The organism is Helicobacter valdiviensis (assembly GCF_003245365.1).
GTDB classification, from domain to species: domain Bacteria; phylum Campylobacterota; class Campylobacteria; order Campylobacterales; family Helicobacteraceae; genus Helicobacter_D; species Helicobacter_D valdiviensis.
Window position 1 is genome coordinate 57,672 of the sequence record NZ_NBIU01000004.1, and the last position, 52,250, is coordinate 109,921.

A 52,250-nucleotide genomic window follows, 5' to 3' on the forward strand; every position below is an offset into this window, starting at 1 on the left:
AGCACAATGCCACCACCAATTTGCTCTTTTAAACCACTATGCTCTAGCGATCTTGAAAGTATCATTAAAGTTTCTTCTACTCTTGCATACACAACATCATAAACTAGTTCCAAAGAAACTTGATGCTTAGAGCCTTCCTCACCACCAATCATAGGTATTTCAATAAGATTTTCCATATCTTCTTGCTGTTTATAAAGCTTGCTATATTCTACCTTTACTTTTTCAGCAATAAGATAAGGCGTGTGCAATGCCATAGAAAGATCATTTGTGATATTATTAGAACCTACACCTAAAAAATCATTATAGCGCATAGAATTTCCAAGATGCATCATAAGCTCACAAGTGCTACCGCCCATATCGATACAAGCTACACCTAACTCCTTTTCATCATCACTTAAAACCGCAATAGAAGAAGCATAGGAAGAAAGAACAATATTCTCAACATCTACCCCTGCAGCTTTTACAGCTTTTCGTAAATTTCCAAGACTTGATTTTTGTGCTGTAACGATACGCACAAACACTTCTAGTCTATTCCCATTCATTCCCATAGGATCATCAATAAAATCTCTCTCGTCCAATTTGAAATTATAAGGAAGAATATGCACTACTTCATATTCGCTAGGAATTGTTGCATTATACAATGCTGTTTGTATCACTCTATTGATTTCTTTAAGTCCTATTTCATTATTGGGAATATTAACTATTCCAGAACTATTAACACTTTTTGTATAAGAACCAGAAATAGAGATAACTGCCTTATCAATACTGGTTCCAGCCACCCTTTTTGCATCATTGATAGCATTTCTAATAGCTCTACTTGCTTGTTCAATATTTGTAATTGTGCCTTTTTTTAGCCCTTGAGATTTATGAATCCCAGTTCCAATGATATGGAGCTCTTCATCCTTACAACTTGCAATAATCGCACATATTTTAGTAGAACCAATATCAATTCCTAAAATATTTTGGTTACTTTCCAATCCTTTGTAATTCACTTCCATCTATGAAAAACCCTATTGATACTTTGTAATTTTATAAATTTTTGATAACTCATTCAAAAGTTCTCCTTCAACTAATCTTTGTTTGATTTGGGTTCCACTCTGAATAAGAAAATCCAAATTTTTGCTAATTATATCAGAATTTTTACTTCTTTGCTCCTTTATTGCATATAAAATTGCTTTATTTTCTAAAAGAATATAGTCTTGTTTGTTAGATCCCATAAATAATTTAGAAATAAATTCTTGCGTTTCATCGAGCGTCAAACCCGCTATTTCCTTAGAATAATCTCTCCCTATAAAGCCAATATCTTTACTTCCTATATTTGCAAAATTTGCCATCTGCTCTTTAGCCAGTTTTTCTAACATTTGAGTTTTTTGCCCTCTTATGTAATCTGCACTTGCATCTATTTTAGCATCTTCATAAGCTTTAGGAACACTAGGGATGACCTTTTTAATCTTTGCACTCACATATCCTTGCGGAGTCAAAATAGGTTTTAGCGTATCACCCTCTTTTGCTTGACTTAAAAGATTAATAAAATCATTTCCGTATTTTTGATAATCTTCTTCTTTTTCATAAACACTTACAAGCTTACCCATTTGTTCTTTGGCTTTACGCAATGCTATATATTGTTTTAAAGCTTCCTTTTGTGCTTGAGAATCTTGATAAGCTTTCTGCACTTCATTTTTAGCTTGTTCATAAGGCATAATTTGTCCTTGTGCATCTAAAAACTGATTTTTAAAATCATTGTAATATTTTTCTAAAACTTCTTGTGTGTATTTTACATCTTGCGGTAAAAGTGTAATTACCTCTAACTCATATCCCCTTTGTGTTTGATAAATATCTTGATTTTCTTCCCAATATTTTTTTATTTCCTCTTCTTTAGGATTAAACACAATATCTTTTTTATCTAAAATTTTTATGCTTAGTCTATCTTCTGTAAAATAAGCACTCTTTAGCATATCAATTTCTAAAGGAGTCAAAGGAATATCCAAAAGTACACCTAACTTTTGCAATAGCAAACTTTCATAAATACCCTCTTCAAAATCCTTTGCCTTAAGATTATTTTCTTCTAATGTCTTTAGATAGATTTCTTTACTAAATTTTCCATCTACATAAAATTCTTGCATTTTAGAAAGCTCTTGTATAATCTCTTCTTTCTGCACTAAAAGCCCCAAATCTCTAGCATAATTTAACATAAGAGTTTTATAGATTAGTGTATTAATAGCTTGCTCTTGTATGCCTAACTTTTGAGCTTGCTCCTCATCTAAACCACCACCTGTTATTTGATTATATAGATTATAAAGCCTAGAATATTCTCGTTGCATTTTTTGGATACTAATTTTTGTATCTCCTACTTTTGCTACTGAATTTGATGCACTAGAAAAACTATATACGCCCCATCCCACTACAGACGCTCCAACAAGTGCAATAGTGCTAACCCAAATTGTAATTACCAAATACTTTCTATGCTTCTGCATCCAACCAATCATACATTTTCCTAAAAGTTAAAGTTTTTTGAAATTATAAAAATAATTTAATAAAAGAAGGTTAAAATTTTAACCTATCCTTTAAAAAGAGAAGAAAGAATGTCAAGATTTGTTTTTTGCATTCCCTCATTTTGCATACTCTGTCCTTCTTTCTCTTCTTTTTTATCTCCATCTATTTCTTTAAGCTCAATTTCATATCCTGTAAGCATAGATGCTAGACGAATATTAATTCCGCTTCTACCGATAGCCTTTGGCTTTTGATCTTTTGAAATACTCACTAATGCTTTTTTTTCTTTTTCATTTAAAGCAACACTCACAACAAGTGCAGGAGAAAGAGCCCTTGCCACATAAAGTTCCATTTGTGGAGAATATTCTACGCAATCAATATTCTCATTTTTTAGCTCTTTAGAAACTGCATTAATTCGCACTCCTTTAACTCCAACGGTAGCTCCCACTGGATCAATCTTAGCCAAATCACTCTTTAATGCTACTTTAGCCCTTTCCCCTGGAATTCTTGCACAACTCACTATTTCTACATCTCCATCTTTAATTTCTGGAACTTCAAGCCTCAAAAGCTCTTCTAACATTTTAGGTGTAGTGCGACTTAGCTCAATTTCTATGCCATTTTGCCTATCAATACCTACATGTTTTAAAATAGCTCCCACAACACTTCCCACAGCAAATTCTTCGCCTTTAATACGATTTTTCTTAGGCAAAATCGCTCTAATCTCATCAATTTCTACATAAGTATTACCCAAATCATCCACTCTTACAACACTCCCGCTCACAATCTTTCCAACCTGTGCTTTGTATTTATCAAAAAGTTGCGTTTCCACAAGGCGTTGTATTTTGTATTCTAACTCCCTAAAAAGTAAATTTACAGCACTTCTACTCATATTTTCCAAACTGATTTCATAACGCAATTCATCACCAATCTTAATTTCACTATCATGTTTTTTAGCATCTTGTAAGGCAATATAATTGCTGTCATTTTTCTTTGCATCATTATTATCACACACACTAATCACTTGATAAAGATGTAAAGTCTTATTTTTCTTATCTATTTCTGCATCATAATTAAAACTAGGATCAAATGCTTCTTTAGCTACTTTAATTACAGCTTCTTTAACAGCCTGTGCTACATTATCTATAGGTATCCCTTTTTCATAAGAAATCCCTTCAATAATATCTAATATCTTCTCCAAAATTCTATCCTTTTTATTTCGTAACAAAAGATTTTTAAATCTTTAAAATTATATTTGAATTCTAACTTAAATATTCTTTATAAGGGCTTTATTTATTTTATGTTTCTCTTTAATAACATTATAATATTAATTTTTAAGAAAGTTTCGTGTATAATCAGCCATTTTTCTATAAAACTTAAGGGCAAGATTATGGATATTAAATTAGCACGCGAACATATCAATGAAAAACCAACTAAGGTTAGCGTTAAAAAACTAGAAGAAATGCTAGAAGAAAAGAAGGCAAATATCTTTTATTGTGATAAAGAAAATTCACACAAAGATATGATGGCTTTATTAGAGTATTTTGATAAAAAAGGCAAACATGCTTATTTTAGAGAAGTGAAATACGGTCTTGATGAGGGAGATTATATGTATGAGATACATATCCTTTAAGAAAGGGTTTTGATTTTGAGTAAAAAACTCTATATCCAAACTCTAGGTTGCGCGATGAATGAACGCGATAGTGAGCATATCATCGCTGAACTAGAAGAAAAAGAAAATTATTCTCTTACAGATAATCCAAAAGAAGCTGACCTTATTTTAATCAACACTTGTAGCGTCCGTGAAAAACCAGAAAAAAAACTTTTCTCTGAAATAGGACAATATTCTAAAATCAAAAAGCAAGATGCAAAAATTGGAATATGTGGATGTACAGCAAGCCATTTGGGAGACAAAATTCTAAAGCGTTCTAAAAATGTAAATTTCGTATTAGGCGCTAGAAATGTCTCTAAAATTTCACAAATCATCCATAAAGATAGAGTAGCTTGGGTAGATATTGACTATGATGATAGCTCCTATGTCTTTAGTCAAAAACAAAATTCTAACCTAAAAGGGATGATTAATATCTCCATAGGATGCGATAAGAAATGCACCTATTGCATTGTTCCACACACAAGAGGAAATGAAATCTCCATTCCAAGTGATCTCATCTTAAATGAAGCAAAAAGATTGGTAGATAATGGCACAAAAGAGATTTTGCTTCTAGGACAAAATGTCAATAACTATGGCAGACGCTTTAGCACAGAGCATAAAAAAATCAATTTCACGCAGCTTTTGCATGAAATTTCACAAATTGAAGGACTAGAAAGAATCCGCTTCACTTCTCCACATCCTCTTCATATGGATGATGAATTTATTACAGAATTTGCAACCAATAGAAAAATTTGCAAAGCTATTCATATGCCATTACAAAGTGGCTCCACAGCTATCTTACAAAAAATGAAGCGAGGATACAGCAAGGAATGGTTTTTAAATCGTGTGGAAAAAATGCGCTCTTTAATGCCTAATTTAAGTATAGGGACAGATATTATTGTAGGTTTCCCTACAGAAAGCGAAGCAGACTTTTTAGACACTTTAGATGTGTTAGAAAAAGTGCGTTTTGATACTCTTTATAGCTTCATTTACTCTTCACGCCCTCATACAGAAGCTGCAAGCTGGTGTGAAGATGAAAACTTTAAAGGTTTAGTAGATGAGGAAATCGCTAAAGAAAGACTTGCTATTTTAAAAGATAGACACAAAGCTATTTTGCAAGAAGATAATGCAAAATTACTCCACCAAATCCATTCTGTTTTGCTTGAAAGCTATGATGAAGAGAATAAACTTCTTGAAGGTAGAAGCGATAATAATAAGCTAATAAGAATCCATTCTTTAGATAATCTAGTAGGCAAAATACTTCCTGTGCGTATTTGCAAAATCAATGGTGCACAGCTTATGGGCGAATTTATTTAAAATGGATTTCAAACAACTTAATAGAAAAATCTTTGCTACCCTTGCTCCACCTTTTTTGTATTGCCTAATAAGATTATTACATTTTACTTACCGCCATTCTTATGAAATCCCCCAAAGTCTAAAAGAACACAATCAAAAAGATACTTTTATAATTGCATTTTGGCATGGGGAACTTTTATTGCAACCCTTTTTATTTAAGCATTTTTGTAAAAACCGAACGGCTTATGTTTTAATCTCTCATCATTTTGATGGTGATATTATTAGCAATATTATGAAATTTTTTGGAATAGAATCTCTCCGTGGCTCCTCTTCTAAAGGAGGTATTAAAGTGCTTTTAAGTGGTATCAAAAAACTTCAAGAAGGGGAAGTTGTTGTGGTTACTCCTGATGGCCCTAGAGGTCCTTATCATAGCATTGCAAATGGAATCTTAATGCTTTCACAAAAATCCAATAAACCCATAGTGGTTTTTCGCACTCTTGCAAAAAATTGCTGGAATTTAAAAAGTTGGGATAAATTCCAAATCCCAAAACCTTTTAGTAAAATCCAACATATAGCCATGGAACCCTTTTATATTAAGGATTTAAACGAAGAAGAAGCCAAAAAGCTCATACTCTCCAAAATGGAAGAGCTCCAATAAAATGTATTTTAAAGCCTTTATTTTTATTCTACTTCTTTTTTGCGGACTTACCTATTATTTTTTCTTCTCCCCCTCTTATAAACTTGCCAATGAAGCCAATAAAGCTTATAAGGAAAAAAATTATGAATTATCCTACAAACTTGCTAATGACGCATTAAAAGAAGATCCATACAACAAAAAAGCTTTTGGTATCTCTAGCCAATCTAGGCAAAGAATACAAATCCAAAATTTCTTAAAATATGCAAATGCCCTCTATCAAGATACCTCTAAAATTTTAAACCAAACAAGTCTAACCCAACAAGAATTTCTACAACTCAAATGGATTTGTGAGGAATTTAATTCTAAAAAAGAAGGATTGACTTTTTTAAACAATCCCACTAATGAAGAAGCAAAAAGTATCCAAGCCTATACAAAATGGTTTGGAGATTTAGAAATAAAACTCCAAAACATAAACGCACAATAGCCTTTTTCTCTATCAATCAAACTCTTATATTAAACATTCAGCCACCACAAAAGGATTTTTACCAAGAAAAAAGAATCCTCTTATAGATGATTGTTATTTGCGTTTAATTTGCTATTGTAAAGTTTTTATCATTGCTAAATATTCTTCTCTATTATTGCTAGCCATTATGCAATATTTGCGTGGCAATCTATATTTTCTTACAAAACTTTATACCATCACTTGGTATTAGCTAAAATCTCTAAAAGATTTTCCAAGCAAAGAAGTTATTTTGCTTTAGGGTTTCTTTGGTTAAATCAGAGGAAATGGATTACTAGAATACTTCAATCTATAGGCTACAATACAAAGGAGAACCTCTAAACCACAATCAATAAGACTCTTTTATGATGTTTTCCTTATATCATTGCAAGAACTATGCTAGTAAGTCATAACAGCCTAAAATAAATCTTTCCGATATAGACTTATATTATATTGTATACAGTAATGTAAAAAATCAAAGTGAGAAAAAATATTTTAAAAGAGCGACATTAAGGGAGTTTGTTTGGGTTTTGTTAAAAATCAAAGCAAGTATTTTTGCTTTACATTTCTTGATGGTTTGCTTTATATTTGCTTGACATTTACTAGACACTTACTTTACAAATAGCTAATAAATACCTATTAAACGCTATTTAAAAAGATTTCAAAGGGCAGTTTTTTTAAAATAACCTACAACGCGTCCTAGTATTTCAAAATTCTCCCCTTCTAGCTCTATGGGTTCGTATGCTTTATTATCGCTAAGCAGTTTGAGTTTAGGGCGTTTTTGGAGGCGTTTTACATATAGCTCCTCTTCAATGCGTGTTACACATATTTCCCCCTCTTTAGCTTCTCCTTGTTGCACTAAAAGATAGCAATTCTCTGGGAGAGTAAGACATAGAATTACCATATCCTAATAATATATTGGTTCTAATTTTCTTTAATAATTTTTTGCTTTTGATTGTTTTCTCTTTGGATTGTATTTTGAATTCTATTGCAAGTTTTATCATATCTTCATAGAGAGTTCCATTTATTTTAATAGAGATAATATAGATATAATATTACAGATTTATTTTGCAACCCTTTTAAAGTCTTATAATATTTTAGTTTTTAGATTCCTAATTCTTTTTGATAATCTCTTATTAGATTGCTATGATTTGCTTATGCAAATCATACAATAATGCTCTTAGCTATGACACTCCACTCCATCATCACAAGCAAAACTCACAATGATCAGAGATTGCTTCAACCATAAAGGGTTTTACAATAAAACCCTGCTTACCATTAAGCAATAGTAAAATATCTCTTTTGTTTTAGAAATTCTTCGGTCCAATCAGAGCTAACAATATGTCACTACAAATAAAATAAAACGAAGTATGGCAGTTTCTCTTTTGCTACTATGAGTGTAGCTTGTGAATCTATGAAAATACTTTGGGATTTTTGGTAATTTTTTATGGATTACCACACAAATATTTATTTACTCATAATGGTATGAACTTTACAACAACAAAAAAGAGAGATTATTTCACTCTCTTAACTCCATAACCGCAAAAATCTTGTAATACCTAAATACACTACAAAAAACCAAAATATTTCAAAATCTCTAATAACCACACCCATAAAAAGATTTAGCTAAAGATTTTTCATAAAAAAATCTTTAGCTATTTTTAAGGCCTCTTGGATTCTATCCAAATCCTTTCCTCCAGCAGTAGCAAAATCATCGCGTCCTCCACCATTTCCACCCATAGCTTGTGCCACTTCTTTTACCCAAAGTCCCGCTTTAATAGGAGCATTTTTCACACCTGCTGCGATTTTACCTTCATTATTAATAAGCAAAATTGCGACTTTTTCGTGCTGATTTTTAAATGTATCAATACATTCTTTGATATTTTCCATATCTGTTTGGCTAATTATTAAATTAATCCCTTGAAAATTCTCAATATTTAATGAATTTGTATTAATATTTTCCTTACTACCCTTATCCTTTGCACTCTTTAGCTGTTCTTTTAGCTTTGAAATTCCTTGAATCAAATCTTGTGCTTTTAGCTGTTCTTTAGCTTGTGATACTTGCAAAATTGCATTTTTACCATAAAGATACCCAGCCTTTCCACAAACCGCCTCAATTCTCCTAACACCACTACTTACACCACTTTCTTTTACAATATAAAAACTACCTATATGGGCTGTATTTTCCACATGGATTCCTCCACAAAGTTCAATAGAATCCCCAAAGCTAACCACACGCACAACTTCTCCATATTTCTCGCCAAAAAGTGCCATTGCCCCCTTTGCCCTAGCTGCTTCAATTCCCATTTGCTCAGTGATTTGAGTGTGTGCATTTAAAATCTCCTCATTCACACACATTTCTATTTTTTCCAATTCTTCTTTAGAAAGTGGCTTAGGGTGTGAGAAATCAAAACGCAATCTATTTGCCTCCACTAAGCTTCCTGCTTGTGCAATATGCTCTCCTAAAACCTCTCTTAAAGCCTTATGCAAAAGATGTGTAGCACTATGATGTTTTGCAATTTCAAAGCGTTCTTTATCCACTTCGCTTTGCACTTGCATATCACTTTTTAATTCCTCTAAAACATTAATTTTAGAGATATTAAGTCCAAAATATTTTTTAGTATCTACCACTTTTGCTATTTCTTTTCCTTCAAACCTTAAAACACCTTTATCGCCGATAGGCCCTCCACTCTCTGGATAAAAAGGAGTAGAATCTAAAAACACATACCCTGCTACTCCTTTGCTAAGATTTTCCACTCTTTTAAAATTGCTATCTAAAAGCGCTAAAATTTTGGAATTTTCTTGCATTGTGGTATAGCCTACAAAGCAATTTTCCCCAAATACATTCAACAATTCTTTAAAATCGCCCTCTTTTTGTGCTTCTTGAGAACCTTTCCAGTTTGCCCTTGCAAGTTCTTTTTGTTTTTTCATACATTCTTCAAAGCCATCTAAATCAAGTGGCAAACCACTCTCTCTTAACATATCCTGGGTTAAATCTAGTGGAAAACCATAGGTATCATAGAGCTTAAAAGCAACTTCTCCACTAAAGCTCCCCTTACCATTCTCACTCTTTAATTTAAAAACTTCTTTATTAAATAGATTCATACCATTTTCTAAAGTTTCAAAAAATCTTTCTTCTTCATTTTTACACTGCATTAAAATAGCATTTTTCTTTTCCAATAAATACTCATAATGCATACCCATATTTTCGCATACACATTCAAGAACTTTATACAAAAAGGGTTCTCTAAGTCCAAGCAAATATCCATGTCTAATCGCACGCCTCAAGATTCTTCTTAGCACATAGCCCCTACCCTCTTTATCAAAATTCACACCTTGTGCTAGTAAGAATGCTACCGCCCTTGCATGATCTGCAATCACCCTAAAACTTGCACCGCTTTCATAAATATATTTTACTCCTGTAATCTCTTCAACTTTATGGATAAGTGGCATAAAAAGAGAGGAATCAAAATTGCTTCTTTTCCCCTCTAGTAGTGCCATCACACGCTCTAGTCCCATTCCTGTATCAATGCTAGGCTTAGGAAGTGGTGTTAGCTTTCCGCTTTCATCTCTTTCATACTGCATAAAAACAAGATTCCAAATCTCTAAAAATCTATCACCATCTCCTCCAAAATAATCTTCATCGGATTTAAAAAACTCCTCGCCTTGATCTACAAAAATCTCGCTACATGGCCCACAAGGTCCTGTATCTCCCATTTGCCAAAAGTTATCTTTATCCCCCATTCTTTTAATTCTACTAGGTTCAATATGCTCACACCACAACTTAAATGCTTCATCATCACTTTCATGCACCGTTACATACAAAACTTCCTTACTAAAGCCTAAAACTTCTGTTACAAACTCCCAAGCATAAGCAATAGCTTCTTTTTTAAAATATGCTCCAAAGCTAAAATTTCCAAGCATTTCAAAAAGCGTATGGTGCCTTGAAGTATAGCCCACATTTTCTAAATCATTATGTTTTCCACCTGCACGGATACATAGCTGTGAGCTTGTCGCAATATTTGGGCTAGGCACTGGAATTTTACCTGTAAAAATATCCTTAAACTGCACCATTCCCGCATTAGTAAAAAGCAAACTCGCATCATCTGGCACTAAAGGCATAGAGGGATAAATCTTATGCCCCTTATTTTTAAAAAATTCTAAATATAAGGCTCTTACATCTTTTTTCATTTACTACCTTCATTAAAAAATTTTACAATTCTACTTTTTTTATCTAAAATCAAGCCTTAAGAAAAGCCTAAAATATTATAAGCTTTTAAAAAAACTTTCTAAAATTTTTCCAAAAGTGTTTTAAAGCAATCTTTTAAAGCATTTACTTCGCTTATCTTAACACATTCATTCACAGAATGGATTTTGTCATTTACCACTCCACATTCTACCACCTCTACCCCAAATTCTGCAAAATATCTTGCATCACTTGTTCCCCCGCTCGTGCTTAAAATAGGAGTAAAACCATTAACTTGCTTTAAAACTTCTTGTAATTTTAGTGCAATTTTGCTCTCTTTATTAGTCAAAAAAGGTTTGGAGCTTTGCTTTAATTCTAACTTATGCGGAATATCTTTTAAAAGAGTATCAAAATAAGTTTTTACATCTTCTAGGGTTGTGCTTGGAGAATTTCTTATATTAAACATAATTTTTACTTCACTAGGTGTAACATTTACAACCTCCATTCCTCCGCGAATATCGGTAATTACAATCTTGCTAGGCTCAAATCCATCTTTACCCTCATCTAAATTAAAACCTGAAATCTTATGTAAAACTTTAGCCAAAAAATCAAGCGGATTAATACATTTGCTAGGATATGCTACATGTCCTTGTTTGCCTAAAATTCTTAAAACCCCATTAATAGAACCCCTACGCCCTATTTTAATCATATCACCAAATTCTTTTAAACTTGTAGGTTCTGCCACAACCGCAAAATGAGGCAAAAGCTTTTCTTTTTGTAATTCTTCTAAAACATATTTTGTGCCATAAATTGCCTCCCCCTCTTCATCACTCGTTAGCAAAATAGAAAGAATTTTAACATTTTTATTTTCTTTAAATTCACACACAGCACTCAAAAATGCAGCAACCCCACCTTTCATATCTTGTGTGCCTCTTCCATAAAGATATTCGCCTTTGATTTGCGGAATAAAAGGATCACTCTCCCAGCCCTCACCTGCTGGAACTACATCAATATGTCCTGCAAAACAAAGATGGTGGTTGCTTTGGCTATTTTCAAATTCTTTATATAAAAAAAGATTTTTTACACCATTTTTATGGAATTCCTTTATCTTAAAATCTGGCAAAATCTCTTTAATAAACTCATAAATACCACATTCTTGTGGAGTAATTGTGGGATAGCTCACTAATTTTTCTAAAATTTGTATTTCATTCATTATTTTTCCTTATTCTTTAAAAGCTATAAATGTAGCAAAATTCACCCATCTAAAAAGAGTTTCAATATGATAAAATCCACAGTTTTCAAGCATTTTTCTATTTTCTTGCTCTGTGTAAGGGATTAATACATTTTCTAATGCCTCCCTTTTTTTAGTAATTTCAAACTCACTATAACCTTGCTTTTTTTTACTCTCCAAATAATAAGAAATCATTTTGTAATCTAGCGTTTTATTCTCACTAATTACCTTTTCTGAAAAAATGAAAACTCCCTTATTATTTAGACTATTATAAATCTTTTGCACTAATTTTTCCCTTTGCATTGGGCGGATAAATTGCAAGGTGTAATTAGAAATAATCACATCACTTTTTGGAAATTCCTCACTCACAATATCCCCACAAATTAGCTTTGCTTCCATTCCATAGGCTTCTAGCTTTTTTTTTGCATATTCTAGCATACTTTTAGAATTATCTATCCCATACATTTTAAGCTTCTTTTGTCCTTTAGAAGCAAGCTCTAAAAGCATAGCACCTGTAGAAGTCCCTAAATCCAAAACTACACCATTTTCTTTAGCAAAGCTAAGCGCAAAATCTGCACTAAGTTCTAAAACTTCTTTATAAAAAGGCACAGAGCGACTTATCATATCATCAAAAACACCTGCAACTTTTTCATCAAATTCAAATTGTTTTTCTAAAGGGACTTTAAAAACTTTATCCATGATTTACCTTTAAAATTTTATAAGCCTTTGCAATATCTTCTGCAATCTTTGCTTTTAACTCTTTTAAATCTTCAAATTTTTGATTTTCTCTAATCTTTTTAACAAAATAAAATCCTGCTTCTTTCTTGCTAACTTCTATTTCTTCTCCTAGTAAATGCCCTTCTATTGCAAAACTCTTATCTGTGCTCACACGATTTCCTAAAAAAATTACAGAAGGATATTTTTTTGCTTCAATGCTTTGCTCTCCTAATTGGACATATCCTGCATAAACACCCTCTTGAGGAAGAATAAAACCATCATTTTCTAAATTAATCGTTGCATAAAGCTCTTTTTTTCCTAAGCCTTGTCCTTTAATAATCTTGCCTCTAATCTCATAATCTCTACCTAATAATTTATTGGCTTGTTTTAAATTTCCATTAATCAATAATTCTTTTATTAATCCACTATGGATAGAAAGCTTTTTGCAAAATACCTCATCTACGACTATAACCTCCCCATCAAAACTACTTTTTAAATCAAAAGTATAATAATGCCTATCTTTGCCAAATCTAAAATCATACCCCACAATGATTGTTTTTAAATTTGGCACAACCTCTTTTAAAAAGCAAACAAATTCCTTATCATTTTTCTCTCTTACCACATCTAAACCCAAATGATAAATAGGAAAACTAGAATAAAAATCCCTATATTTTTTAGGCAAAAGTTCTCCATTGTCTTTTTCAATACATAAAATTGCCCCACCCTCTTTTAACTCCTTAAAAAGTGCTTGGTGTGCTCTATGCATACCATCAAACTTTCCTAACGCTAAATTTGTAATTTTACTTGCTTCTTTATAATCTTTTAGCAGCGATAAAAAACTCCTCATTGCCTTCCTTGCCTTTTATTTTTGATTTTTCTACAAATTGAATTTTAAAACAAATTTGCTCTAATTGCTTCAAAATTTGCTCTAGTTTTTCTTGTATTTTTTGTTCCTCTTGCACTACTCCTCTTTTATTCCGTTTAGCCTCCTTACCTACCTCAAATTGAGGCTTAAAAAGCAAAATAAGCCAAAAATTAGCAAAACTTTGCAAACTTGTTAAAATCTGCTCTAGCGAGATAAAAGACACATCACATACAACAATAAAAAAGCCCTCATTATATTTAAAATCTCTAATATCTGTTTTTTCATAAAGTTCAATTCTGCTATCTTCTTTTAAGCTTTTATCTAGTTGATTTTGCCCTACATCCACACATACCACTTTTTCTACACCAAACTCCAGTAGAACTTGAGTAAAACCCCCTGTGCTAGAACCAACATCTAATGCCTTTTTACCTTTTAACTCTATGCACTCTTGCTTATCTTGTAAAAAGTGATAAAGTTTTTCTCCTGCTCTGCTTACAAAAATTTTTTGTGCTTTTAGTTCTATATTATCTTGTTCTTTTACTTCTAAAGAATTTTTATAGCACACAACACCATTTACAAAGATAAATCCCTTTAAAATAGCTTCTTGGACTTTATTTCTTGAATCAAGCAAGCCTCTTTTTAAACACTCTTTATCTAATCGCATCCAACTTTGCCTTAAATCCAAAGCTCATTAAGTTTTCTCCATATTGCGGATGGGAAAGAATAAGAATTAATCTATCCCTATCGCGTTTATTTTGCATAGGAAATCTTACCAAATAATACTCTCCCCATCTTGTCGCATTCTCTTGCATAATAGGCTCTAATTCTTCTTTTTTAACTGGTTTAAACTCCAAAGGTGTATCCCCATTTGCCAATCTTAAGGCATATTCATTTTCTAAAAACCCTTTTTTAACACTTGCTTTTTTAGCATTTATCCCTTCATATACATCTACCAAAAAAATTTCACCTTCTTCTTTGGGATATTTTTGCTCATCATAAGCATTTAAATGTGTTGCTACAAGCACCATTTGTGTTTTATTATCATACACTAATTCTGTTTTTCTTGTAGCTTGCACATAAGATTCTTGAGGCTTTGTGGGTGCAAGAGTGAATTTTGCTCCCTCGCAACCCAAAAAAAACAAAACTAAAATCCATAAAAAATTCTTTTTCATTTTACTCCAATTCCATAATAAATTATTCCATTTTCTCTTAATTTTTCCCCATTGTATTGATTTCTACCATCAAAAATTATAGGACTTTTCAACCTCATTTTAATCTCTTCAAAATCAGGACTTCTAAATTCCTTCCATTCTGTTACTAAAATCATCGCATCACAATTATCTAAAGTATCGTATTTATTGGTTTTGTAGCATACATTAGGGACATCTTTTAAAAAATATTTTTGAGCCTCTTGCATAGCTTTTGGATCATAAACTTTAAAACAAGCACCTCTAGCTATTAGCTCATGGATTAAAACAATGGAAGTTGCCTCTCTCATATCGTCTGTTTCAGGCTTAAAACTAAGCCCCCAAAGAGCAAAACATCTTGTGCTTAAATCTTCTCCAAAATGCTCTATAATCTTTTGAGAAAGCACTCTTTTTTGATCTTCATTTACCTTTTCTACAGCCTTAACCAATCTTGCATTTATTCCTACTTCCTCTGCACTTTTAATAAGTGCTCTTACATCTTTTGGAAAACAACTCCCACCATAGCCACAACCCGCATAAATAAAGCTATACCCTATGCGTTTATCACTCCCTATCCCTTTTCTTACATCATTAATATTTGCACCCACTCTCTCACAAATATTTGCTATTTCATTCATAAAGCTAATTTTAGTTGCAAGCATTGCATTAGCAGCATATTTTGTCATCTCTGCACTTTTAATATCCATATAAATAATTTTATCTCTACTTACGCTAAAGGGCGCATAAAGCTCACTTAAAAGCTCTTTTGCAAAAGTATCATCTGCTCCTATAACAATTCTATCTGGCTTTAAAAAATCATTTACCGCATCCCCTTCTTTTAAAAATTCTGGATTACTTGCAACACTAAATTCTATCTCTTCTCCCCTTTGTTTTAAAGCTTCTACAAGCAACTTTTTAACCTCTTGTGCACTTCCTACGGGAACTGTGGATTTATTTACTACCAAAAGTGGCTTTTTAAAAGTTTTGCCAATCTCTTTTGCTGCATTAAATAAATATTCTAAATTAGCTCCTCCATCTTCTTTTGTAGGAGTTCCAACAGCCAAAAACACAATAGAACAATTCTCTAAACCCTCTTTTAAATCTGTGCTAAAAAATAAATTTTTATTTTCTATATTTTTTAACACAATTTCTTCTAATCCTGGTTCATAAATAGGAATGATCCCCTTTTTTAATTTTTCAATTTTATCCCTATCTACATCAATACAATGCACTCTATTGCCCATTTCTGCAAAACAAGCACCGCTTACTAAACCAACATAACCACTTCCAACAACTGTTATATTCACACAAAAACCTTTGATAATAGATATTTTATCCTTAAAATCTCTTTTCCAAAAGGGAACTTAAAGAAATTTAAATTTATAATTTTAGCATTTCTTCTTTAATCTAAGCAAGGGGATTAACAAATGTCGCGACATTTAATTGAAACTAAAGATTTTAACAAACTTGAGGTAGAACAAATTCTAGAACTTGCAGAATCTTTTTTAGATGGCAAACAAAGAAATACTTTGCAAGGACACACTATTATTACGATTTTCTTTGAAAACTCCACACGAACACTCTCTAGCTTTGAAGTTGCTACAAAAAGGTTAGGAGGAAGCGTGGTAAGGCTTGATGTAAGCCGTAGTTCTACCTCTAAAGGCGAAACGCTACTTGATACTGCTGCTAATTTAAATGCAATGATGCCAAGTGCAATTATTGTAAGGCATAAAAATTCTGGAGTGCCAAATATTTTATCCAAATATGTTTCCTGCTCTATTGTAAATGGAGGTGATGGAGCGCACGCACACCCTACACAAGCACTCTTAGACTTACTTACCTTAAAAAAGCATTTGGGAAATTTAGAGGGCAAAAAAATTGCAATTGTTGGAGATATCAAAAACTCAAGAGTAGCCAATAGTAATATTGAGCTTTTAGGACGCTTTGGAATGGAAGTCATCTTAGTAGCACCTCCACATTTTGTCCCCAAAACCAAACTTAGACACTCTATTTATTTAAAAGAAGTGATTGATGAAGTAGATGCGATTATGAGCCTAAGAACCCAAACAGAACGCCATGATTTACCTATTTATTCTAGTTTAAAAGACTATGCAGGAGATTATTGCATTACAAAAGAACTCTTAGGAGATAGAAACATCATCCTCTTACATCCAGGTCCTGTGCATAGAAATATTGATATTTCCGATGAAATGCTAAAAGATCCACGCTCTAAAGTGTTAGAGCAAGTAACACATGGTGTAGCCATTAGAATGGCAGTTTTACAAAAACTTATTTTAGAAAATAAAGAAACTGCCAAAAACTTTCCTTATTTTTAGGAAATTTTACAATAATGGAACTTTTTGCTCTCTTTTTAGTGGGTTTTACCACTGCTATTACCCCCGGTCCTGATATTTTATTTGTTCTTAGGAATACGCTTGCCCTAGGAGCTAAAGAAGGAATTTTATCTTTTTTGGGAATCTTTAGTGGCTGGATTATCTATCTTGGACTAATTTATTTTGGATTTGCACATTTTTTGCGAGGTGCTTTAATTGAAGGAATTTTAAGTCTAGTAGGAGGTATCTATCTTTCTTATATTGCCTATGCACTTTATAAAAAACCTAAAAACAAAATTGACTTTAACCAAAAAACACAAAAATCAAAAACGCTCTATTTTAAAGGACTTTTGGTAAATCTTTCTAATCCAAAAGCTATTTTGTTTTTTATGTTAATCATCACTCCCTTTATCCAAAAAGATTTAGAACTTAGCCTTATTGTGCTTTTAGTAAGCCTATCTTTAGCCTTTTTAAGTATTATTTTTTTAGCCATAAACTTAAGGAAATTTATCACAAATACACTTTTTAATAAAATTGATAAAGCTTGTATTGTGATTTTTTTAATTTTTGCACTTTTGCTTTTTAGTGAGTCTTATCGCTCTTTTTCTTCCTTAATAGTAGCCTAAATCTACTATTTTTGCTCTTGATTTTTTATCATTTGATATTTTATCTTTGCAAGCTCTAAATCTTCATAATTATCAATATCTTGTGCTTCAAGCTCATTTAAAACAATACAACTAGAATCTTCAAAAATATTTTCTCTATTTTGCCAAGTTTTTGCCTGTGCTAGATAAAATGCTCCCGCATCATGATAAACCTGCTCTAAATCTTGTGAACGCTTAGCAAAACACTCTTGAAACAACATTTTATTTATTCCTTTTTCTATTTTAAAAGCCCTAAAAGGAGAATAAGAATAGGCAAGTGCTGGAAAAATATAACTTCCCTCTTGTTTTTTACTATAAGCTTCTTGTAAATGTTTAAGTTTTAAAAGCGGTGCAGTAGCATACAAACAACACACCCATGCTTCTTTCTCTATTTTTAATTCTTCTATACAATCTACTATCACTTCCCTTGTTCCTACATAATCCCCACTTAATTCTTCTTTTCTTTTTAACCCCACAACCCCTTTAAAATTTCTTGCAAATTCTAAAATCTCTTCTGCATCACTAGAAACATAAATTGCATCAAAAATCCCACAATTTAAAGCATTTTCCAAGCTATAAGCAATGATGGGCTTGCCTAAAAAATCTACTAAATTTTTATGCTTTATTCTTTTACTTCCTCCGCGTGCTGGGATTATACAAACCACCTTATCTTGCTTATCTTTTAGCCCTCTATTCATTTTTTAGCCACATTTTCTTTTAAAATCTCAATCACTCTTTTTTGCTCTTCTTCTTTTAGACTCGGAAATAGTGGTAATGAAAGCGTTTTTTTATAATAATTTTCTGCATTTTTAAAATCCCCTTTTTTAAAACCAAATCTTGCATAAAAAGGTTGCAAATGGATAGGGATATAATGCACTTGCACCAAAATTCCCTCTTTATGAAAAATATCAAAAAGTTTTTTGCGTTTTATTCCGCTTTTTTTAGTAAGCAAAATAGGATAGAGATGGTAAGCACTATAATTATAAGCCTCTATTTTAGGAGTGATGAGCTCTAAATCCTCTAGGGCTTCATCATAGATTCTAGCAATTTCATTACGCTTTTTTACATACTCTTTAAGCCTTGTTAGCTGACTTAAGCCTAAACTTGCATGCAAATCACTCATTCTATAATTAAAACCAATAATTTGCTCTTCATAATACCACCCCTCCTTTTTCCCATTCTTTCTTGTAAGCTCTTGTGCGTCTTTTGTGATTCCATGGCTTCTTAACATTTGCATTTTTTTAGCATATTTTTCCTCTTTACAAGTTGCCATTCCCCCTTCTGCACTTGTAATGATTTTCACTGGATGGAATGAAAAGATACTAATATCACTAAATTTACAGCAACCAATAGGATAAGTGCGATATTTACCACCTAAAGCATGGGAGGCATCTTCAATAATCTTAAAACCATATTTCAAGCTTAGCTTATAAATTGCTTCCATATCACAGCTTTGCCCTGCAAAATGCACCGCTACAAGAACTTTTGGGAGTTTAGATTTTTTAGTATTTTTAAGCTTTTTTTCTAAAAGCTCCACATCTAAATTATAAGTTTTAGGATTAATATCCACAAAATCTATTTTTGCACCACAATAAATCCCACAATTACTAGAGGCCACAAAGCTAATAGGACTGCTCCACAGCCAATCCCCCTCTCTTAATCCAAGTGCTAAACACGCACAATGCAATGCTGAAGTAGCACTATTAAATGCTACTGCAAATTCTACACTCACTTCTTTTGCAATTGCTTTTTCAAACTCTGCTACTTTAGGTCCTTGTGTGATAAAAGAAGAATGTAATGTTTCTAAAAGTGCTTTTTCATCTTCTTTTGTAATTTCTTGTTTGCCATAAGGTATCATTTGATTAACTCCAAAAATTCTTCTTTGCTAAGCCACTCTTTGTTGCTTCCTGAATTGTATTCAAAACCTCTCTCTACCAGCTTCCCAACCTCTCCTAAGGCATTTTTACTAAAATCTGTTACAAAATTAAATTGTATCGTAGGAGCAATCACAAAATGATCACTAAATTCATAAGTAATATGAGAATCATCGCTAGGGCACATTACTTCATGGATTTTTTCACCCGGTCTAATACCTACTAATTTATGAGCTAGATTAGGTGCTAATGCTAATGCTAGATCTGTAATTTTCATAGAAGGAATTTTTGGCACAAAGGTTTCTCCCCCCACCATTCTTTCAAAATTTTTTAGCACAAAATTCACACCTTGCTCTAGCGTTATCATAAATCTTGTCATTTCTTTATCGGTAATGGGAAGCTCCTTTGCTCCCTCTTTGATTAACTTTAAGAAAAATGGAACAACAGAACCTCGTGAGCCAATTACATTACCATAACGCACGACACTAAAACGCGTTTTTCTACTTCCTGTCATATTGTTTGCAGCTACAAAGAGTTTATCACTTGCAAGTTTGGTTGCCCCATAAAGATTGATTGGGTTTGCTGCTTTATCTGTGGAGAGTGCTATCACTTTGCAAACTCCATTAGCTAAAGCTGCACTGATAACATTTTGTGCTCCATAAATATTTGTTTTGATACATTCAGTAGGATTGTATTCTGCTGCTGGAACTTGTTTAAGCGCTGCTGCATGGATAATATAATCAATTCCATTGCAAGCCTCTTTAAGCCTTGCTTCATCTCTCACATCTCCTAAAAAATACCGCATACAAGGTGCATTATAAATTTGTGCCATTTCATATTGTTTTAATTCATCACGCGAAAAAATAACGATTCTTTTAGGCTTATAACGCTCTAGCAAAGTTTTGGTATAACATTTGCCAAAACTTCCCGTTCCACCCGTGATTAAAATACTTTTGCCATCAAACATTTTTACTCCTCACAATCTTTTTTAATCCGCATACTATTTCCCACTACCAAAAGTGAGCTAAGCGACATAGAAAGTGCCGCTATAAGAGGTATTACATATCCTGCCATTGCAAGAGGAATGGTAAGCAAATTATACACTAAAGAAATCCATAAATTCTGCTTTATAAAACTATAAGTTCTCCTACCTAGATAAATAGCCTCTCTAATCCCCCCTACTTTATCATCTAGCACCACTACATCTGAAACACTAATAGCAACATCTATTCCCCCTCCCATTGCAATAGCCACATCACTTTTACTAAGTGCTAGCGCATCATTAATACCATCTCCTACCATAATCACTTTTTTACCACTTTTATGGATTTTATCTACAAAATCTGCCTTGCTAATAGGAGAACAATTTGCATAATACTCACTAATGCCTAATTCTTGTGCGATTTTTTTACAAACACCATGATTGTCTCCGCTTAAAAGCACTAAAGAAATTCCCATTTGTTTAATGGATTTTAGAGCAACTTTTGCGTCCTCTTTTAATTCATCTTCTAGCATAAAAACTGCTAAAAGCTCATTATTTTTTGCATAGCAAAAAATACTTCTTTCTTTAAACTTTTCTTGAATCTCTGTTGGTATCTTAATACCATTTTCTAATAAATGTGCTTCATTCCCACCATAATAAAAATCTTCCCCAAGCTTTGCACTCATTCCTCTAGCACTCACTTGTTCTAGCCTAGAAAACTCCACTTCCTTATCTAAATCTCTCCCTAGATACTCCAAGAGGGCAAGTGCAATAGGATGGTTACTTTTAGCTAAAATCTGCTTTAAAATACTAAAATCCTCACAATAAGCGATTTTATCTACGACTTTTAATTTTCCTTTTGTAAGTGTGCCTGTCTTATCTAACACTAAAACACTAGCTTGTGCAATACTTTCAATAAATTTAGCTTCTTTAAATAGTATCTTTCTTTTAAATGCTTCATTAAGCCCAACCAAAGAAGCAATAGGAGTAGCAAGAGCAAGCGCACAAGGACAAGCAATGATAATCACTGAAATCATTACCATAAGACTTTTTTCAAATCCTGCATAAATTCCAAAAAACCAAACCAAAAAAGTAAGCATTGCCAAAGATAAAATCACAACAGAAAAATATCGCGAAATCTTATTAGCTATCTCTTCAATTCTAGGGCGTGCATTAAGAGATTCCTCTACTAAATGAATAAGCTTACTCATAAGAGAATCTTTAAAACTCTTAGTTACCTCATAAATAAAAGGATTATTAAGCACTAAAGATCCTGAAAGTATAGGATTAGCATATTTTTTAAAAACAGGCAAAGATTCACCACTTAATGCACTCTCATCACAAACTGCTTCACTAGATTTTAAAATTCCATCTAATGCAATCCTCTCCCCCACTCTTACTTCTATTAAATCTCCTACTTTAACCGCTTCTATCGCCTTTTCTCTTTTTTCTCCCCCCTCACATACCACCACGCTTAAAGGCATTGTAGCATTTAACATATCAAGAGAATCCACGGCACTTTTTTTGCCTCTAATTTCTAAAAATTTTCCCACTAGCACAAAAGTAACAATCATAGCAACTGATTCAAAATAAGTTTCCCCACCATAAAAACTCGCATAAATAGAGTATAAATACCCTAAAGTTGCTCCACTAATCACTAATAAATCCATATTTGGAACTTTAAACCTTAAAGCCGCATACGCTCCTCTCCAAAAAATAGAACCGCTAAAAAATAAAACCGGAGTAGAAAGCACAAAACCCGCAAAATTCAAAATATTTTTCATATCTTGAGAAATGCCGCTAAAATACCCCGCATATTGTGCTACTGCAATCCACATAATATTCATCACACAAAATATTCCAACGCTCATTTTAATATAATAATCGCGTTTTTCTTTTTTAATATACTGCTCTTGGATTTTAGAATCATAAACATGTGCATCATAGCCTAGCATTCTAATTAGTGCAATAATTTGAGAAAGCTTAATTTTATCTTTATCAAAGAGAATAGTAGCTTTATGGTTTGTGTAATTAATTAATGCTTTTTTAATACCCTCTTGCTTGGTTAAAATCTTTTCATTTAGCCAAACACATGCAATACAATGAATCTTTTCTAAAATTAAAGTTGCCTCGCACAAATCTTCTTTTTCTTGGATATATTTTTCAAAAAAAGCTTCACTATCAAAATATTCTAGTCCCTCATTTTGAGAACTTTCCACAGGCGAGAGTGCTTGATTTCCTAATTTTGCATAAAAATCTTCCAACCCCTCATCTAAAAGCAATTCATAAACACCCTTGCAACCCTTGCAACAAAAGTATTTATCCTCCCCCTTAATTTGTGTTTTGATAAGAGAATTTGTATCAAATTCTAAATGGCAATGATTGCATTTTCTTAGCATAATTTTAGTAATTTATCCTGCTTAACTTTCAAATTTTTTAAGAAATTTTTTGAGATTTCTTGCAGCTTGTCTTATGCGATTTTCATTCTCAATCAATGCAATTCTTACATATTTGTCCCCTTTGTTTCCAAAACCAATCCCAGGACTAACAGCAATTTTTGCTTCTTCTAAAAGCTGTTTTGAGAACTCCATACTTCCTAAATGCTCCGCACATTTTGGAAGAGTTGCCCAAATAAACATACTCGCTTTTGGCTTTTTCATCTCCCAACCTGCTGCACCAAAACTTTCAATCAAAACCTCCATTCTTTTTTCATATTTTTGTGCTATTTCTTTAACACATTCTTGCTCTCCATTTAATGCAATTGTAGAAGCAATTTGGATAGGCGTATAAATCCCATAATCTAGCCAACTTTTAATCTTTTGCAATGCTCCAACCAATCTTTGATTTCCTACAATACAGCCCACTCTCCAACCTGCCATATTATAGCTTTTTGAAAGCGTATAACTCTCTACTGCTACATCTAATGCACCCTCTACTTCAAAAATAGAAGGAGCCACATAACCATCAAAACTTAAATCAGCATAAGCAATATCATTAATAATATAAAAACGCTCTTTTTTGGCTAATGCTACAAGTCTTTCATAAAATTCTTTATAAACCACTACGGTTGTAGGATTATGCGGAAAATTTGTTACTACAAATTTTGGCTTTGGCATTGTATTTTTTAAAGCTTCCTCTAAAGATTTAAAATAAGCTTCTACATCTAGCTCATAATTTTCATTCCACTCTAGCCCAAAAGTAGCCACATTTGCACCTGCTAAAATAAAAGCATAATAATGGATAGGATATGCAGGTTCTGCTACAATAGCAGTATCCCCTGGATTTGTGATGGCTTGCACTAAATGCACATAACCTTCTTTAGAACCCATAGCTACGCACACTTGACTCTCTGGATCTAGACTTACTCCATATTTTCTTTTATAAGTATCACTAATTGCTAGGCGTAACTTATAAATTCCCTTGCTCGCAGAATATCCGTGGTTTTTTGGCTTAGTAGCTGCTTCACAAAGCTTTTGTATAATATGATTTGGAGTAGCTCCATCAGGATTTCCCATACTAAAATCAATGACATCTTCGCCCTCTTGCCTCATTTTAAGCTTAATTTCATTGATTGCTGCAAAAACATATTTTGGTAATCTTTTAATTCTTTCAAACTCAATCTCTTCAAACATCTCCACTCCTTATTGCATAATAACATTTAGTCCATTTTTAATATTGATAGGCAAAAAAGTATCACTCACTTTAATAAATTTTACTTCTTTTGGCAAGGTTACTTCAAGCTTTTGCACACTCTCTTTTGTTTCTTCTACTTCTATAATATTCATAAATTTATCAAAAAACACAATCTTAGGGAACCACTTAGCTCCATTAGCACTTTCTAAAATCAGCTTATTCCCACCTTCACACTGATACCAATACTCGCCTGCTAGATTTGCCATAAACTTGCTTTCATTTAAAAGTAGTTGTGTTGCTTTAGGATATTTAAATTCTACATTTTTAAAAGAATATTTCCATTCTTGAAGACTTTTTCTCTCAATCAAATTTGCTTCATAACCATATTCTTTTAATTTTTCTTGCAAAATCACAGGATCAATAGCGTATTCTGTATTCATAGATAAAATAAAACGATATCCTTTTTCATCTATCTGACTTTCTTTAATTAAATAATAATAATATCCCATTGCACGCAAAACTTCATAAAGCGCATTCATAAAAACAAGAGGATTTTCTTTGATTTCAAATTCTACTAAAAGCTCCTTTGGAACGCCAAAAGTAAGGCTTAAAAGCCCATTAGCTTTCAAGGCTTGAGAGATTTTATAGAGATTTGGCTCTCCTTTACCGTTTAAAAAATTTTCCTCTTTAGCAAAAACCTTGTTAATAAAGCGTTCATTTCTTTGAAACTCTTGTGGTCCCAAAATTGAAATAATAGAATAAGTAACTGAATTTGCAAAAACAATACCACTACAAAATAGTATCAAAAAAAGCTTCTTTACCACCCAGCTCCTCCACTTAATCGCATATATTCTGCATAATTAATAGGGGAAACATTCCCTTCTTTATCTACATAAAAACGCATCTTTGTTGCTTGATTGTAATCTTGCAAATTTTCTCCCTGCCCCATCTGTAGCATTCCATGACCTGTTATAAATACTTGCTCTCTTTTTGTGTCAATTTCAATAGGCTTATCAGTAGTTAAAGATACTTTTTGATGATTATCCAAATAAAAAATACCAATCCACATATTTCCTTTAGGTTTTAGTTCAAAAATCTTAGGAGCCTCTACAACCTGTGTTTCTTGTGCTTCTTGAAGTGGAGAATTTATAGGAGCTGAAGAAGAAAGATCTTCTGCAACTTGTGGCAATAAAGTCTGATTATTTTCACTAGATACAGGTGAATTTTGTTCCCCATTTTGCTGTGTAATATTTTCCTCATTGATTTGTGCGGTAGTGTTAATTTCTGTAGCATTTTCATCTTGTTTTAATGAATTAGAAAAATTATTATACACATAAAAACCAATTCCACATAAAATCAAAATCACAGCAATAATAATAATTCCACCCTTATCTTTGCGTGTTTCTGTTACCTCGTGTGTAATTTTTAATTGGATAGAGCCTTCTAAATCCTCATTTTCCTCCCCATTTGCTTTTAAAAACTCCTCATATTCACTCACCCATTCCTTTAAATCCACCTTATATTCACGCTCTAAAATATGCACCAAACCTATTGTGCTTGTCTTATCCTTTAAGGCAGAAAAGTCCTTATTTAAGATATTTTCCACTCTATTAATAGCAATATGAGTTTCTTGTGCTATTTCTTTTGCACCTATTTCGCTTAATTTATCTAATGCTTCCATTTACGATCCTATCCATTAAAATTGCACCCGCAACGCCAACATTTAGCGAGTTAAATCCGTTTTTCATTGGTATATTTAAACAAACATCCATTTTAGCCAAAGTTTTCTTTGATAATCCTCTATCTTCACTCCCTAAAAATAAAGCTTTTTTACTTCCTATATTATTCTCCCCTCCTTTTTCTTCTAAACTTGTCCCAAGCAAGCTAAAACCTGCCTCTTTTAACTCATGAGCAACATCAAGAGTATTTTGCACGATACAAAAAGGCATACCAAACATAGCTCCCGCACTTGTCCTAATAATACCTTCTTGCTTTAACTCTTTTAACTCACAAATCACAATCCCTTCTACTCCAAGTGCATAGGCACTCCTAAAAAGCGAACCGATATTTCCAACATCACTTACTCCACTAAGCACCAAAAGAAAATTTGCCCTTTTTAAATCTTTAAAAGGGGTTTGCAAAAGAGGTTTAATTTTTGCCAAATATCCTTGATGGTTTCCACCATGACAAAGAGCTTGTGCTTTTTTATTATCCAATCTTAAAATAGGCTTACCCAGCTTTTTAAAAAGATTAAAATTACTCTTTTCAATCTCCTTAGAGAGATAAATCTCCTCACACAAATTAGGATACTCCCTAGCAACATACATTACAATCTGTTTTCCATAAACAATCATTCTTCTATCCTAATTTTATTGTCCGCAAAGCTCTTTATAAATCTCTTGTGTAGGTCTATCTTGAAGTTTGCTTAGAATTTTTGCCTTAATTTTTGGAGGAATATCCATACTATAAATTTCCTCTTGAGTAAGACTTCGTTGCTCCTCTTTTTTAGAAACTGCTTTTATTATACAAACCCATTCACCTTTAATATTAGCCTTGTTTAAAATCTCACAAATTTCTGTAATTTTACCAAAAAAGATATTTTGATATTTTTTTGTAAGCTCTTTTGCTAAAAAAACTTGCAAATTACTGTCAATTTTACACAATATTTCCATAGTTTCTAATAATCTATAAGGAGATTCATAGAATACTAAAGGAACTTCACTGTTTAGCCTCTTGCTAAAAAACTCTATTTTTTCTTGAAATTTATGAGGAGGAAATCCCAAAAAAGTAAATTCTTTCTCCACAATTCCACTAAAAGCAACACCCAAAGTCAATGCACTAATCCCCCCATAAACATCATAAGCAATATTATGCTTTTGCAAAAAAAGGATTAATTTAGCCCCTGGATCGCTAATGCAAGGCATACCCGCATCACTTAAATAAGCTATTTCTTGATGAAAAAAATCAAGCTGAATATTTTCTAAAAATTCTTCTTCATTATGGGAGTGCAAAGGGTAATAAGTAAATTCTTTTTTAATAAGAAATCCGCGTTCTTGTAAAAGAGTAATAAGTTTTTTAGTAATTCTTGTATCCTCGCAGAGTAAAACTTCACATTCTTTTAAGCGTTGCAATACTCGCAAGGTAATATCTTCTAAATTACCTATGGGAGTAGGAAGAAAGGTAACCATAGGTTATTTAAGATTGTATTTTTTATTAAACCTTTCTACTCTTCCTGCTGTATCTACTACTTTATCAGAACCTGTATAAAAAGGATGGCAATAAGAAGAAATATCAATTCTTAACTCGCTCTTTGTGCTCATAACCTCAATCTCTTTACCGCTTGTAACGCAAGTTACTTTGCAAGGTACATATTCTGGATGAATTCCTTTTTTCATTTCTTATCCTTGATCTTCTATCTTTGTAGAAGCAATTTTAAAATTAAAGGCAAAATTATATCCAACAAATAATAAATCAATAATAAAAGTTTGTGTAGAATACAATTTATTTTAAAAAAAATGGAGAATATTATGCTAATCACCCCAAAAACTCTAAGTGGTTTTAAAGATAGGCTCCCCAAAGAAGCCTATGCAAAAGCAAAAATGTTAAGAAGCATTACAAAATCTTTTGAAAAATTTGGTTTTTCCCCCATTGAAACCCCCCATTTAGAATATGCAGAAATCCTAAAAAAACAAGGGAGCGATGAAATCCAAAAAGAGATGTATCACTTTTTAGATCATGGCAATAGAGAAGTTGCACTTAGATTTGATTTAACCGTCCCTCTAGCAAGATTTATCTCCCAATACAAAAATGAGCTAGGTTTGCCCTTTAAACGCTATTGTATAGGCAATGTTTTTAGAGGAGAACGGGCTCAAAAAGGAAGATATAGAGAATTTACACAATGTGATTTTGACTTTATTGGAACTACAAGCATAGGAAGTGATGTAGAGATTTTAGAAGTTATCTATCAAACCCTTAGTGATTTAGGATTAAAGGCTTTTACAATCCATATTAATAATAGAAAAATTTTTAATGGGCTTTGTGAATACCTTGGAGTAAAAGATTCTACTGTTGAAATTTTAAGAATCATTGACAAAATTGACAAAATAGGTAAAGACGCTACAAAAGAAGAACTAAAAACCATTCCGCTAGAAATAGATAAAATTGACTTTTTGTTATCTTTCATTCAAAAAAAGCAAGAAAGTAGTGCCCTTTCCCTCTTAGAAGAATTGCAAGATTACAAAAGCTATAATACTACTTTAAAAGAGGGTTTAGAAGAGTTAGAAGAGCTTTGTAAAATTTTACAAAACCTACTGCCTCAAGATTTTTACAAAATCAACCTCTCGATTGCACGCGGACTTGGCTACTACACGGGTATCATTTATGAAACCACTCTTAATGATTTGCCCTCTTTAGGCTCTGTATGTTCAGGAGGAAGATATGATAATCTTACACAAAACTTTTCTAACGAGGCTATGAGTGGCGTGGGTGCAAGTATTGGGCTTGATAGACTTTTAGCAGGATTATTAGAGCTTAACTTAATCTCTACACAAGATAATGTAGCCAATGCTTTACTAATCCCCCTATTTTCTTTAGCACCAAGCTACCAATGTGCCAAAAACTTAAGAGAACTTGGAGTAAATATTGAAGTTTATCCACAAGTTACAAAACCCAAAAAATCTTTCCAATATGCAAATAAAAAGGGTTATAAATGGGTGATTATTCTAGGGGAAAATGAGATTAAAAACAACAACTACTCCCTTAAAGATATGGAAAGCGGAGAGCAATATAGCAATCTATCTTTAAAAGAAATTAAAGAGAAAATCACTCTTTAGTTTCCTTTTTCACTCCCTAAAACCCTATAAACTTTAAAAATCCTATACCATCTAATAAAACTCAAAAAACTTTTTAAAACAATGAAAATTTTTGTTTTCTCTCTAGCTTATGCCAAAATTACGCATTTATTGTAAAAAAGGAAATTTTTATAAAGTTTTTATAAAGATTAAAAAAGCAGAAATATTTAATTGCATTCATAATAAGACAATAGGGTTGCTAGAAGTTTAAATTTTAATGCAAGATTGCAAAAACTATAATGCCACTCTAAAAGATGTTTTATAGGAGCTATGAGAACTTTTTAAAATTTGATAAAACCCACTGCCTCAATATTTTTATAAAATTTTAATAAATTATCTCTTCTAGTTTTATCTTAAATATTTGCAAATCTTCTTTTTTAGCACTCAAATCAAGTAAAACGCCTTGTGCTTGAAAATCTTTATTTACAATCTCAACACCCAAATGATTTGCCATATACTCTATTTTAGCTAGATTTGCATAAGAGATTAAAAGCGTATCACTATCCTTTAAGATAAACTCTTGCAACTCATTTTCATTTTGAGCTTTTAAAATCACATCTTTTGCACCTTGCGTGTAAGCTCTAACAAGCCCACCTGTTCCAAGCAATGTGCCCCCAAAATAACGGATTGTTAAGACACCTGCTTCTATCACCTCATAGCCTCTTAAAACTTTCAAAGTTGGCATTCCTGAAGTGCCTTTGGGCTCTCCATCATCACTAAAAGATTCTTCAATTTGCAAATTGATATTCATCATTCTTGTAGCCCTCACAAAATGCACTGCTTTTGGATGCTCTGCTCTTTGCTGTGTTTCAAATTTTTCAAATTCTTTAATAGGAACTAAATAAGAAATAAAAGTAGATCCTTTTACTTCAAAAGAAGAAGAGATAATATTTTTAAGAGTTTTCATTTAAGCCGTTTTAAATCACCTTTTGCATACTGGATAATCTTTTGTGCAATGGATTCTAAAGCTACAACTTCCACAATTGCACCTCTACTAATAGCTTGTTTTGGCATACCAAAAACAATGCAAGTTTCTTCATTTTGAGCTATAGTATAAGCACCATTACTATGAAGCTCCTTAATACCAATACTTCCATCATCTCCCATACCCGTTAAGATGATGGCTAGAGCACTTTTTCCTGCTACATTATTAAGACTTCTAAACATCACATCAACACTTGGGCGGTGTCTTGAAACTTTTTCTCCATCTAGTGGCTTTGCATAATATTCATTGCCACTTTTTTCTAACACTAAATGCTTATCGCCTGAAGCCAAATAAGCACAAGAGTTCTTTAATATTTCCTTTTTACAAACTTCTTGCACCTGAATTTGAGACAAATCATTTAAACGCTTTGCAAATGATGAAGAAAAACCATCTGGAATATGCTGTGTAATAATAATAGGTGGCAAGCCTAGTGGCAATGCTTGCAAAATCTTAGCAATCGCTTCTACTCCACCTGTGCTAGCACCAATTGCGATAATCTTCTTACCCTCACCTTTAAAAGGGGAGGATTTTAAAACCACATCTGGATGATATTTAGTACTTGAAACTAACACTTTAATCCACCTTCTTTATAAAGATATTCTGCCCTAATCTATCTACTTTATCAGCAAGATTTAAAATGCTCTCACTATGTCCTAGATAAAGTGTTCCACCTACTTTCAAACAAGAAAAAAGCCTCTGTAAGATTTTTTCTTGATCTTCAATTTTAAAATAAATCAATACATTACGACAAAAGATTATATCAAATTCTTTCTGCGAAAAAGGGTAAGAAAGTTGCATAAGATTTAGCTGTTTAAAAGTAATTGCTTCCTTAAGTTCTCTTTTTACCTTCAAAGAAATCTCTTTAGGTGTGAGAGTTTGCATATCAAAATACAAAGAAAGATCTAGCCAATTAGGCAAAGGATTTAGCTTAGTATTTACAATATATTCGCCTTTTCTAGCAGTTTCTAATACCGAAGTGTCTATATCTGTTGCACAAATTGAAAAAGATGTGTTAGATTGATACACTTCTTTTGCATGGAGCAGTGTAGCCGCAATAGAATAGGGTTCTTCTCCTGTGGAGCTAGCTGCACAATAAACTTTGATAGGCTCTCTTTCTTTAAGACGATGGGGTAAAATACGGTTTAACATATCTATAAAATGAAACCCCTCACGAAAAAAATCTGTTTTGTTTGTCGTAAAAGCATTAATAAAATCTTGTTTATTTCTACCTAATTTTACATTTCTAAAAAAAGCTTCAAAATCTTCAATATTGAAATCTCTAGCTAATTTATCAAGACGATTTTTAATCGTAGAATTTTTACTAGGTGGCAAAAAAGTTCCCGCTAATTCATAAATAATATCTCTTGCTTTATCAATATCTTTATCCGTTATTTCTGCCACTTTCTTCCTTTTTAAAATTTTCACTCCAAGTTTTAAAATCTATACTATCTAAAACCTGTCCATTTTTCTCATATTCTTTATAATAGCCTTCTACAAACTCTCTTACTTCTTTGGTATTGGGTTTAAAATACCCTTTCTCATCAAGAGAAGCAAAAAGACTTAAAAACTCTTTAGCATCCTGCTTATTTAAATAAACTTTTGCTAAATCTTCATAAGTTTGCAAATAAAGCTCCACTAAATTAGGTATTTTTGCTTCATCAATACTTAAAGCACAAGTATTAAAATCCCCATTAAATTTCACAATTCCACTTTTAAACAAAAGTTCTAAATGGATTAATCCTTCACAATAATAAGGCAACACTTCGCCCTCTTTCATCCAAGCAATCAACCCCACAGCCCTAGAAATTAAATTAAAAACAAGATCTTTTAAATACTTTTGATGTTGATTGGTAAAATAATAAATCAAACCTCCCATTGTTGCTTTAAATTCTTCAATATTTTTAAATTGCCCACTTTTATTCATAACTTGTTCACTATCTTCATCTACCCACAAGATATGCCCAAACTCATGCCCTACTGTTGCAATCTCATAAATACTATACCAATCTTTTTCTCTAAAATACAAAAGCTCTCTAGTAGAATCCAAAAAATATTTAGGAAAAGTTAGCGAACTCAATTTCATAAAAGGTTTTGCACAAGAAAGCTCCCTCACCCTATCTGGAAAATAAAAAATTTTCTTACCATACTTTTTACTAACACTCTCATCATTAGGCACTACTTGTGCACTAAATAATCCATTCATTTCTGCACCATAAAAAATGAGTGGCATTCCACCATAACTTTGAGTTTGAAGCAGTGATTTTCTTGTAGTTTCATCAATATTTTGCTTATAAGGTGTATTCTCTAGCTTTTTAGTAAAATCTTCATAAAATTTCAAAATCTCTTCTTTTTTTATTTTAAAGCCCTCATCCTTTTGCTCTAGCAAATCTATTCCCTCATAAATTCTAGCAATCCTTATATCCCATTCTGGCGCAACCGCTTTCCTATAATGATCCTCATAATATTCCAAAGGATGTCCAATTTGCAAAGGAGAGCTAAGCTGCATCCATAGCTTATCTACTTCTCTCCATGCTGGCAAAAGCTCTTGAATATCTTTTTGCAAAAGTGCATTTTTTAAAGCTTTAAAATAGTTTAAATGTGCTTCTTTTTGCTCTAAAGAAGGTAAGATTTCTTCAATTTCCTCAAGTTTTTTTAGACATTCATCAAATACTCTTTCAAACTCCAAAAATTCTTCTTTAAAAAATTCTGCATAAGCAACTGCTTTATATTTCCCTTCATAAATTTGTGGCACAGAGTAACTTCTATCGTTTATCTCTCCATCTCTTGCAACTTCTAATGTATCTTTTAAGGCTTCTAAAATTGCTTCCAAATTGCCTCTAAAGTCTTCTGCTAACTTTTTATTAATTTTTAAAATAAGCTCTTTATTCCATACATAAAAAAATTGATTAAAAACAATTCCAATTTTATGCACACTTACAATAACCTCTTGCAAAAAAGGAGTAAGCAAGTCTTTTTCTTTAATAAAATCAATAAGATTTTGGTGTGCTTTTGTATGGTAATCTCTTGCAATAAAATAAAGCTGTTCCTTTTTTTCTAAAATTTGTTCTTCTTTAAAATTTTCTTTTTTTAAAACATTTTCTATTGCACCCTCTTTAAGCCCCACTACTCTATCAATACAAGCTAACAATATTTCTTCATTTTTAGGAGTAGTTTTAAAAAAATTCTCCAAAATTTCTGGAACTCTCCCTTCTTTTACATATTCATAAAATGTATTGTTTTGCCGATTTTGCTCTTGCAAATAACTATAAATTTTAGCTATATCACTTAAAACTTTATTTTTCTCCATTATTATGCTCTTTAATTTTTATAATACTCTTTTAAAACTTCATAAGCTGCATTAATTTCTTGTAACTTTGCATTTGCATTTTCCATAATAGACTGCTCTAAACCCTTATGGTGTAAAATATCTGGGTGGTATTCTCTAACAAGCCTTTTATAGTTCTTTTTCACCTCTTCAAAACTAGCTCCCTTTTGGGTTTCTAAAATCTCATAAGCTCTATCTACACTTACTATTGAACTTTCTTTAGCATAGAATTCTGCAAACTCATCATACATTTTATTAAAATCATCATTTTCTATTTCCAAATAAGCAGCAATATCTAAAATAACTTCTTGCTCTTTAGCCTCTAGTTTAGAATCCGCATAAGCTAGCATTAAAAGATATTCTACTAACTTCAATCTTCTTTTATACTGCCCTTTTGTAACTTCCGCATAAGCATAGGTTAGCTCTTCTACTTCTTCTGTTGTGTTTTTAAAAATATCATAAAGTATCGCTAAAATTTCCTCTTTTTGATAAGTAGCACTTTGGAGTGTGATTTGCTGTGCAATATCTTCTAGAGTATTCCTTACAAGCTCTTTTTCTAAAGGACAAAAATCCCCATCAATATGCGCCACTTTTGACATAAGAGAAGTTAAAATCCCAAGTTCACTTCTTTTAATCTTATCTTCTTTGCTTGTGCTTTTATAAGGATCTTCATAATTTTCATATTCTCTTACTTGACTTTGCGTTTCTATTTCCTCAATTTTTGGACGCGAACTTGGATTATAAAGATAATCCCTAAAATTATAAAAAGCTATAGCAACAACTATAATCGCAACAATAATAAGTATTTCCATACTCTAATTTCCTTAAAACTATAATTTATTTTTGAAAAAAACCTTTAACTTTAGCAAACATTCCAGCATTTGCCAAAAAGCCTAAATTTTGAAGCGTGCTTTTGATAAATTGCTCTTCTTGTGTATTAGCTTCTACTTCTACACTTTGTGTGGCAATATCTACTTTTAAACTTGGAAACTTCTCTTTTAAAGCTTCTTCAATTTTATTAACACAACCTTGACATTTAATATTTTGACACTGTATTTTCATAAGAAAACCTCTAATTTTGAAAAATAAACGAGGAATTGTAGCATAGATTTAACAATTTAAAAAGTTTGTTTTGATTTTTAAGAAGTTGGTGGGCCCTATAGGACTTGAACCTATGACCAATCGGTTATGAGCCGAGTGCTCTAACCAGCTGAGCTAAGGGCCCTTCTCTTTGAAAAAGAAGTGCGATTATACAACATTTCGTATCTAAAAGCAAGTATATGTTCTAAAAATGCAAATAAAATTACAAAAGTAATAAAGCTACTACCCCCATAGCTAAAAAGTGGAAGCGGTATTCCAACTACAGGCGCCAAACCTATTGTCATTGCAATATTTACACTCACATAAATAAAAAGTAGCATTCCAACACAATAAGATACTACCCTTAAAAAATGATCCTTAAAATCCACATTACTTAAGCCAAAAATATGAAAAATAAGCACTCCATAAAGCAAAAATAGCCCAACCGCACCAACAAATCCAAATCTTTCCATAAAATATGGAAAAATAAAATCACTTGTAGCAATGGGTAAAAATTTGTAAGCTGCTTGCGTAGCTTCTTCTTTATTCTTGCCCCAAATCCCTCCTGAACCAATAGCAATCATAGATTGCTTGACTTGATGATCAGGATCTTTAGTTACAAAATCCACAATACGCTTTTTTTGATAATCGTGTAAATTTACATACATAATAGGCGAAGTTAAGCCAATTAAAATAACAATAGCTATCCAAATTTTATAATTTACCCCTATTAAAAACAAAACCCCATAACTCATCAAAAGTAAAACTAGAGCAGTTCCCAAATCTGGCTGCTTTAGCACAAGCACAAAAGGCAACATTATAAAAAAAGAAAGTTTGAGAAAATCTAATAATTTATAACCGCCCTTTGGAGGAGGATTTTTAGCTACTAGATATGCTATCATTAAAATAAGAGCAGGCTTCATAGTCTCTGAAGGCTGAAAGGTAAAATGCACAAATGGCAATTCAAGCCATCTTTGTGCCCCAAGTCTTGTATCTCCAAAAAATTCTACAATAACCAATAAGAAAATATTTAGCCAATAAAATCCAATAATTGCCCACGGTATTTTTCTAATAGGAATAAAAAATGTCACACAAAAAATACAAAACCCAATCATAGCATAAATTAGCACCTTTTGTCCCAAAAATTCGTTATTCTCACTCACTAAAAACCATGAAAGCAAAACAATAGGACTAATTAACAAAGGTAGAATAAAATCAAAATGTGCTAAAATTTTCCTATTAAAATTATTAAGTAATACCAAAAACTACCTTCTTTACAAATTGAATTTAAAGAAGAATTTTAACATAATTTATAAAATGATGGATAAATTTATGCAACATATACACTCTTTTTCTCCAAATCAAGAAGATTTTGGAACAAGATTAGATCAATTTTTAGTTAAATCTTTAAATCTTTCTCGCAATCAAATCCACTCGTTATTAAAAAATGAACGCATTTTACTCAATAATAAAAAAGTGCAGAAAAACGGAATTTCGCTAAAAGAAGGTGATAAAATTACACTCTTAGAGCAAGAAAAGACACAAAAAGAAGAAAAAGAGCTTTATATCCCTTTTTTATATGAGGATGAAGACTTGCTTATTCTCAATAAACCTATTGACTTAATTACTCACAAAGCAAATGATAAAGATTTACAATTTACCCTTATAGATTATTTAAAAAAACACTCCATCCCTCTTTCAAACCTTGGCGATAATACAAGAGAAGGTATTGTGCATAGATTAGACAAAACAACAAGTGGAGCAATGATTATTGCTAAAAATAACTCTACCCATGAACTTTTAAGCTTGCAAATTAAAGAACGCCAAATCCAAAGATACTATCTATGTGTGATTGATAATCCTCTAAAAAATAACATCATAATAGAAACTCCTCTTATGCGACACCCAAAAAATCGTCTAAAATACATCACTACAAATTCTAAAGATGCAAGAGGCAAAGAAGCCAAAAGTGCTTTTTTTAAAATACAAAGTCAAGGAAATTTAGAACTCATAGGTGCAAAACTATTTAGCGGTAGAACACATCAAATAAGAGCCCATCTTGCTAGTTTAAACCGTCATATTTTAGGAGATTACTTTTATGGATACCAAGGCGATTACTCCAAAAGAATTCTACTCCACTCACATTTTCTAAGCTTTATACACCCAAAAAGTAAAAAACTTATAGAAATTTATGCACCCCTTTATAAAGATATGCTATCATATATAAAAGAAAATTTTTATAAGGATAAGCATGAAATTACAGCGGAGTTTAAAATTCCTTTGCACGAGCTTTTTTCTACTAGTTTTTAGTCTTGTTTTATGGGGCTGTTCCTCTTCAGTAGGAACTTTAAGCTTTAATGCAAACCCGACAATCAATCCTAACTTAAAACCACCAACCAATATCCGCACATTAAGTGATGTTAATTCCATAGCATTTGAATGGAATCTTCCTAGTCAAAATGAAATTGCAGGTTATCATCTCTACCGCAAAAAAGAAAATGAGCAAAGTTTTTCCCATATAGCTACAATAGATTCGCGTTTTGCCACACATTATGCAGATAGCAAACTAGAAGCAAACACTACCTATATCTATCAATTTGCTTCTTTTGATGGTGCTAAAAATGTTTCTCCTTTCTCAGAAGCAATCAAAGTAAAAACATTACTCATTGATCCAGTTGCCTACATTGAAGCTATTGGAGGTTATCCTCGTATTGTAAAAGTTATTTGGAGCCCACACCAAGATCCACGCGTAGTAGGCTATCTTATCCAAAAGAAAAACAAAAATGGAGAATGGAAAGATTTAGAAAAAATCAATAATCGTCTTTTAGTGGAATATATTGATAAAAATTTAGAAGATGACTCTACAAGTGAGTATCAAATCCTAGCTTTCAATGCTAATGGAACTTATTCTGCCCCTACAAAAAGCGTGATTGCTTCTACCAAGCCAAAACCTATTCCTGTTAAAAATTTAAGTGCTACTAAAAATCTTCCTAAATCTATAGATCTTAAATGGGACGCCCACCCCAATAAAGAAGTTACACATTATGTTATTTTACGCTCTTCTTTGTTTGGCAGTTTCTCACGCCTTGCAACTATTGATGCAAAACAAACTACTTATAGTGATAAAATTGACAAAGATGGTGCAGAATATAGCTATAAAGTAATTGCGGTAGATAAAGATGGAATTGAAAGCCTTGAGAGCACACCAGTAGCGGGTGCTACTCTTGGATTGCCTCGCACTCCTTTAGTTGTTTATGCACAAATTGAAGGAGATGTAGCAGTATTAAGATGGAATCCACAAGATAACCGCGCTAAAGAATATGTTGTTTATAAAAGAGGCTCCAATTTCTTAAGTGAAACTTTACGCTATACAGAAGTAATGACACCCGAATTTGTAGATAAAGAAGTCAAAGTAGGAGAAAAATACTACTATAGTGTAAGTGCTATTGATGAAAATGGTTTAGAGTCTAAAAAAAGTGAAGAGGTAACTCTCTTCTTGCCTGCACCAAAATAATGCCACATTTTAAAGCTCTTTCCCTATCGCTCCCCGAACTTCCTTGCACCCTTTCTTGCAAGGAAAATGAATTTAGCTTTTTAGAGCTATACTCATCTTGTGTGTTTAAAAATTATTCTCTTTTACACACAACTTCTAAAATATCAAATCTTAAACCTAAAGAATTCTTTTTAACTCTCAAGCAAAACGATAAAAATGCTAAAGAATTTTTAGTAAAATGTGATAAAAGCTCTAAAATTGCGCCCATTGAAATTGCCAAAAATGCCCTTATGCTTCTTGCAAGCAATCAAAAAGTCATCACACACAATCTTAACCAACAAAACATCACCCCCCAATTTAAACTCCCTTTTATCAAAGAAATCAATGATTTTTTAAATTTTGAAGAGCTGTTGCAAAAAGAGGGTTTAGAAAATAAAGAAATTTGGCTAGAAATTGGATTTGGCAGTGGAAGACAGCTTTTGTTTAACGCACAAAACCACAAAGACATTTTACATATTGGTATTGAAATCCACCTACCCTCTTTAGAGCAAGTCGCAAGACAAATTGGACTTCTTCAGCTAAATAATATCCTTATTTTAGCTTATGATGCAAGAATCTTTTTAGAATTATTGCCCAAATGTTCTCTTAGTAAAATTTTTGTGCATTTTCCTGTTCCTTGGGATAAAAAACCTCACCGAAGAATTTTTAGCAATGCTTTTTTAACACAATGTGCTAGAGTCTTAAAAAAAGAAGGAAATTTGCATTTAAGAACCGATAGTTATGAGTATTTTCTCTACTCATTGGATTTAGCTAAAGAATTTAAAAATTTTGAAATCTCCCATCAAAAAAACCAGCAAAATTCCATAACAAGCAAATATGAAGCAAGATGGAATAGGCTCAATAAAGACATTTATGATTTATATCTTTTACAAAAAGAACCCCTAAACATAGCCACAAAGCATTATGATTTTAGCTTTCCTAAAATAACTAGCTCTCCCTTACTTACTCCCTCTTTTAAAAAACAAAAATTTGTCAAAGAGGACTACTTTTTAAGTCTTGAAGATTTACTTATTAATCCAAAAGGAGATAAAAAAATTTTAAAAATTTCTTTTGGAGATTTTGCTTATCCAGAAACCCGTTATATAATTATTGATGAGAATTTGAAATACTTTAGAGAACCTCCCTTAAAAACAGAGGCAAACTTTAAAGCCCATAATCTTTTATGTTCTCTTTTAAAGGAATGTTAAATGAGTGCCATTATTCAAGCAAGCAATATCAATCTAGGCTACAAAAATGAAATGATTATCAAAAATGCTACTTTTAGTATAGCACCTCAAGAATTTGTCTTTATAAGTGGTCCTAGCGGGAGTGGCAAAAGCACTCTTATGCGATCTTTTTATGGAGATTTACCTCTAAAAAGTGGCTCTTTAGAAGTATGTGGAGTGGAGATGTTTAAAGCTAATTCTAAAAGCATTGAAACTTTAAGAAAACATCTAGGTATTATTTTTCAAGATTACAAACTCATCAAAGAATGGAATGTAGAAAAAAATGTAATGCTACCCATGATTATAGGAGGATTTACCAAAGAAGCTTGCAAAGCACAAACGGATAGACTTCTAGCACACATTAAACTTTCCCATAAAGGCAATAAATATCCCTTAGAATTAAGCGGTGGAGAACAACAGAGGGTAGCTATGGCAAGAGCTCTCTCACACAATCCACTTTTGATTTTAGCCGATGAACCCACAGGAAATTTAGATGATTATTCTAGTGATGTGATTTGGAGTCTATTAAAGGGTGTCAATGAACAACTTGGAATTACTATTGTGGTTGTTACTCACAGAATTCCTGAAACTCTAGGTATCCATTACCGCCATTTACACATTGAAGAAGGGGTGATTTATGAACTCTCTTAAAAACCATTTAGCTTTAATTATCCCTCTTGTCGCACTGCTTTTTAGTTTGGAGGGAATTTTATTAATAGATAGAATCTTAAAAGACTATGAAGGAAAACTTGGCAAAAACTATGCCATCATTTTAGCCTCTTCTAGAGAATTATCTTTAGAAGAAATCCAACAAAAAGTGATTGAAGCACAAACACTAATGCCTATTGATACACAAATTGTGCTTGATAGACTAGGAGAAAATATCAGCCAAGCCAATCTTATCCTCTTAAAAAATTCCTTGCCATTTTTTTATTCCTTAAGCTTAAAAGAATATCCAAGTGCTGAAAGATTGCAAGTCATTAACAATACCTTAAAAGACTTTAAAGAAATTATTAGATTTGAAAGTTTTACAAAAAGTCATAATCAAATCTATCAACTTCTTTTAATTATCAATAGCAGTGTGCTAGTATTTGCTTCTTTTATTGCTCTTATTAGCTTACTTTTAATGTTTAAGCAAATTGAAATTTGGCGTTTCCAACATAGCGAAAGAATGAATATTATGAGCTTACTAGGTGCTCCTTTATGGATGCGTAACCAACTGCTTTTTAGGCTTGCTTTTTTAGATACTCTTATTGCTACTTTGATTTGCTCTAGCACTTTAATTTATCTCTCTCAAAATAGCAATCTTGTAAATTTTATGCAAAATGTAGGCTTAAGTAGTGAAGTATTTTCACCCTTTTTAGACACTATTTTGCTTTTGTGTGTAGGCTTAGCACTCTCATTTGTATCTGTATGGATTGTTAGCCTTTACAAGAAAGATTAAAAAATGCGAAGAATTCTTTTTAGTTTCTTGTTGTTCTTGGCTATTTTAGAGGCTAATAATATCAAACAGCAAATTGATAAAAACCAAAGTGCTCTTATTGATAAAAATAAGCAAGTAGCCCTTATTAACCAAAAATTAGAAGAACTTGGAAATGCTCTTAACAAAAAAGATAAAGAACTAAAAGAATTAAATTTAAAAATCAAAGAAAGTGAAGGTAGCATTACCAAAAATGAAAAAGAATTCACTTTAAAACAAAACCAAATGTCTCTTCTTTCTAAAGATCAAGAAAAGCTTTTCTCTCAAAGAAAAAAGATTGAAATGGAAATTATAGATTTAGTAATTAAAGATATTTCTTTTGTAATTTTGCTTAATGATTTTCAAACTGAATCCATACAAGATTTAATCACGGAAGAAAGCTTTAAAATCCTAAACCAAAGCACAAAAAATGATTTAGCAAAGTTAAGCAATGAGCAAGGAAAAGTGATTGCCAAAATTACCTCATTACAAAAAGAAATTGATATCATTAGAAATTATATTGATTTAGAAAATAAAAAAAGATTGGACTTAAAAGAACTCCAAAACAAACAAGAAAATGCACTAAAAGATTATCAAAAAGAAATCCAAAAATACGATAATGAGCTAAAAACAATCATCAAAGAACGAGATTCTTTACAAGAAATTTTAGTCCAATTAAATATCCTAAAAAGTCAAGAGGAAGAAAAAAAGAAAAAACAAGCAGAATTAGCCAAGCAAAAACCTATCAACAAAGACAAAACTCCCAATAAAGATTCCAATATTGATGTAAGACAAGTGGCTAGCTCTTACCATAAAATTAGCACTACAAAATACAAAGGTGCTAAAACGATTGCTCCATTAGATGACTTTACCATACAAAAGCGTTTTGGAACTTATTATGATCCTGTATATAAAATGAAAGTATTTAACGAATCAGTTACTCTAGCTCCAAAAGGAGATGACAAAGTAAAAAGTGTTTTAGATGGCAAAGTGGTTTTTGCAAAAGATACACCCATTTTAAAAAGAGTTGTTATTATTGAACACAAAGATAATATGCATACTATCTATGCACAATTAGACAAGATTGCCCCCACCATCAAACCTGGTAGCACTGTAAAAAAAGGCTACACCATAGGACGCACACAAAATGCATTAAAATTTGAAGTTACCCTAAAAGACAAACATATTGATCCTCTAGAATTAATTTCTGTAAAAAATTAATTCTTTCCTCTTTACTTTTTAAAAAAATATCCGATATACTTTCTAAGTTAGGTTATAGGTTTTAGTCTAAAAAGACTATAAATAAAAGGAGATTACAATGAATATTTCAGAAAGTGGAATGAATATTGCTAGTTCTTTGGGTAATTCTTATGAGAATTATTCACAGCCAAATAGCCAAGCTTCTTCTCTAAAAGAGCAGCAACAAGATATAGAAGCTCAAAAAGAGAAGCAAGACACAGAAGATCAAAAAAGGCAGCTCAATGAATTAGCTCAAAAATTAAACAAAGAGTTAAGTCCGCTAAATACGAGCGTAACTTTTGATTTCAATGAAGATATAGAAGGGCTCTATATCACAGTAAGCGAACGCGATACCAACCGCGTAATTCGCAAAATTCCAAGTGATGAGGCAATGGAGCTAATGGCTAAAATGAAAGAAGTCGTTGGTATGATTTTTGATAAAAATGTGTGAAATTTAGCAATTTAAAGGAGTTATTATGGCTTTAGGTAGTTTAGCATCTTTAGGGGTTGGAAGTGGAGTTTTAAACTGGGATACTCTAAATTCAATGAAAGAATTGGAAGTGCAAAATCTTGTTAATCCCTATGCAACAAAACTTCAAACCAATATGCAACAACAAACAGAACTTACTGCTTTAATGTCCCTTATGAGTTCTGTAAATAGCAATTTTAGAGCTTTATCAGATTATAGCACCTTCCAAAAGCGTTCTGCAACCGTAGAAGGAACTGGCGTAAAAGCAACAGCAGGCGATGGACTTCCTGTGCAAGATATTACCATCAAAGTAGATCAACTAGCACAAAATGATGTTAATCAAGTAGGCAAAAAATTTCAAGCTAAAGATTCCGTTTTTAGCAATGAAAACACACAATTAAAATTCTACCATAATGGAACAGACTATACTATTGACATTAAAGCAGGAGCAACGCTTACAGAAGTAGCGCAAAGTATTACAGATGCTACAGATGGTGCTGTAAATGGTATTATTATGAATACAGGCGGGGATAATCCTTACCAACTTATGATTCAAAGTAAAGATAGCGGAGAAAAAAATAAAATCTATTTTGGTAGCACTCTAAGTGGTGCTGCAATCCCTGGTGGAGAAATCCAAGATGAAGGAACTTTTAAGGTAACCATTGGTGGCAAAGAGATTGAAATCCAAGGAAGTGAGATTGATAGCAAAGTAGGCAATGATTCCAAACAAAACGCACAAGCCCTCCTTGATGCTATCAATAAAAAAATTGATGAAGATCCAAGCCTATCTGACATCAAAGAAAAAAGAGATAGCGGAGAAATCACCATAGGCTTAAACAAAGATGGCAATGGATTAATGTTTAATGATTCTAAAGGTGGAGAAATCAAGGTTGTAGCAGAAGGCATTAAAGTAAAACCTGCTGAGGGAACTACACCTACAGATAGCGATTTAGGTTTTGGCAAAAAAAGCTCTGTAGGTTCTAGCTCTCTAATCACTGGCAAAAAAGGTGTTGATGAGGGTGAGCTAAGTGGAGTTTTTACAATCAATGGAGAGAAATTTGATTTAGCTGAAATTAGCAAAAATGGCACAGGTGCTAATAATGCTGAAAAAATCATCAACGCAATCAATAGTAACTCCAATCTACAAGGCAAAGTAGAAGCTAAAGTGGAAAATGGAAAATTGGTTATCAATAGTCTTGATGGAGGCACTATTAGAATATCATCTGAGGGTGAAAATGATGAAGCCAAAAAGAAAGTCTTAGATCAAATAGGCTTAAACTCTGGAGCTTATACTCCTAGTAGCAAATTCCTTGAAAGCTTAGATATTACTAGCATTCAAAAAGGACAAGACGCTAAATTTAGCTTCAATGGTATTCCAATCACTCGTGATAAAAATACAGTTGATGATGTAATTTCTGGACTCTCTTTAGAGCTTACTGCGGTTACCAAAGAAAATGAAGAAGTAACTGTAAGAATAGGGAGAGATGATACTGCAATTTTAGATGAAGCAAAGGCTTTTGTAGAAAACTATAATGCTATGATTTTAAAAATTCAAGAGCTTACAAAATATGATGAAGAAACAAAAATAGCAGGTCCTTTTAATGGAAATAGCGAAATAAGAAGTATTACAAGAGAGTTAAATTCTCTTCTTAGCTCCAATGATTTAAATGGTAATAATCTTGTAAAATTTGGGATTTATTTTAACGATGATGGAACATTAAAGCTAGATTCATCTACATTTACTTCAGAATTCCAAAAAGATCCAGATGCAGCTGTAGAATTTTTTAGAGGATCCACTTCTACTATCAATGGTAATACAGAAGAAGTTCCAGGAGTTTTTGCAAAACTAAAAACATCTATGGATAGTTTAATCACCGGTAGTGATTCTACTTTAAAAACACTAGAGCAACAGCTCATTAATGAAAACAAATCTCTCACAGAAGGGAGAGATAATGCAATGGAGCAGATTGATACTCGCTATGAAATGATGGCAGCAAGATGGTCAGCTTACGATCAGCTAATCGCCAAGACAAACCAATCTGCTAGTGCAGTAACCAATATGATTAATGCAATGAATAATAGCAATTAAGGAAATTTACAATGAAAAGCACTTTAGCTTATAACTCATACCAGCAAAATTCTGTAGCAGTAGAATCTCCTGCAAGATTAGTAGAGATGCTTTATGAAGGAATTTTACGCTTTGCCTCTATGGCAAAGAGGTGTATTGATTCTGGAGATATTGAGAAAAAAATCTACTATATCAATCGCACAACAGATATTTTTGTAGAACTTTTAAATTCTCTTGATTATGAAAAAGGCGGACAAGTAGCACATTATTTAACAGGGCTCTACACGCATCAAATCAAGCTTTTAACCCAAGCAAATATGGAAAACAATAAAGATAAAATTGATATTGTGCTTAAAGTAACTAAAGGATTGCTTGAAGCATGGAAAGAGGTAAATCATGAATTGGCTTAATGAATTAAAAATAGCATATTTAAACAAAAACGATGAGCGTCTCTCGCAGCTTTTGGATAACACCCCTATGCTTAAAACTAGAGAAGAGATGTTTGAAGCCTTAGCAATTTTAGAACAAATCACATCTTATGCAAAAGCACAAAAAGATGCCCTCTGGATAGAGATGAAAAAACTAAAACAAACCAAGCAATTTCTTCCTAAAGAGCAAAAAATATCAAGACTTAATATATCTTTTTAGACAAATGTATTACAATTGCCTCTTTAAACAAACAAGGATTTAAAGATGCAATGGAAACCTATTGATATAGAAGATAAAGAGATCATAGACTCATTTTTAAAAAGTCGTGAAATCTTAGTATCTGATCTTACTTTTACTAATCTTTATTTATGGCATTACTCGCGACATATTAGCTATTGTGTGCATAATGAATGTCTAGTGATTAAAACACAATACCCCAATCAAGATCCCTTTATTTTTTATCCTATCCATAAGGAAAATAATTTAGAACTTAAGAAAAAAACAATCTTAGAACTTATGGAGATTTGCCATTCAAAAGGTTACCATTTTTCTATCCATTCTTTAAGTAAAATTGACAAAGAAGAGCTTTCCTCTCTTATGCCTGATATTTTTTCCTACACTTATCGCGAAGATAGAAGCGATTATATCTACTCTATTCCTGAACTTATTGAACTAAAAGGAAAAAAATACCACAAGAAAAAAACCCACTTAAACCGTTTTGTAGAACGCTATAATTTTAGCTACGAGCCTCTAACAGAAGCAAACTGCCAAGAGCTTATACAAACCTATAAAGAATGGTTTGGAAAAATAAGCGATGATGCAAGCGATGGCTTAAGAAATGAATATGTGGGAATTATTGAATCCTTAAAAGAATTTAAAAGACTGAAATTCCAAGGAGGAATTCTAAAAGTAGAGGGAAAAATCATTGCCTTTAGCTTTGGAGAACCCCTAAACTCTAGCACTATTGTTATTCACATAGAAAAAGCTGATATTGAATATATGGGTGCTTATCAAGCTATTAATAGAGAATTTCTTTTCCATGCTTGGAACAATTATACGCTTGTAAACCGTGAAGAAGATTTAGGAATTGAAGGGCTTAGAAAAGCAAAACAATCCTATCAACCCCTTTATTTGCAAGAAAAATTTGATGCTAAAATCATTCAAAAGAATAAATAACTTCACACAAACTTAACACTTTTATTTTATAATTCCTCTTTTTAACGGAGTTTTAGGAGTTTAAGGAATGAAAAAAATTCTTTTTTTACTGCTACCTTTAGTGCTTTTTGCTAAAGAAACCCTAGTGGTTAGCACGCCTATTAGAAGTGGAACTTTACAACAAGCCCACAAATTTGTTGGATCACTCTATTTTAGTGATCGCTCCTCACTTGCTTCAGAAATTCAAGGCGTGATTGATGAAATCTATGTAGATGAAGGCTCTAAAGTCAAAAAGGGTCAAGCACTAGCAAAACTAAATAGCGATCTTTTAATCAAAGAAATTAATGCTAAAACCGCACTTTTAAACCAATCTCTTGCAATCTTAAAGAAAAATACAAAGGATTTTGAACGCTATTCCAAACTTTATAAAAGCGATTCTATTGCCTATAAAGAATACGAGGACGCACTCTTTAACCTAGAAGCCCAAAAAGCAAATACACAATCTATCAAAGCAGATTTAGAATACCTAAAAACCCAAAAAGACAAAAAAACCCTTATAGCCCCCTATGATGGCGTTATTTTACAAAAGCTTCTTAAACAAGGCGAATGGGTAAGTGCAGGAGCAAGCATTTTTAATATTGCTAAACTCTCTCCGCTTGAAGCAAATTTTGAAGTGCCTTTTAGCATTTTACGCTCCTTAAAACTAGGAGATTCCATTAATGTGGAAATCGCCCAAAAAACCTATCCTGCTAAAATATCTGCACTCATTCCACTAGGAGATGCAAAGGCTAGAACCTTCCCCATAAAACTAGCAATTACAGATAATAAAGGAGAACTTATTGAGGGTTTAGAAGTAAGAGCAAATTTCAATCTCTCTTCTCCTAGCGACACACTCTTGGTTCCACGCGATAGTATCTTGCCCACCCAAAATGGCTATAGTATTTTTATTATTCAAGGAAAAACAGCCAAAGAAGTTGCCATTAAAGTAAATTCCTATGAAGGCTTAGAAGCTTCTATCACTCCTTTAAACGAAACTCTAAGCACAAAAGATAGAGTAATTACACAAGGACATGAACGCCTACGAGATGGACAAGCTATCTTGGATAAAGGAAATTAAAAGATGAAAGAATTGCTTAATCGCCCCGTAGTTGTTCTAGTAGGGATGATTTTAGTAAGTCTTTTTGGGATTTTAAGCCTTAGCACAATGCCTTACCAATTAACCCCAAAAGTTACACGCCCTGTAATTTCTGTCAATACCACTTGGAGTGGCGCCACCCCTTATGAAGTAGAAAGAGAAGTTATTGAAAGACAAGAGCAAGCATTAAAAGGGATTGATAACCTCATCTCTTTAGAATCACGCTCACGCAATGGAAGAGCTAATGTTACTTTAGAATTTAATATTGGCACAGACTTAACAAAAGCCCTTTTAGATGTTAGCAACAAGCTTAATGAAGTCAAAGGCTATCCAGATGATATGGATCGCCCCATCATTAAAGCCACTGGAGATGATACAGCACCTATTATCAGAATGATGCTAACTAGCCTAGATGACTCTATAAATGTTAGAGAATATCGAACCTTTTTTAATGAAAAAGTAATCCAATATTTTGAACGCATTGATGGAGTAGCTGAAGTCTTTTTCCCAGGCGGTGATGATAGAGAAATGCATGTAATTTTGGATTACCAAAAATTAGCTGCTTATGATCTTACTGTTGATACATTAATTAATGCGCTTGAAAGAAATAATGTCAATATTTCAGCAGGAACTATGAATTATGGACGCAAAAGCTATCGTGTCCGCACCGCCTCAGAATACAAAACACCACAAAGCATTAGCGAAACTATTATTTGGAGCGATGGTATAAAACGCGTAAAAGTAGGAGATATCGCGGAAGTCAAAGAAGGCTATGAAAACAAAACTACAGCCTCGCTTTATAATTTCAAAGAAGCCCTAAACATCTCTATTAAACCTACAGCCGATGCTAATGTGCTAGATCTTACCAATGCAGTAGAAAAAGTCTTTTTAGATTTAAATTCCAATCTTTTAAAAAAAGAGGGATTAAAACTAGAATGGATGAATGATCAAAGAGATTATATAGAGCAAGCCATCGCCCTAGTTAAAGGCAACATCTTAGTGGGTGCATTTTTAGCTTGTGGAATTTTATTTATTTTCTTGCGTTCTTTAACCTCCACACTCATCATCGCCATTTCAATGCCTATTAGTATCTTTGGCACTTTCATTGTTATGGCAGCCTTAGATAGAACTCTAAATGTCGTTTCGCTTGCAGGAATTTCCTTTGCAGTGGGAATGTTGGTGGATTCTGCAATTGTTGTTTTAGAAAACATTGATCGCCATAGAAAAATGGACAAAACCCCGCTAAATGCTGTAATTGATGGAACAAAAGAAGTAATTGGAGGCTTAATTGCTTCTGTTTTAACCACAGTAGCTATTTTTATCCCAATTATCAATATGCAAGAAGAAGCAGGACAACTTTTCCGCGATATTGCACTTGCTGCAAGCACTGCTGTGCTTTTTTCTCTCTTTGTATCTATTATCATCATTCCCACTTTAAGTTTTCAAGCAAGTATCTATGTCAAAAAAATTCCCAAAAAAGAAATTATTTTTTTAAATAATCTCTCCAATAAACTTGTAAATTTTGGAAATCTTTGCACTTTTTGGATTATGTTTTTTGTAAAAAAATCTATGCAAAGCACCAAAAACAAACTTTTAACAATTTTTAGTCTAACTTTTATTTCTTTTGCACTTACTTTCTTGCTCTTTCCTAAAATGGAATATCTACCACAAGGCAACCAAAACTTTGTCTTTGCCACTTTAAACCCACCCCCAGGGCTTTCTTATGAGGAGCGTCAAAAAATAGGAAAAGAAATCTTTACTTGTCTTAGCCCTTATTTTGCCCAAAATGGCTTTAAAGGTGAGGGAGATATTCCACCTATTGATAATATGTTTTATCTAGGAAGTGAAACTTCTATGCACTTTGGTTTGCGTTCTACTAATATGCAAAAATCAGGCGATTTAATTCCTATTGCAAAATCTTGTATTGCAAAAATTCCAGGAATTAGTGGAAATGTCTCACAAGCAGGAATCTTTGAACGCAGAGGCGGACAAGGACGCAGTATTGATGTAGATATTAGCGGAACAGATTTAGAAAGCATTGTAGCTACTACTCTAGCTTTACAACGCCTTGTATTTGCTAAATTTGGTGATGGGGTGCAAGTAAGTCCGCGTCCAAGTTTAGAGATTTTATATCCTGAATTAAACCTTTATCCAAATTATGAGCGTTTAAGTGCAGTAGGTTTTGATGCAACAAGCTTTGGCATTACTCTAGATAGCCTTATGGATGGACGCAAAATCTCTGAATACAAAGAAGAAGGTAGAGAAAAAATTGATTTGGTTCTAAAAGCTAAAGAAACCCAACTTACCTCTCCTGAAGAACTCTATCGTGCTTCTATCTATACGCCAGATGGTGGGATTTTACCTATTTCTTCTCTTGCTCTTTTAAAACTTGAATATGGAATTAATGAAATCCGCCACTTAGAACGCGATAGAACCATAAGTTTGCAAGTTAATCCCCCAAAAAATATCACTATAGAAGAATCTATGGAACTCATTAGCACAGATATCCTAAAGGAACTAAAAGAAAGCGGTGCTTTAGGGGATAACAAAATCACTCTAGGAGGCACAGCCGATCAGCTTACCAAAATTAGAGCCGCACTAGAGGGGGGCTTTATTTTGGCAATTTTTATCATTTATCTTTTAATGGCGGCTTTATATGAGGATTTTATCTATCCTCTTATTATTCTTTTTACAGTTCCTTTAGCAGTAGGTGGTGGGTTTTTGGGACTTTTCTTAGTGAATATATTTATCATTGAGCAACCTCTTGATATTCTTACTATGCTAGGTTTTATTATTTTAGTAGGTGTTGTAGTAAATAATGCTATTTTGATTGTTTATCAATCCTTGCACAATGTAAGACTTTATGGATTTAACACGCATGAAGGTATCTTAGATGCTGTCCAAACAAGAATTCGGCCTATTTATATGAGCACCCTAACTTCTCTTTTTGGAATGCTTCCATTAGTGATAGCACCAGGAGCTGGGAGTGAAATTTATAGAGGGCTTGGTGCAGTTATTTTAGGAGGACTTGGACTTTCAACTTTTCTCACACTTTTTTTAATACCTTGCATTCTTTCATTTTTCATTAAAAGGGAAAAACCATGCAACTAAAAGCAATCATAATCCTTTGTATTTTAATAAATCAAATCCACGCACTTACTCTTGAAGAAGCCATTAGGCTAACATTAAATGCTAATGCTGGTATTAAAGAACAAGAATATTTACTACAAGAAAGCCAATATAACACAAAAGCACAATACGCACCCTTTTATCCAAGCTTTAGTATTACTTATGGAGCAGATAAAAGCAACCGCTTAAATTCCCGCTCCAAAGATAGCTCTAGCACTCTTAGTTTAGATATTACTTATAATCTTTTTAATGGATTAAGCGATGTGTTTAATCTAAAAAGCTCACAAGCTTTACAAGAAGCTCAAAGCTATCAACTACAAGCACTCAAGGAAGATGTGATTTTGTTTGTAAAAAGAGCCTATATTGATATTTTACGCCAAAAACAAAATGTAATTGTCGCCACACAATCTAAAGAGTTACTAGAAGAGCAAAGAAGAGAGAGTGCAGAATTTTATAAAGTAGGACTTATTCCAAAAAATGATCTTTTAAAAGTAGAAGTGGAACTGCAAAACTCCATACAATCTCTCCTAAGCGCACAAAGCAACCTAAACTATGCCATTAAAACCCTTGAACGCTACACAAGAACAAAGATAGATACAAACACACTAGAAGAACTCACTCTCCACACACCAACCCTGCTCCAATCCAACCTCCAAAACACTATGCACCAAAAAAGAGCAGAAGTTTTATTTTTAGACAATATTATAAAAAGTAAAGATTACTTAAGCAAAAGTATTCAAGGTAGATTTCTCCCAAGAGTTGATATTTTAGGAAGTTATAGCCAATATGGAGATGATTATAAACTCCAAGAACGCATAGGCACCTACAACGATCAAAAAAGCGCACAATTACAATTTAATCTCAATGTTTTTAATGGTTTTAGCGATAAATTTGAACTAGAAGCTTCTAAGGCCAATAAACTTGCCTTTGAAAGCCAAAAAATTGATCTTTTAGAAGAGCTAGATTTGCAACTTTTTAGCGCATTAGAAAACTACCATTTAGCTATCAGTGCTTATGAAGTAGCTAAAAAAGCACTCACACAAGCTGAAGAAAATTACAGAATCTCACAAAACCGCTACAAAGAAAGGATAGAAAGCACAAGTGATTTTTTAGATTCTGAATATTTACTCACAGAAGCTAGAAGCAATGTAGTGCTAAACCGCTATGCAATCTTACAAGCCATAGCAGAAATAGAACGCATCACACAAAGCAAAATTGCTCCTTTTTAGACAATTTATAATTTTTAAGTTTTACTCATTGTAACCACTTCATACCTTTTTTATTACAAACCCTCCTTCTCTGTTATTGTGTTTTCTCTGTCATTGCGAAGAGCTTTAGCAACAAAGCAATCTAAAATCCTCCTTATATTCATACTATAAACTTTCATTATTACAAGAAACCTATCATTTTTAAAAGTTTAATTTATCTTTTTATATCAATCAAGCAAACTCTACCCTATTACTATTCTAAATACTTAAACTTCTTTTTGTAAGTCCCCACCCTATCTCATTGCAATAGCTTTCTTTTTTATCATTATAAGCCTTCCCCTGTCATTGCTAGGAGCTTTAGTAACAGCAATCTAATATTGTTACCCTATCATTACGAGCAAATATGCAATATTTGCGTGGCAATCTAAAAGAGCTTCCAAGAAACCCTAAGCATTCTCATAGATTACATAACTCTACTTAATTTTATTATTCTACTTCACAGATAAAAAACTATTAATACTATATTGTATTTATACTAAACAAGAAGAATTTATTTAAAAACAAGATTAAAGAAAGAAAGATTTTAAACTTTGCAACCCTTTTAAAGGGTTTAAAGTCTTAAAATTCCTTTTTAAAAGATAAGAAGTAAAAGCTAAACTAAATATTATTTAGCCTCCTTACCCGCTTTATCTTCCAAAGACTAATTTTAATAGTTTTAAGCATAAGTTAAGCGGGTTTT

Annotated in this window: 49 protein-coding genes and 1 tRNA gene (1 of these 50 only partly in view); 21 read left to right on the forward strand and 29 right to left on the reverse strand. The window is 32.5% G+C overall.

Annotated features, from left to right (window positions below; genetic code table 11):
* From ftsA to nusA, 3 genes are all read right to left on the reverse strand, one after another.
* A protein-coding gene (gene ftsA / locus B6S12_RS02435; RefSeq protein WP_111229236.1) for a cell division protein FtsA crosses the window boundary here: on the reverse strand, positions 1-998 show its 5' portion. Its footprint begins 424 nt before the window's first position; only the first 998 of its 1,422 coding nucleotides appear in the window; its start codon is at positions 996-998; its stop codon lies off the left edge, out of view.
* A 12-nt stretch (positions 999-1,010) separates the two neighbouring features.
* Positions 1,011-2,486, reverse strand: a complete 1,476-nt coding sequence (locus B6S12_RS02440) for a peptidylprolyl isomerase (protein ID WP_111229237.1) — start codon at positions 2,484-2,486, stop codon at positions 1,011-1,013.
* A 71-nt stretch (positions 2,487-2,557) separates the two neighbouring features.
* Positions 2,558-3,688, reverse strand: coding sequence for a transcription termination factor NusA (nusA, locus tag B6S12_RS02445; RefSeq protein WP_111229238.1), 1,131 nt, complete (start codon positions 3,686-3,688; stop codon positions 2,558-2,560).
* Positions 3,689-3,877: 189 nt separating this feature from the next.
* On the opposite strand from nusA, the gene B6S12_RS02450 reads away from it, so the two are divergent.
* Genes B6S12_RS02450 through B6S12_RS02465 form a run of 4 tightly spaced genes read left to right on the forward strand, consistent with a single transcriptional unit; the run spans position 3,878 to position 6,555 of the window.
* The gene (locus B6S12_RS02450; RefSeq protein ID WP_111229239.1) at positions 3,878-4,120 is read left to right on the forward strand and encodes an HP0268 family nuclease; all 243 of its coding nucleotides are present in this window, start codon (positions 3,878-3,880) and stop codon (positions 4,118-4,120) included.
* Between the two features lie 15 nt (positions 4,121-4,135).
* Positions 4,136-5,455, forward strand: a complete 1,320-nt coding sequence (gene miaB, locus B6S12_RS02455; protein WP_111229240.1) for a tRNA (N6-isopentenyl adenosine(37)-C2)-methylthiotransferase MiaB — start codon at positions 4,136-4,138, stop codon at positions 5,453-5,455.
* Between the two features lies 1 nt (position 5,456).
* Positions 5,457-6,092, forward strand: coding sequence for a lysophospholipid acyltransferase family protein (locus B6S12_RS02460; protein ID WP_111229241.1), 636 nt, complete (start codon positions 5,457-5,459; stop codon positions 6,090-6,092).
* A 1-nt stretch (position 6,093) separates the two neighbouring features.
* A complete protein-coding gene (locus B6S12_RS02465) occupies positions 6,094-6,555 on the forward strand; it encodes a hypothetical protein (RefSeq protein WP_111229242.1) in 462 nt (153 codons plus the stop codon).
* Between the two features lie 676 nt (positions 6,556-7,231).
* On the opposite strand, the gene B6S12_RS02470 is transcribed toward B6S12_RS02465, so the two are convergent.
* The 8 genes from B6S12_RS02470 to B6S12_RS02505 all read right to left on the reverse strand — a co-directional run bounded on the left by B6S12_RS02470 (position 7,232) and on the right by B6S12_RS02505 (position 16,063).
* The gene (locus B6S12_RS02470; protein ID WP_245892487.1) at positions 7,232-7,474 is read right to left on the reverse strand and encodes a LexA family protein; all 243 of its coding nucleotides are present in this window, start codon (positions 7,472-7,474) and stop codon (positions 7,232-7,234) included.
* 722 nt (positions 7,475-8,196) lie between these two features.
* Complete coding sequence (gene alaS, locus B6S12_RS02475; protein WP_111229243.1) at positions 8,197-10,761, reverse strand: alanine--tRNA ligase; 2,565 nt, start codon at positions 10,759-10,761, stop codon at positions 8,197-8,199.
* 98 nt (positions 10,762-10,859) lie between these two features.
* Entirely contained in the window at positions 10,860-11,969 is a 1,110-nt protein-coding gene (gene dapE, locus B6S12_RS02480) for a succinyl-diaminopimelate desuccinylase (protein ID WP_111229244.1), read from the reverse strand.
* Between the two features lie 9 nt (positions 11,970-11,978).
* Positions 11,979-12,689 carry a carboxy-S-adenosyl-L-methionine synthase CmoA gene (cmoA, locus tag B6S12_RS02485; RefSeq protein WP_181450931.1) on the reverse strand — a complete coding sequence of 237 codons (711 nt, stop codon included), beginning with the start codon at positions 12,687-12,689 and terminating at the stop codon, positions 11,979-11,981.
* On the reverse strand, positions 12,679-13,551 hold the full coding sequence (locus tag B6S12_RS02490; RefSeq protein ID WP_111229246.1) for a bifunctional riboflavin kinase/FAD synthetase: 873 nt from the start codon (positions 13,549-13,551) through the stop codon (positions 12,679-12,681). Before B6S12_RS02490 ends, cmoA begins: the two co-directional genes overlap by 11 nt.
* Positions 13,517-14,233, reverse strand: coding sequence for a 23S rRNA (cytidine-2'-O)-methyltransferase TlyA (tlyA, locus tag B6S12_RS02495; protein WP_111229247.1), 717 nt, complete (start codon positions 14,231-14,233; stop codon positions 13,517-13,519). The genes B6S12_RS02490 and tlyA overlap by 35 nt, the downstream gene beginning before the upstream one ends.
* On the reverse strand, positions 14,220-14,741 hold the full coding sequence (locus B6S12_RS02500; protein WP_111229248.1) for a hypothetical protein: 522 nt from the start codon (positions 14,739-14,741) through the stop codon (positions 14,220-14,222). Before B6S12_RS02500 ends, tlyA begins: the two co-directional genes overlap by 14 nt.
* A complete protein-coding gene (locus tag B6S12_RS02505; RefSeq protein WP_111229249.1) occupies positions 14,738-16,063 on the reverse strand; it encodes a UDP-glucose dehydrogenase family protein in 1,326 nt (441 codons plus the stop codon). Before B6S12_RS02505 ends, B6S12_RS02500 begins: the two co-directional genes overlap by 4 nt.
* Positions 16,064-16,183: 120 nt before the next feature.
* Here B6S12_RS02505 and B6S12_RS02510 point away from each other — a divergent pair, with 120 nt between their 5' ends.
* Positions 16,184-17,092: an aspartate carbamoyltransferase catalytic subunit gene (locus B6S12_RS02510; protein WP_111229250.1), complete on the forward strand. Its 909-nt coding sequence runs from the start codon at positions 16,184-16,186 to the stop codon at positions 17,090-17,092.
* 14 nt (positions 17,093-17,106) lie between these two features.
* Positions 17,107-17,715, forward strand: a complete 609-nt coding sequence (locus tag B6S12_RS02515; protein ID WP_111229251.1) for a LysE family translocator — start codon at positions 17,107-17,109, stop codon at positions 17,713-17,715.
* 5 nt (positions 17,716-17,720) lie between these two features.
* Here B6S12_RS02515 and pseF read toward each other — a convergent pair whose 3' ends face one another.
* Genes pseF through rpmE form a run of 10 tightly spaced genes read right to left on the reverse strand, consistent with a single transcriptional unit; the run spans position 17,721 to position 27,617 of the window.
* Positions 17,721-18,431: a pseudaminic acid cytidylyltransferase gene (gene pseF / locus B6S12_RS02520; RefSeq protein ID WP_111229252.1), complete on the reverse strand. Its 711-nt coding sequence runs from the start codon at positions 18,429-18,431 to the stop codon at positions 17,721-17,723.
* Positions 18,428-19,591, reverse strand: coding sequence for a UDP-4-amino-4,6-dideoxy-N-acetyl-beta-L-altrosamine transaminase (gene pseC, locus B6S12_RS02525; protein WP_111229253.1), 1,164 nt, complete (start codon positions 19,589-19,591; stop codon positions 18,428-18,430). Before pseC ends, pseF begins: the two co-directional genes overlap by 4 nt.
* The gene (gene pseB / locus B6S12_RS02530) at positions 19,588-20,574 is read right to left on the reverse strand and encodes a UDP-N-acetylglucosamine 4,6-dehydratase (inverting) (protein WP_111229254.1); all 987 of its coding nucleotides are present in this window, start codon (positions 20,572-20,574) and stop codon (positions 19,588-19,590) included. The genes pseC and pseB overlap by 4 nt, the downstream gene beginning before the upstream one ends.
* 2 nt (positions 20,575-20,576) lie before the next feature.
* Positions 20,577-22,988, reverse strand: coding sequence for a heavy metal translocating P-type ATPase (locus tag B6S12_RS02535; RefSeq protein WP_181450928.1), 2,412 nt, complete (start codon positions 22,986-22,988; stop codon positions 20,577-20,579).
* Positions 22,989-23,009: 21 nt separating this feature from the next.
* Positions 23,010-24,221: an LL-diaminopimelate aminotransferase gene (locus B6S12_RS02540; protein WP_111229256.1), complete on the reverse strand. Its 1,212-nt coding sequence runs from the start codon at positions 24,219-24,221 to the stop codon at positions 23,010-23,012.
* Positions 24,222-24,230: 9 nt separating this feature from the next.
* Positions 24,231-25,046: a hypothetical protein gene (locus B6S12_RS02545; RefSeq protein ID WP_111229257.1), complete on the reverse strand. Its 816-nt coding sequence runs from the start codon at positions 25,044-25,046 to the stop codon at positions 24,231-24,233.
* On the reverse strand, positions 25,040-25,903 hold the full coding sequence (locus tag B6S12_RS02550) for a hypothetical protein (protein ID WP_111229258.1): 864 nt from the start codon (positions 25,901-25,903) through the stop codon (positions 25,040-25,042). Before B6S12_RS02550 ends, B6S12_RS02545 begins: the two co-directional genes overlap by 7 nt.
* Positions 25,887-26,576 (reverse strand): 23S rRNA (guanosine(2251)-2'-O)-methyltransferase RlmB, encoded by a 690-nt coding sequence (rlmB, locus tag B6S12_RS02555; RefSeq protein ID WP_111229259.1) that lies wholly within the window; start codon positions 26,574-26,576, stop codon positions 25,887-25,889. Before rlmB ends, B6S12_RS02550 begins: the two co-directional genes overlap by 17 nt.
* 15 nt (positions 26,577-26,591) lie before the next feature.
* The gene (gene rsmI / locus B6S12_RS02560) at positions 26,592-27,410 is read right to left on the reverse strand and encodes a 16S rRNA (cytidine(1402)-2'-O)-methyltransferase (RefSeq protein WP_111229260.1); all 819 of its coding nucleotides are present in this window, start codon (positions 27,408-27,410) and stop codon (positions 26,592-26,594) included.
* A gap of 3 nt (positions 27,411-27,413) precedes the next feature.
* The gene (gene rpmE, locus B6S12_RS02565; RefSeq protein ID WP_111229261.1) at positions 27,414-27,617 is read right to left on the reverse strand and encodes a 50S ribosomal protein L31; all 204 of its coding nucleotides are present in this window, start codon (positions 27,615-27,617) and stop codon (positions 27,414-27,416) included.
* Between the two features lie 132 nt (positions 27,618-27,749).
* Here rpmE and hisS point away from each other — a divergent pair, with 132 nt between their 5' ends.
* Positions 27,750-29,054 carry a histidine--tRNA ligase gene (hisS, locus tag B6S12_RS02570; protein WP_245892488.1) on the forward strand — a complete coding sequence of 435 codons (1,305 nt, stop codon included), beginning with the start codon at positions 27,750-27,752 and terminating at the stop codon, positions 29,052-29,054.
* Positions 29,055-29,397: 343 nt separating this feature from the next.
* Here hisS and B6S12_RS02575 read toward each other — a convergent pair whose 3' ends face one another.
* From B6S12_RS02575 to B6S12_RS02610, 8 genes are all read right to left on the reverse strand, one after another.
* A complete protein-coding gene (locus B6S12_RS02575) occupies positions 29,398-29,979 on the reverse strand; it encodes a YigZ family protein (RefSeq protein ID WP_111229263.1) in 582 nt (193 codons plus the stop codon).
* Positions 29,976-30,629, reverse strand: coding sequence for a CheB methylesterase domain-containing protein (locus B6S12_RS02580; protein WP_111229264.1), 654 nt, complete (start codon positions 30,627-30,629; stop codon positions 29,976-29,978). Before B6S12_RS02580 ends, B6S12_RS02575 begins: the two co-directional genes overlap by 4 nt.
* 1 nt (position 30,630) lies before the next feature.
* Entirely contained in the window at positions 30,631-31,458 is an 828-nt protein-coding gene (locus tag B6S12_RS02585; protein ID WP_111229265.1) for a CheR family methyltransferase, read from the reverse strand.
* A complete protein-coding gene (ciaB, locus tag B6S12_RS02590) occupies positions 31,439-33,364 on the reverse strand; it encodes an invasion protein CiaB (RefSeq protein WP_111229266.1) in 1,926 nt (641 codons plus the stop codon). The genes B6S12_RS02585 and ciaB overlap by 20 nt, the downstream gene beginning before the upstream one ends.
* An 11-nt stretch (positions 33,365-33,375) precedes the next feature.
* Positions 33,376-34,194: a DnaJ domain-containing protein gene (locus B6S12_RS02595; protein WP_111229267.1), complete on the reverse strand. Its 819-nt coding sequence runs from the start codon at positions 34,192-34,194 to the stop codon at positions 33,376-33,378.
* A 25-nt stretch (positions 34,195-34,219) separates the two neighbouring features.
* Positions 34,220-34,444, reverse strand: a complete 225-nt coding sequence (locus tag B6S12_RS02600) for a heavy-metal-associated domain-containing protein (protein WP_111229268.1) — start codon at positions 34,442-34,444, stop codon at positions 34,220-34,222.
* Positions 34,445-34,530: 86 nt separating this feature from the next.
* A tRNA-Ile gene (locus B6S12_RS02605) sits at positions 34,531-34,607 on the reverse strand.
* A complete protein-coding gene (locus B6S12_RS02610) occupies positions 34,585-35,724 on the reverse strand; it encodes an FtsW/RodA/SpoVE family cell cycle protein (RefSeq protein WP_111229269.1) in 1,140 nt (379 codons plus the stop codon). The genes B6S12_RS02605 and B6S12_RS02610 overlap by 23 nt, the downstream gene beginning before the upstream one ends.
* Positions 35,725-35,794: 70 nt before the next feature.
* Here B6S12_RS02610 and B6S12_RS02615 point away from each other — a divergent pair, with 70 nt between their 5' ends.
* From B6S12_RS02615 to B6S12_RS02680, 14 genes are all read left to right on the forward strand, one after another.
* Positions 35,795-36,772 carry an RluA family pseudouridine synthase gene (locus B6S12_RS02615; protein ID WP_111229270.1) on the forward strand — a complete coding sequence of 326 codons (978 nt, stop codon included), beginning with the start codon at positions 35,795-35,797 and terminating at the stop codon, positions 36,770-36,772.
* A complete protein-coding gene (locus B6S12_RS02620) occupies positions 36,714-37,976 on the forward strand; it encodes a fibronectin type III domain-containing protein (RefSeq protein ID WP_181450929.1) in 1,263 nt (420 codons plus the stop codon). Before B6S12_RS02615 ends, B6S12_RS02620 begins: the two co-directional genes overlap by 59 nt.
* The gene (gene trmB, locus B6S12_RS02625; protein ID WP_111229271.1) at positions 37,976-39,202 is read left to right on the forward strand and encodes a tRNA (guanosine(46)-N7)-methyltransferase TrmB; all 1,227 of its coding nucleotides are present in this window, start codon (positions 37,976-37,978) and stop codon (positions 39,200-39,202) included. The genes B6S12_RS02620 and trmB overlap by 1 nt, the downstream gene beginning before the upstream one ends.
* Positions 39,203-39,871, forward strand: a complete 669-nt coding sequence (locus tag B6S12_RS02630; RefSeq protein WP_111229272.1) for a cell division ATP-binding protein FtsE — start codon at positions 39,203-39,205, stop codon at positions 39,869-39,871. It begins immediately after the preceding gene.
* On the forward strand, positions 39,858-40,664 hold the full coding sequence (locus B6S12_RS02635; RefSeq protein WP_111229273.1) for an FtsX-like permease family protein: 807 nt from the start codon (positions 39,858-39,860) through the stop codon (positions 40,662-40,664). Before B6S12_RS02630 ends, B6S12_RS02635 begins: the two co-directional genes overlap by 14 nt.
* Before the next feature lie 3 nt (positions 40,665-40,667).
* On the forward strand, positions 40,668-41,900 hold the full coding sequence (locus B6S12_RS02640) for a murein hydrolase activator EnvC family protein (protein ID WP_111229274.1): 1,233 nt from the start codon (positions 40,668-40,670) through the stop codon (positions 41,898-41,900).
* Between the two features lie 97 nt (positions 41,901-41,997).
* Complete coding sequence (locus B6S12_RS02645) at positions 41,998-42,369, forward strand: FlaG family protein (protein ID WP_111229275.1); 372 nt, start codon at positions 41,998-42,000, stop codon at positions 42,367-42,369.
* Positions 42,370-42,394: 25 nt separating this feature from the next.
* Positions 42,395-44,476, forward strand: a complete 2,082-nt coding sequence (fliD, locus tag B6S12_RS02650) for a flagellar filament capping protein FliD (RefSeq protein WP_111229276.1) — start codon at positions 42,395-42,397, stop codon at positions 44,474-44,476.
* A gap of 11 nt (positions 44,477-44,487) precedes the next feature.
* Complete coding sequence (gene fliS, locus B6S12_RS02655) at positions 44,488-44,865, forward strand: flagellar export chaperone FliS (protein WP_111229277.1); 378 nt, start codon at positions 44,488-44,490, stop codon at positions 44,863-44,865.
* Positions 44,852-45,103: a hypothetical protein gene (locus tag B6S12_RS02660; protein ID WP_111229278.1), complete on the forward strand. Its 252-nt coding sequence runs from the start codon at positions 44,852-44,854 to the stop codon at positions 45,101-45,103. Before fliS ends, B6S12_RS02660 begins: the two co-directional genes overlap by 14 nt.
* A 45-nt stretch (positions 45,104-45,148) precedes the next feature.
* Positions 45,149-46,060 (forward strand): DUF2156 domain-containing protein, encoded by a 912-nt coding sequence (locus B6S12_RS02665; protein ID WP_111229279.1) that lies wholly within the window; start codon positions 45,149-45,151, stop codon positions 46,058-46,060.
* 67 nt (positions 46,061-46,127) lie between these two features.
* Entirely contained in the window at positions 46,128-47,156 is a 1,029-nt protein-coding gene (locus B6S12_RS02670) for an efflux RND transporter periplasmic adaptor subunit (protein ID WP_111229280.1), read from the forward strand.
* Between the two features lie 3 nt (positions 47,157-47,159).
* Positions 47,160-50,285, forward strand: coding sequence for an efflux RND transporter permease subunit (locus B6S12_RS02675; protein WP_111229281.1), 3,126 nt, complete (start codon positions 47,160-47,162; stop codon positions 50,283-50,285).
* Positions 50,276-51,532 (forward strand): TolC family protein, encoded by a 1,257-nt coding sequence (locus tag B6S12_RS02680; RefSeq protein WP_111229282.1) that lies wholly within the window; start codon positions 50,276-50,278, stop codon positions 51,530-51,532. The genes B6S12_RS02675 and B6S12_RS02680 overlap by 10 nt, the downstream gene beginning before the upstream one ends.
* The last annotated feature ends 718 nt before the right edge of the window (positions 51,533-52,250 follow it).

What these genes read in the sequence shown, in the direction of transcription:
- trmB (WP_111229271.1), top strand. Translation starts at nt 37,976, where the DNA reads ATGCCACATTTTAAAGCTCTTTCCCTATCGCTCCCCGAACTTCCTTGC.
- B6S12_RS02490 (WP_111229246.1), bottom strand. Translation starts at nt 13,551, where the DNA reads ATGAGGAGTTTTTTATCGCTGCTAAAAGATTATAAAGAAGCAAGTAAA.
- fliD (WP_111229276.1), top strand. Translation starts at nt 42,395, where the DNA reads ATGGCTTTAGGTAGTTTAGCATCTTTAGGGGTTGGAAGTGGAGTTTTA.
- B6S12_RS02645 (WP_111229275.1), top strand. Translation starts at nt 41,998, where the DNA reads ATGAATATTTCAGAAAGTGGAATGAATATTGCTAGTTCTTTGGGTAAT.
- B6S12_RS02460 (WP_111229241.1), top strand. Translation starts at nt 5,457, where the DNA reads ATGGATTTCAAACAACTTAATAGAAAAATCTTTGCTACCCTTGCTCCA.
- B6S12_RS02630 (WP_111229272.1), top strand. Translation starts at nt 39,203, where the DNA reads ATGAGTGCCATTATTCAAGCAAGCAATATCAATCTAGGCTACAAAAAT.
- dapE (WP_111229244.1), bottom strand. Translation starts at nt 11,969, where the DNA reads ATGAATGAAATACAAATTTTAGAAAAATTAGTGAGCTATCCCACAATT.
- pseF (WP_111229252.1), bottom strand. Translation starts at nt 18,431, where the DNA reads ATGAATAGAGGGCTAAAAGATAAGCAAGATAAGGTGGTTTGTATAATC.
- B6S12_RS02640 (WP_111229274.1), top strand. Translation starts at nt 40,668, where the DNA reads ATGCGAAGAATTCTTTTTAGTTTCTTGTTGTTCTTGGCTATTTTAGAG.
- fliS (WP_111229277.1), top strand. Translation starts at nt 44,488, where the DNA reads ATGAAAAGCACTTTAGCTTATAACTCATACCAGCAAAATTCTGTAGCA.
- B6S12_RS02680 (WP_111229282.1), top strand. Translation starts at nt 50,276, where the DNA reads ATGCAACTAAAAGCAATCATAATCCTTTGTATTTTAATAAATCAAATC.
- B6S12_RS02540 (WP_111229256.1), bottom strand. Translation starts at nt 24,221, where the DNA reads ATGTTTGAAGAGATTGAGTTTGAAAGAATTAAAAGATTACCAAAATAT.
- B6S12_RS02635 (WP_111229273.1), top strand. Translation starts at nt 39,858, where the DNA reads ATGAACTCTCTTAAAAACCATTTAGCTTTAATTATCCCTCTTGTCGCA.
- B6S12_RS02440 (WP_111229237.1), bottom strand. Translation starts at nt 2,486, where the DNA reads ATGATTGGTTGGATGCAGAAGCATAGAAAGTATTTGGTAATTACAATT.
- tlyA (WP_111229247.1), bottom strand. Translation starts at nt 14,233, where the DNA reads ATGCGATTAGATAAAGAGTGTTTAAAAAGAGGCTTGCTTGATTCAAGA.
- B6S12_RS02515 (WP_111229251.1), top strand. Translation starts at nt 17,107, where the DNA reads ATGGAACTTTTTGCTCTCTTTTTAGTGGGTTTTACCACTGCTATTACC.
- B6S12_RS02615 (WP_111229270.1), top strand. Translation starts at nt 35,795, where the DNA reads ATGCAACATATACACTCTTTTTCTCCAAATCAAGAAGATTTTGGAACA.
- B6S12_RS02535 (WP_181450928.1), bottom strand. Translation starts at nt 22,988, where the DNA reads ATGCTAAGAAAATGCAATCATTGCCATTTAGAATTTGATACAAATTCT.
- B6S12_RS02465 (WP_111229242.1), top strand. Translation starts at nt 6,094, where the DNA reads ATGTATTTTAAAGCCTTTATTTTTATTCTACTTCTTTTTTGCGGACTT.
- B6S12_RS02620 (WP_181450929.1), top strand. Translation starts at nt 36,714, where the DNA reads ATGAAATTACAGCGGAGTTTAAAATTCCTTTGCACGAGCTTTTTTCTA.
- B6S12_RS02575 (WP_111229263.1), bottom strand. Translation starts at nt 29,979, where the DNA reads ATGAAAACTCTTAAAAATATTATCTCTTCTTCTTTTGAAGTAAAAGGA.
- rlmB (WP_111229259.1), bottom strand. Translation starts at nt 26,576, where the DNA reads ATGATTGTTTATGGAAAACAGATTGTAATGTATGTTGCTAGGGAGTAT.
- B6S12_RS02665 (WP_111229279.1), top strand. Translation starts at nt 45,149, where the DNA reads ATGCAATGGAAACCTATTGATATAGAAGATAAAGAGATCATAGACTCA.
- pseB (WP_111229254.1), bottom strand. Translation starts at nt 20,574, where the DNA reads ATGTTTGATGGCAAAAGTATTTTAATCACGGGTGGAACGGGAAGTTTT.
- B6S12_RS02470 (WP_245892487.1), bottom strand. Translation starts at nt 7,474, where the DNA reads ATGGTAATTCTATGTCTTACTCTCCCAGAGAATTGCTATCTTTTAGTG.
- rsmI (WP_111229260.1), bottom strand. Translation starts at nt 27,410, where the DNA reads ATGGTTACCTTTCTTCCTACTCCCATAGGTAATTTAGAAGATATTACC.
- alaS (WP_111229243.1), bottom strand. Translation starts at nt 10,761, where the DNA reads ATGAAAAAAGATGTAAGAGCCTTATATTTAGAATTTTTTAAAAATAAG.
- B6S12_RS02510 (WP_111229250.1), top strand. Translation starts at nt 16,184, where the DNA reads ATGTCGCGACATTTAATTGAAACTAAAGATTTTAACAAACTTGAGGTA.
- hisS (WP_245892488.1), top strand. Translation starts at nt 27,750, where the DNA reads ATGCTAATCACCCCAAAAACTCTAAGTGGTTTTAAAGATAGGCTCCCC.
- B6S12_RS02595 (WP_111229267.1), bottom strand. Translation starts at nt 34,194, where the DNA reads ATGGAAATACTTATTATTGTTGCGATTATAGTTGTTGCTATAGCTTTT.
- B6S12_RS02500 (WP_111229248.1), bottom strand. Translation starts at nt 14,741, where the DNA reads ATGAAAAAGAATTTTTTATGGATTTTAGTTTTGTTTTTTTTGGGTTGC.
- B6S12_RS02675 (WP_111229281.1), top strand. Translation starts at nt 47,160, where the DNA reads ATGAAAGAATTGCTTAATCGCCCCGTAGTTGTTCTAGTAGGGATGATT.
- B6S12_RS02660 (WP_111229278.1), top strand. Translation starts at nt 44,852, where the DNA reads ATGAATTGGCTTAATGAATTAAAAATAGCATATTTAAACAAAAACGAT.
- B6S12_RS02450 (WP_111229239.1), top strand. Translation starts at nt 3,878, where the DNA reads ATGGATATTAAATTAGCACGCGAACATATCAATGAAAAACCAACTAAG.
- pseC (WP_111229253.1), bottom strand. Translation starts at nt 19,591, where the DNA reads ATGATACCTTATGGCAAACAAGAAATTACAAAAGAAGATGAAAAAGCA.
- ciaB (WP_111229266.1), bottom strand. Translation starts at nt 33,364, where the DNA reads ATGGAGAAAAATAAAGTTTTAAGTGATATAGCTAAAATTTATAGTTAT.
- B6S12_RS02670 (WP_111229280.1), top strand. Translation starts at nt 46,128, where the DNA reads ATGAAAAAAATTCTTTTTTTACTGCTACCTTTAGTGCTTTTTGCTAAA.
- rpmE (WP_111229261.1), bottom strand. Translation starts at nt 27,617, where the DNA reads ATGAAAAAAGGAATTCATCCAGAATATGTACCTTGCAAAGTAACTTGC.
- B6S12_RS02600 (WP_111229268.1), bottom strand. Translation starts at nt 34,444, where the DNA reads ATGAAAATACAGTGTCAAAATATTAAATGTCAAGGTTGTGTTAATAAA.
- B6S12_RS02550 (WP_111229258.1), bottom strand. Translation starts at nt 25,903, where the DNA reads ATGGAAGCATTAGATAAATTAAGCGAAATAGGTGCAAAAGAAATAGCA.